We start from the raw sequence: 57,671 nt of genomic DNA on the forward strand, positions 1-57,671 counted from the left end.
AATCTGCATTGCCTGACATATCGCCTTCGCGAGCAGGCTCGCTCCCACAATGGTTCTGTGAGCGCAGGCCAGAATGTGGGAGCGAGCCTGCTCGCGATGGGGCCATGGAAAGCCCCACAGATCCTGAATCTGAACCCTTCCTGAACACCCCCACATTCCCCGAAAACACCTCTTCCCGCCGTTTCGCTGCGGGCGTAAGCTGCGCGCGTTTTCATCAATTGCGGAGACCCACAGTGGGTACTTGTTCGAGTGACAGTTGTCGGCCGGTCTCGATCACCGGCAGATTCTCGGCAAGATAACGCGCAGCCTTTCCCTGCCGTTGTCTCGCCGTAACAGCGAGCAGCGGCATCCCGTGCACGGCCGGTTTTGGGTCGTGTCTCGACGTCCTTCTCATCGACGCTGAACCAGGTGTGATGGCGACCTCAGTCGTCATCGCAGCCTATCGACAGGCCTGTCATACCCGACCGGCGTGCCACGCCTTGCCGTGCCGGTTTTCCCGGTGCCAGGGCGCGGCGGTACCTGCCCGACGGTTTCCCGGCTGACCACAGGGGACACAGCCATGAAACTCACGCTCAAGGAATTTTTCGCAGGCTTTCTGCGCAGCCGCCACATCGCCCGGCACTTCCGTCGTCTGGCGCTGCTGGATTCGATCAATGACACCACGGTCAGCCGTGAAGTGCCGCCGACGCTGGCCAACACGCTAGTCGCTGCCGCCCATGAAGACAGCGCTGCGTTGCTGTCGTCGTTGGGCACGCACGGCGAAGGGCTTACCGAGGTCGAGGCCGATACTCTGCGCGCGCAACATGGCCTCAACGAAGTCGAACACGAGCAACCGCTGCCGTGGTGGACCCATCTGGGGCACTGCTACAAAAATCCGTTCAACCTGCTGCTGACCTTGCTCGCGGTGATCTCCTGGCTGACCGAAGACCTCAAGGCGGCCGTGGTGATTTTTTCCATGGTGGTGCTGTCGACGCTGCTGCGCTTCTGGCAGGAGAGCAAATCCAATCAGGCCGCTGATGCGCTGAAAGCCATGGTCAGCAACACCGCCACTGTGCTGCGCCGGGATGCGTCACGGCAGGAACTGCCGATCAAGCAACTGGTGCCCGGCGATCTGATCGTGCTCTCGGCCGGCGACATGATTCCCGCCGATTGCCGCGTGCTCAGCGCCAAGGATCTGTTCGTCAGCCAGGCCGCGATGACCGGTGAATCGATGCCGGTGGAGAAGTTCACCCGGCAGACCGATCGCGACACGCGTAACCCGCTGGAGCTGGACAACATTCTGTTCATGGGCACCAACGTCGTCTCCGGCAGCGCCATTGCACTGATTCTCACCACCGGCAACAGCACCTACTTCGGTGCGCTGGCGCAACGGGTCGGCGCGACGGACCGGGCGGTGACCTCGTTCCAGCAGGGGGTCAATAAGGTCAGTTGGCTGCTGATCCGCTTCATGTTCGTCATGGCGCCACTGGTGCTGTTCATCAACGGTTTCACCAAGGGCGACTGGAGCGAAGCGCTACTCTTCGCGCTGTCGATTGCCGTCGGCCTGACCCCGGAAATGCTGCCGATGATCGTCACTTCGACCCTGGCCAAAGGCGCCGTGTTTCTGTCGCGCAAAAAGGTCATCGTCAAACGCCTCGACGCGATCCAGAACTTCGGCGCCATGGACGTGCTGTGCACCGACAAGACCGGCACCCTGACTCAGGACAAGATCTTTCTGGCGCGTAATGTCGACGTCTGGGGTGAGGATTCTGACGCTGTGCTGGAACTGGCCTACCTCAACAGCTACTACCAGACCGGCCTGAAAAACCTGCTGGATGTCGCCGTGCTCGAACACGTGGAAGTCCATCGCGAACTCAAGGTCGGCAGCGTGTTTCGCAAAGTCGATGAGATCCCGTTCGACTTCAATCGCCGGCGCATGTCGGTGGTGGTGGAGAGCCGCGGTCAGCCCCATCAACTGATCTGCAAAGGCGCGGTGGAAGAAGTGCTGGCGGTGTGCAGCCGGGTGCGTCACGGCGAGGTCGATGAAGTCTTGAGCGATGAATTGCTGGCGCGGATTCGCCACGTCACCGGTGCTTTCAACGCCGAAGGTCTGCGCGTGGTGGCGGTCGCGGCTCGCTCAATGCCAGCAGGTCGTGAAATTTACAGTCTGGCCGATGAACAGGAGCTGACGCTGATCGGTTACGTGGCATTCCTCGATCCACCGAAGGAAAGCACCGCGCCAGCGCTCAAGGCCTTGGCCGAGCATGGTGTGGCGGTCAAGGTGCTGACCGGTGACAACGAACTGGTGACGGCGAAAATCTGCCGCGAGGTCGGCCTCGCCCAACAGGGTTTGCTGCTGGGCAATGACATTGAGCGCATGAGCGATGCTGAGCTGGCTATGGCGGTCGAGACGACCAACGTCTTCGCCAGACTCACGCCATCGCACAAAGAGCGCATCGTCGGCATTCTCAAGGGCAACGGCCATGTGGTCGGATTCATGGGCGACGGTATCAACGACGCGCCGGCGCTGCGCAGCGCCGGCATCGGTATTTCCGTGGACAGCGCGGTGGACATCGCCAAGGAAGCGGCGGACATCATTCTTTTGGAAAAAGCCTGATGGTGCTGGAGGAGGGCGTGCTCGAAGGGCGGCGCACCTTCGCCAACATGCTCAAGTACATCAAGATGACTGCCAGCTCCAACTTCGGCAATGTGTTCTCGGTGCTGGTCGCCAGCGCGTTCATCCCGTTCCTGCCGATGCTGCCGATGCACCTGCTGGTGCAGAACCTGCTCTACGATATTTCGCAGATCGCCATTCCGTTCGATAACGTCGACGACGAGATGCTGAAACAGCCGCAGCGCTGGCAGCCGGCTGACGTCGGGCGCTTCATGCTGTTCTTCGGCCCGATCAGTTCGATCTTCGACGTCACGACGTTCGCCTTGATGTGGTACGTGTTCGACGCCAACACCCCGGATCACCAAACGCTGTTCCAGTCCGGCTGGTTCGTGGTCGGGTTGCTGACCCAGACGCTGATCGTGCACATGATCCGCACGCCGAAGATCCCGTTCCTGCAAAGCCGCGCCGCCATGCCGCTGCTGGTGATGACGGCGATTATCATGGCAGTGGGCATCTTCCTGCCGATGGGGCCGCTGGCGCATTACTTCAAATTGCAGGCGCTGCCGTCGCTGTATTTCGTGTTTCTACCGGTGATTCTGCTGGCGTACATGGCGCTGACCCAAGCCGTTAAAGGCTTCTACATCCGCCGGTTCGGCTGGCAATAACCGCCATGGAATGCTTTCCCTGTGGAAGCGAGCCTGCTCGCGAAGGCGCCGTGTCAGTCAATACGTCTCTGACTGGTATAGCCCCTTCGCGAGCAGGCTCGCTCCCGCGGGGATATTGGTGCGTCAGGGCCGCCGGATAAATGACCGGATTTTTAGGAAAAGTCCTACAGAGCTATCCCCGACGCTTGCGTAGTCTTGCCCTCCCCAAACCTCACCGGGAGAATGACCATGAGCAACAAAGCGTTGCGCATCCTGATCGCCGACCCGCAGCATTTTCATCGCATGAAAATCGAGCGCCTGTTCAACGCGCTCGGCTACTACCGCGTCGCCCCGGTGCAGACTCTCGGCGAATTGTTGACCCTGGTCGACTACGGCTGCGAGCCGTTCGATGTGCTCGTGATCAATGCCGAACTGGCGGCAGGCTCTCTCGATCTGCTGGGCTTTCTGCTCGATAACCCACAGGTTCGCCACGCTCTGATCTACAACGAGCAATCAGCACCGTTGCAGGCACTTGCAGGTTTTGCTCAGGAAAGCGCGCAGATCAGCCCGACGCCATTGCCCAATTTACAGCTCATCGGGCAGGTGATGGCGAGAGTCGAAGCTCGCGACGAACGCCAGGCGCCGCCTGACTCTCACGCGTCATTGCGCCATGCCAATGCATAAAAAACACTCTGCACAACTGTCAGACCTGACAGGTGATTCTCTTGCTCATCCATGTAACAGTGCCGGCGCAGCTACCGACTCCGGGACAGACTGTTGCGGTGTCTTCGATTTTGCAGGAGTCCCAATGAAGTCAGCGCTGATCGTCGATGATCACCCAGTCGTGCGCGCGGCCATTCGAATCGTCCTGCAGGCTCAAGGCTTCACGCAGATTCATGAAGCGTCCAATGGCAATGAAGTCGTGCCGTTGATTTGCGCGCATGATCCGCACCTGGTCGTGCTCGATCTCGGCTTGGGATCCATGGACGGGCTGGAAGTGCTGACGCGAATCCAGATCAAGGCGCCGACGGCGCGTTGCCGAATCCTGGTGTTCAGCATGCATGAGCCCACGCATTATCAAGAGCGCTGCCTGCGTGCCGGCGCGCGGGGCTACGTGACCAAGAGCAATCAACTGACTCTGCTGCACGAAGCCATCAAGGCATTGATGTCCGGCCACACCTATTTCTCCGCGTTGCCCAATACCAGCGGTCTGTACAACGCGGTGCAACGCACTGAACAGGAGATGATCGCTCAGCTGTCCGATCGAGAGTTATGCATTTTCGTGAATCTGGCGCTGGGCAAACCGAACAAGGCCATCGCCCAGGAAATGCACCTGAGCCACAAGACCGTCAGCACCTACAAGACTCGCATGATGGCGAAACTTGGTCTGGGTTCGCTGGTGCTCCTGCGTGAGTTCGCCAAGCGCAATCACTTGATCTGAGTACCCCGACATGAGGCAGGGACTGCGGGTTTTATTGCTGTGGCTGGGGCTTGTTGTCTCGGTCGGGGCGAATGACCAGCCGCAGACGCTGGAGGTGCTGGCGCGCCTCGAACCGGGAAGTATCCAGGTCCGCCTCGATGATCGGGAGCGCCAGTGGCTGCGTGAGCATCCAGTCTTGCGCATGGGCATCTCCGGCCCGGATTACCCGCCCTTCGAAATCACCCGCAATCAGCATGAGCTGGAAGGGCTGACGGCGGATTACGCCGACCTGCTGGCGCAACTGCTCGGTATCAGGATCGAAGTGCGGCGTTTCGTCGATCGTCCTGCACTGATGGCCGCACTCAAGCGCGCTGACGTCGAACTCCTGGGCACCTCGAACAGTTTCGAAGCGGCGGATCCGGCCTTTGTTCTGTCGCGGCCGTACGCTGAAGATCAGCCGATGCTGGTGACGCGTCATGACGAGAAACTGCCTGCTGACCTTGCAGGCAAACGCATCGCCATGGTCGAAGATTACCTGCCACTGGCCCATGTTCAGGCGTTCTACCCCGGCGCCCACGTGCAGCTTTACGCTTCGGCCATGGATGCACTCGGCGCGGTCGCCTTCGGTGCCGACGATGTGTACCTGGGCGACTTCATCAGCGCCAATTATCTGATCAACACCAACTATCGCAACGACCTGCAATTGGCCGGGCCGTCGGGGCTTGACGCCAATCCGTTCGCCTTTGCGTTGTTGCGCAGCGATGTGGTGCTCAAACGCATCGTCGACAAGGCCTTGCTGGCCGTGCCCATGGAGCGTCGCCATCTGATCGAACAGCGCTGGAGTGTCGGCCTCGCCGAGATGGCCGAGCAGTCCCGGGTACAGCTCAGCGCCGCCGAGCAGCAGTGGCTCGATCAGCACCCGGTAGTTCGGGTGGGCGCGGTCGAAGACTTCGCGCCGTTGGCGTTTTTCGATGCCGACGGACGCTTCAACGGCCTGGCAGCGCAGTTGCTGAGCCTGATTGCACAGCGCAGCGGGCTGAATTTCGAGGTCGTCCGTGGCACCTCGCTGAACGACCAGTTCGCCCAACTTCAGGCCGGCGCACTCGATGTTCTGCCGGTGGTGACGCCGAGCACCGAGCGGGAAGCGCAGCTGCAATTCACCCGCGCCTATCTGAACAATCCGTTCGTGCTGGTCAGCGCAGCGAACGGCCAACATCCATTGCCACTCGACGACCTGGCCGGCAAACGCCTGGCCATCTATCGCGGCCACCCGTTGCGCGAATACCTGCTGCAACGCGTGCCCGGACTACGTCTGGTCGAAGTCAAAAGCCCAGCCGAAGGCATGGCGCTAATTGACCGAGGACAGGTCGACGTGACGGTAAGCTCGTTGCTGGTGGCGCGTTTTCTGATCGCCCGCCAATACCGCGACCGCCTGCGTATTACCGGCACCGTAGGCGATCAGCCGGCGCGCATCGCTTTGGCCACGGCGCCGCAGTCGGCGCTGCTGCACTCGATCCTGAACAAGGCGTTGCTGAGCATCGCGCCGCAGCAGATGGATGAACTGGTCGAGCGCTGGAGCCACGATGTGGTGGTGGAGGACAGCTATTGGTCGCGCCATCGCCGCGAGATTCTGCTTGGTTTTGCCGGCGCCGCAGGCTTGCTGGTGCTGGCCTTGATCTGGATCGGCTGGCAGCGTCGGCAGATCCATCAGCGCCAGCAATGGTTGTTGCAACTGCAACAGGCCAAGGACGCAGCGGATGAGGCCAATCGGGCCAAAAGCACTTTCCTGGCGACCATGAGCCACGAGATCCGCACACCGATGAACGCCTTGATCGGCATGCTCGAACTGGCCCTCAAGCGCGCAGAGGAGGGCGTGACTGATCGACTGGCAATTCAGGTGGCGTCGAATGCCGGCCAGCAATTATTGGCGTTGATCGGCGACATTCTCGACATCGCTCGTATCGAGTCGGGGCATTTGTCCCTCTCGCCCGAGCGGGCCAATTTACGCGAGACAGTGTTATCGGTGTGTCGGGTTTTCGAAGGGCTGGCGCGGCAGAAACGGCTCTTGTGGCGCATCGAACTTGATCCGCGCGCCGACGTCGATGTGCTGATCGATCCGACGCGCTTCAAACAGGTGCTGTCGAACCTGTTGAGCAATGCGATCAAATTTACCCAGTCAGGTGACGTCAGCCTGCGACTGCAGATCGTTGCGATATCGCACGAGCAAGTGAATGTGCAAGTGCTGATCGAAGACAACGGCATCGGCATCAGCGGCGAAGATCAAAAGCGCCTGTTCAGCCCGTTCGTTCAAGCGAGCAATAGCCTTCAAGCGGCGCGCAGCGGTTCCGGCCTGGGGCTGGTGATCAGTCGTAACCTCTGCGAAATGATGGGCGGCACGCTGGGTCTTGATAGTGATCTCGGGCAAGGCACGCGAGTGGAAATGAATCTGTCCTTGCCGCTGTTGACAGCTGTGACGACCACACTGGCAACGCCCGAGGCGGCAGCCGCTACCTGTGTATTGAGCGTGTTGGTGGTGGACGATCACCCGGTCAACCGCTTGCTGATGTGCTGGCAATTGAGCGAACTGGGGCATCGCACGGTAGACGTGGGCGACGGAGAACAGGGGCTGGACCGCTGGCGAAACCAGGCCTTCGATGTCGTCATCACCGACTGCAACATGCCGCGACGCAATGGCTATGAGCTGGCGCGCACCATTCGCGATGAAGAGGCCTCCAGCGGCCGCAGGCCCTGTCTGATCCTCGGTTTTACGGCCAATGCGCAGGTCGAAGAGCGCCTGCGCTGTCTGGATGCCGGCATGGACGGTTGCCTGTTCAAACCGATTCGCTTGCATGATCTGGCTGAAGCCCTGAAAGGCGCTCATCGTTGCGAGCGCCACGAAGAAGATGAACCGCCAGGTGCCGAGCCCGTCGAGATTGATTTGAGTGCTCTGGAACAGATGGCCGGTCCCGATCAGTCATTGATAGAGCGCTTGCGCGAGGAAGTTGGCAACAGCCTGCGCGATGATCTCCAGGCTCTGGATCAGATCCACGTCGGCGACCGCAACGGCCTGCGTGAGCTGGCCCATCGCATCAGGGGCGGTGCGCAAATGGTTGGGGCTGCGCGGGTTGTTGCGGCGTGCGCAGATCTGGACACGGCGTGCCGAGACGGTGAAAACGCGTTTATCGAGCGTGCCATCGGCAAGTTGCGCGAAGCCATGCACGGCCTCGCACGGTGCCTCTGAACCAATGCAGACTCCTGTGGGAGCGAGCCTGCTCGAGAAATGCGCGCCGCTGCTCAATTGTTCTGCATATGGAACACTCAAGCCGATTTCCACCCTCTAGTCGAATATTCGATATGCCTTTAGGCTTAATCCCAATGCATTTACCCATTGGAGACCCCATGAAAAACATCATCGGCATTTACACCAGCCCGCGCGGCCATTGGGTCGGCGATGGTTTCCCGGTGCGCACGCTGTTTTCCTATGACAACCTGGGCAAGCACATCAGCCCGTTTCTGCTGCTCGATCACGCCGGTCCCGCCGAATTCACCCCGACCACTGAACAGCGTGGCGTCGGCCAGCACCCGCACCGTGGTTTCGAGACCGTGACCATCGTTTACGACGGCGAAGTGCAACACCGCGATTCCACCGGCAGTGGCGGCACCATCGGCCCGGGTGATGTGCAGTGGATGACCGCAGCGTCCGGGATCCTCCACGAGGAATTTCACTCGGAAAACTTCGCCAGAACGGGCGGCAAGCTGGAAATGGTCCAGTTATGGGTCAACCTGCCGGCCAAGGATAAAATGGCTGCGCCGGGTTACCAGACCATTCTCGACCGGGATATTCCGAACATCGCGCTCAAGAACGAAGCCGGCAGCCTGCGGCTGATCGCCGGTGAATTCGACGGGCACACCGGACCGTCGCGGACGTTCACGCCGATCGACGTCTGGGATCTGCGCCTCAATGCCGGCAAGCTGCTGACGCTCGATCTGCACGAAGGACGCAACACCGCACTGGTGGTATTGAAAGGCTCGGTGCAGGTCAACGGCGCGGAATCGGTTGGGGTAGGGCAGTTGGCGCTGTTCGAGCGCGACGGTGATCAACTCACTCTCAAGGCCAGCGAGGACGCGGTGGTGTTGCTGCTCAGCGGCGAGCCGATCGACGAGCCGATCGTCGGCCATGGCCCATTCGTGATGAACACCGAGCAGGAAATCCATCAGGCGTTTGCCGACTTCCAGTCCGGACGCTTTGGCCGGATGCACGCCTAGCGCACAATTGTCCTGTAGGAGCTGCCGAAGGCTGCGATCTTTGATCTGATCGTTCCCACGCTCTGCGTGGGAATGCAGCCGGGACGCTCCGCGTCCCATAGCCTCAAGATCGCAGCCTTCGGCAGCTCCTACAGCATTTTTCAGGGTTTTCGCGGCGCTGTTCATCCGCTCAAATCAATTGCTCCTACACTGTGCCAATCTGTGCGATCTTCTCGCGATTGGCCTTTGTCGGAGTTGTTTAATGCTGTCTCTGCTGACCGAACATCCGTTGTTTTGCGCGTTGATCCTGATTCTGCTCGATCTGGGCCTGTGGCGGCTGATCAGCTCTCGCGGCAGCGAATGGAAACTGCTGGTGCGGGTGCTGATTTTTGCCCTGTTCAGCATTGTTCTGTTCAACGAAGGCCTCAACCCGATGGAACCGGCACCGTGGGCCGACAACGTCCCGCTGCATCTGGCGGCGACCGGGTTGCAGATCGGTTGGTGGCTGTTCGGCGCGCGCACCCTGACGGTGTTGATCGGCGCGGTGATGATGCAGCGCGTCGGCCACACCGGCCGACTGTTGCAGGACTTGCTGGGGGCAGTGATCTTCCTCATCGCCATCATTGCAGCGCTGGCGTACGTGCTCGATCTGCCGGTCAAAGGCGTACTGGCAACCTCCGGCGCGTTGGCGATCATTGTCGGTCTGGCCTTGCAGAGCACCTTGAGCGATGTGTTCTCCGGCATCGTCCTCAACACCACCAAACCCTATCAACTCGATGACTGGATCTCCATCGACGGCACCGAGGGCCGCGTCACCGACATCGACTGGCGCGCCACGCGTCTGCAAACCAGTCAGGGCAGCATGGCCGTCATTCCCAACTCGCTGGCGGCGAAAGCCAAAATCATCAACTTCAGCCGACCGAGCAATATGTTCGGCGTTTCCGTCAGCGTGCCCGTCAGCCCCCATGCCCGACCCAGTTCGGTGATCGAGGCGCTGGAGCGGGCGATGCAGGGCTGCCGGCAATTGCTCGACACACCGGCGCCGAGCGTGTCGTTGAAGAGTTCTGCCAGCGGCGGCGCGGAATATGAAATCAGCGGATTTGTTGCCTCGATGGGTGAAAAGCGCGTGGTGCGTAATCAGTTGTTCGACCTCGCTTACCGGCATTTGCAGGCCTCCGGGGTCAATCTGCTGTCAAGCAACGAGACCAGCGCCGTACCGCAGTTGTCGCGGCCACGGGCGCTGCTGGAAAGCTCACCGATCTTCTCGACCCTGCGCGAGGAAGAGAAAGACACCTTCAGCCAGAACATGACCCTGCAAACCTTTCGCGCCGGCGAGACGATCCTGGCGGGCGGGGAGGTCAGCGATCATTTGTTCATCATTGAATCCGGCGTGGTTTCGGTGACGCTAAAGCGCCACGGTGCGCCGCTGGAATCGGGACGCATGGGGCCGGGCGAGGTGATCGGCGAGGCCGGCATTCTCTCGGACACCGCGTTGCCGGCGGATTTTTCCGCGAAGACTTTCTGCGCGCTGTATCGCATCGAGAAGTCCTACTTGAAACCGTGCCTGGACGCGCGCCATGACATTCACGATGCGATGCAGGCATTGCTCGATTTCCGCCTGCACAAGGCGCAGTCGCTGACCGAGGAAACGCCCGTGATCGCGCCGAAAAGAGGCTTCCTGCAGTGGCTGCGTAATCGCGTCTGAGCTATTGCGTTGTCATTCGATGCAACCTGCGCAGCGCTCTCAGGGTCACAATTTTCATTCCCACCGGGCAGGAGTTGCGGACAATGAAAAACCTGCGGATCGCCACCTTCAACGTCAATGGCATGCGTGCACGGCTGCCAAATCTGCTGGAATGGCTCAAGCGCGAGCAACCGGACATCGTCTGCCTGCAAGAGCTCAAATCAGTCGACAGTGCATTTCCCGCCGCCGAACTGGAAGCCGCCGGTTACGGCGCGATCTGGCAGGGCCAGGCGTCATGGAATGGCGTGGCGATTCTGGCGCGCGATGCGCAGCCGCTGGAGAGCCGACGCGGTTTGCCCGGCGATCCCGATGACACCCACAGCCGTTATATCGAAGCGGCGGTGCACGGTGTGCTGGTCGGTTGCCTGTATCTGCCCAACGGCAACCCGCAGCCGGGGCCGAAATTCGATTACAAACTGGCCTGGTTCGAACGCCTGATCAATTACGCAAAAGACTTGCAGAGCAGCGATCACCCGGTGGTACTCGCCGGTGATTTCAATGTCGTGCCCACCGACATGGATATCTACAACACGCGCTCATGGCTCAAGGACGCCTTGCTGCAACCCGAAAGCCGCGAGTGCTACCAGCGACTGCTGGATCAGGGCTGGACCGATTCCCTGCGCCACGTGTATCCCGAAGAGCGCCTCTACACCTTCTGGGATTACTTCCGTAACCATTGGCAAACCAATTCCGGCCTGCGCATCGACCACCTGTTGCTCAACCCGGCATTGAGCCCGTATCTGCACGACGCCGGTGTTGACGCCTGGGTGCGCAACGAACCGCACGCCAGCGACCATGCGCCGACATGGATTCGCATCGCTTCGCGGAAAAAGCGCTGAGCGGGCGATTGGCGAAATCAATTGTCGAAAGCTGTGCCTGATCCCGTATACAGGGCAACATCAACGCAGTGTTCTGCGGCCCATGCATAAGGATCGAGCAATGAGTGTGGCACGGCTGACCAATACCAATCTGTACTTGCAACGTCTGGGTTTCGACACAGCGCCCTCGCCGACGCTGGCTACGTTGCGTCAATTGCAATTGCGCCACACCGGCGTCTTTCCTTTGAGAATCTGGCGACCATCACCGGGGCACTGGTATTGATCGATCTGCCATCCATTGAAGAGAAAATCCTGCGTGGCGGTCGCGGCGGCTATTGCTACGAACTCAACCACCTGTTCTTCGCACTGTTGCTGGAATTGGGCTTCGACGCGCGGGCAATCAGCGGGCGCGTGGTGATGAATCAACCGGAAGGCAGCTGGACAGCGCGAACTCATCGTTTGAGCCTGGTCACCATCGACGGCGTGCGCTACATCGCCGACGTCGGCTTCGGCGGCATGGTGCCGACCGCACCGCTGTTGCTCGACAGTGAAGATGAGCAACCCACCCCGCACGAACCCTATTGCATCGAAAAGCTGATCGACGGCTACCTGCTGCGCGCCAAAGTCGCGGGCGAGTGGCGGCCGATGTATCTGTTCGATTTGCAGCGCCAGGAACACATCGACTACACCGTTGGTAACTGGTACGTCTCGACGCATCCCGACTCACCCTTTGCCCAGCGCCTGATGGTCGCGCGCACTGGCGACGGCTGGCGCAAAACTCTGAACAACGGCAGTTTTGCCATTCATCACATGGGCGCGGACAGTGAGCGGCGCGAGGTGGCGGACATCGACGAGCTGATGAAATTGCTGCGGCGTGAATTTGACCTTCAGGTGCCTGATTCTCCGCGTGTGCGGCAAGCGCTGGCTCGGGTAATCGCACCAGCCTCCATCTAAGGCTTTACGTCAGGCTCCAATACGCGACGAATCTCGCCGATGGCCGCCGACAGCTTTCGCTCGAGACTCTTGAGATCGGTGGCGGTGATGCCTTTCTTGAATTGCCCCGACAGGCCCGAATCGTCAGAGCGGTCCAGCTGGCGTGCGCCATCAAGCAAAGCATGGCGAAGGGTGTTGTTGATCACAGTCTGGTAGCCAAAGCCCTCGGCTTCTGCGGCCGTACGCGCCGCTTCGATCACCGCGTCGTCAAGCATGATGGTGATGCGGGTCTTGCCCTTGTTCGGCGCTACTGCGCCGCGTTTACCTGCGGAAAAGTCATATTCGTCTTTCATCGGTCAAGCCTCCTGAAAATACGCGCGCCGTTCGCTGGGTGTGGCGAGACGTGCGGAAATGATTCGAACAACATTGGCTTCGCGGTAGCTGTAAGCAACGGCAAGCACACGACCTTTGGCATCGAGGCCGAGGGTAATCCAGCGTTGCTCGTCATGGTCGTTGTCCTCAAGTGTCAGTGCGCGTTCGTCATGGAAAACCGGTTCGGCTTCGGTGAGGCTGATGCCTTTGTGCTTGAGTTTGTTGGCTGCGTTTTTGCTTTTGTCGTACTGAATCTTGAATGACTTCATTATGCATACTTTATATGTATAAAAAAGAGCGCGACTGTACCGTCGGTCGCCGTGAACAATTCAGCCTAGTGGGCACTGGTGCGGACGCAGCGGGGATGTGTTGCCGGATTTGTTGGGGCAAGAAGTGCAGGCTAGAAGGTTGGATGGCTACCTAACCATTATGTGACTGATAAGTTGTATACAACTCTATGGACATTTGTCCTGAGTATTGAATACAGTGTGCGCATAACAAAAACCAGGGAACCCCCACCATGAAAACGCCCCATGTTTCACACCAACGGCCCGAGGACGAAAACCTCGGGGTCGGCGCGAATATGGCTTACGGCCTGCAACATGTTCTGACCATGTACGGCGGTATCGTTGCGGTGCCACTGATCATTGGCCAGGCGGCCGGTCTGTCGCCGGCGGACATTGGTCTGTTGATTGCTGCTTCATTGTTTGCGGGGGCTGGCGACACTGCTGCAAACCCTGGGTCTGCCGTTTTTGGCTGTCAGCTGCCGCTGGTTCAGGGCGTATCGTTCTCCGGCGTAGCGACCATGGTCGCGATCGTCAGCAGCGGCGGGGAGGGCGGTTTCCAATCGGTGCTGGGTGCGGTGATTGCCGCCTCGTTGATCGGCTTGCTGATCACGCCGGTGTTTTCACGCATCACCAAGTTCTTTCCGCCGCTGGTCACCGGCATTGTGATCACCACCATCGGCCTGACGCTGATGCCGGTGGCCGCACGCTGGGCGATGGGCGGCAACAGCCATGCGCCGGACTTCGGCAGCATGCAGAACATCGGTCTGGCGGCGGTCACGCTGGTGCTGGTGTTGCTGCTGAGCAAGGTTGGCAGCGCGACCATTTCTCGGCTGTCGATTCTGCTGGCCATGGTCATCGGCACGGTGCTGGCGGTGTTCCTCGGCATGGCGGATTTCTCCAGCGTCACCACCGGCCCCATGTTCGGCTTCCCGACACCGTTCCACTTCGGCATGCCGACCTTCCATTTCGCCGCGATTCTGTCGATGTGCATTGTGGTCATGGTGACCCTGGTGGAGACCTCGGCGGACATCCTCGCCGTCGGTGAGATCATCGGCACCAAGGTCGACTCCAAGCGCTTGGGCAACGGCCTGCGCGCCGACATGCTGTCGAGCATGTTTGCGCCGATCTTCGGTTCGTTTACGCAAAGTGCTTTCGCGCAGAACGTCGGTCTGGTGGCGGTGACCGGGATCAAGAGCCGTTTCGTGGTCGCCACCGGCGGCGTGTTCCTGGTGATCCTCGGCCTGTTGCCGTTCATGGGCCGGGTGATTGCAGCGGTGCCGACGTCGGTACTTGGCGGCGCCGGGATTGTGCTGTTCGGCACCGTGGCGGCCAGCGGCATTCGCACCTTGTCGAAGGTGGACTATCGCAACAACGTCAATCTGATCATCGTTGCCACCTCGATCGGTTTCGGCATGATCCCGATCGCCGCGCCGAACTTCTACGATCATTTCCCGAGCTGGTTCGCGACGATTTTCCATTCGGGCATCAGTTCATCAGCGATCATGGCGATCCTGCTCAACCTGGCCTTCAACCACTTCACGACCGGCAACTCGGATCAGCAGTCGGTGTTCGCCGCTGCGGAAGAGCGCACCCTGCGCTACCGCGATCTGGCCGCGCTGCGTGAAGGCGACTACTTCAGCGACGGCAAGCTGCATGATTGCGATGGCAAGGAAGTGCCGGTGATCGAGCCGGATGACCACGACCATGGGCACGGCGCGCCGAAGGTGCAAGTGAAAAGCAGCGAACATGTCTGACCGCCACTGCTGAAACAGAAAAGGCCGCTCTGCCCACGCAGATCGGCCTCTTAATATTTTTCGAGCACCCACAAAAAAGCCCCTGAACCTTGCGATTCAGGGGCTTTGCTATTTGGCTCCACAACCTGGACTCGAACCAGGGACCCAGTGATTAACAGTCACTTGCTCTACCAACTGAGCTATTGCGGAATTGGTGCGTATGTTACTGATTCAAAAAGAGAAGTCAAGCGCGGGTTGGTAACTTTTACGATTCATCAGGACGGACGGCATTTTGTCGGCGATTGGCGGTTACCAGAAAGGCCTCAGAGGTCTACCATGGCAGCCCGGAAGTGGTCACACGCGCTGCCGGCCATTCGCCGCAAAGGTACGCGCCATGACTCAAATCACCCGTAACACCGAGGTGCTCGCATGAGCACTGCACAGATCAGCCTGCCCAAAGGCATCGGCCCGCATGCCGAAAAACTCTTCGATGCAATCACTGGGGCAAGCACCGCCGAAGAATTGAACCGCGCTGGCGGCAAGGCCGAAGGTTTCGTCCTTGGTCTTGAAAGCAGCAAGGCCATCAAGAGCCAGGTCGCCGAATCGCTGTATGTGATTTACGACGATGCTGCCACTCAACGCTCGGCCGAGCTGACTTAACTGCCGAAGGTGATCGTGCCGAGCATGAGCTTGGCATAGGCTGCCGTCGCAGCCAGTTGCACCAGCCACAGGGCCAGGCCACCGAGGAATACCCCGGTGGCGACTTGCAGCACCAGGCTCTTTTCACGCTTGGCCGGAGCGCGCGGGATGAAATCATCCAGGTCATCACGGTCGGCGCGCAGGTTGTCGTTTTTCATATGGGTTCTCTTCAAAAATCTCGGGTGTACACAAAACCGGTAGGAGCTGCGGAACGCTGCGATCTTTTGATCTTGATCTTAAAACAAGATCAAAAGATCGCAGCCTCGTTTCACTCGTCAGCTCCTACCAGCTCCTACCGTTCAGAATTGTGTGCAGTCTAGAGTTGCAAGGCGTTTTCTGAGACAAATAAAAACGGGAAGCCGTTCAAGGCTTCCCGTTTTTCATCACGCGGCGAAATCAGATGACCTGAACGATCGCGTCCGTCACAGCCTTGATGTTGCTCTGGTTCAGCGCCGCCACGCAAATGCGACCCGTGTCCAGAGCGTAGATGCCGAATTCGTTACGCAGGCGATGCACTTGTTCAGTGGTCAGGCCGGAGTAGGAGAACATCCCGCGCTGACGACCGACGAAGCTGAAGTCGCGGCCTGGGGCTTTTTCCGCCAGCAGGGCCACCATCTGCTCGCGCATGCCGCGAATGCGCAGGCGCATTTCGGCCAGCTCGGCTTCCCACTGCGCGCGCAGTTCCGGGCTGTTCAGCACCGCAGCAACAATGCTGGCGCCGTGGGTCGGTGGGTTGGAGTAGTTGGTGCGGATCACGCGTTTGACCTGCGACAGCACGCGCGCGCTTTCTTCTTTCGATTCGCTGATGATCGACAGCGCGCCAACGCGTTCGCCGTACAGCGAGAACGACTTGGAGAACGAGCTCGAGACGAAAAAGGTCAGGCCGGATTCAGCGAACAGGCGCACAGCGGCGGCGTCTTCATCGATGCCATCGCCGAAACCCTGATAAGCCATGTCGAGGAACGGCACGTGACCTTTGGCCTTGACCATTTCCAGCACCTTGTTCCAGTCCGCCGGGGTCAGGTCGACGCCGGTCGGGTTGTGGCAGCAAGCGTGCAGGATAACGATCGAGCCGTCCGGCAGGGCGTTGAGGTCGTCGAGCATGCCGGCACGGTTCACGTCGTGGGTGGCAGCGTCGTAGTAACGGTAGTTCTGCACCGGGAACCCGGCGGTTTCGAACAGTGCACGGTGGTTTTCCCAGCTCGGATCGCTGATCGCCACGACGGCGTTCGGCAGCAGTTGCTTGAGGAAGTCGGCACCGATTTTCAGTGCGCCAGTGCCGCCGACGGCCTGAGTGGTGATGACGCGACCGGCGCTGATCAGCGGCGAGTCGTTGCCGAACAGCAGCTTCTGCACAGCCTGGTCGTAGGCAGCGATGCCATCGATTGGCAGGTAACCGCGCGAAGCGTGTTGCGCGACGCGAATCGTCTCGGCTTCGATCACTGCGCGCAGCAGTGGAATTCGCCCCTCTTCGTTGCAGTAGACGCCCACACCCAGGTTGACCTTGGTGGTCCGGGTATCGGCGTTGAATGCTTCGTTGAGACCCAGGATTGGATCGCGGGGTGCCATTTCGACAGCGGAGAACAGGCTCATTATTACGGCGGCTCTGAATGGAGAGTGGAGGGACGTGTAGCGCTCCAGCCGAATGCACTAGAGCGGTGCACAAACGGGGAGCTAGTATAGAGGCCATCACCGCGCAATGGCGACAGGCGAATCGGCTTTTGCGGTAAGTTTTTCCGATTATTTCTTGACCGTTAGTCGATTGACTTTGTCAGAGTCTTTACCGGATGTAGGACGTTTGCCTTGAAAGCCCGGGCAATCGCCACCACATTAAGCACAATCCAGATTTTTCTTGCGCGACATCGGTCGTTTGCGGTCGTCCTCGCGGTGCTCCGTCTGACTCGGAAATGCCGCGATTCCAGAGGTGTGTATGTCGGAATTCCAGCTAGTCACCCGCTTCGAGCCCGCCGGCGATCAGCCGGAAGCCATTCGCCAGTTGGTAGAAGGCATTGAAGCCGGGCTGGCGCACCAGACACTGCTCGGTGTGACCGGCTCGGGCAAGACTTTCAGCATCGCCAACGTCATCTCCCAGGTACAGCGTCCGACGCTGGTGCTGGCGCCGAACAAGACCCTGGCCGCGCAGTTGTACGGGGAGTTCAAGGCGTTCTTCCCGAACAACGCCGTGGAATATTTCGTTTCCTACTACGACTACTACCAGCCCGAAGCGTATGTGCCGTCGTCCGACACCTTCATCGAGAAGGACGCGTCGATCAACGACCACATCGAGCAGATGCGCCTGTCCGCAACCAAAGCGTTGCTCGAGCGCAAGGACGCGATCATCGTCACCACGGTGTCGTGCATCTACGGTCTGGGCAGTCCTGAAACCTATCTGAAAATGGTCTTGCACGTGGATCGCGGCGACAAGCTCGATCAGCGCGCGCTGCTGCGGCGCTTGGCGGACTTGCAGTACACCCGCAACGATATGGATTTCGCCCGGGCAACGTTCCGCGTGCGCGGCGACGTGATCGATATCTTCCCGGCGGAATCGGATCTGGAAGCGATTCGTATCGAGCTGTTCGATGACGAGGTCGAGAGCATTTCCGCCTTCGATCCGCTGACCGGCGAAGTCATCCGCAAGATGCCGCGCTTCACCTTCTATCCGAAGAGCCACTACGTGACGCCTCGGGAAACCCTGCTCGACGCCATCGAAGGCATCAAGGTCGAATTACAGGAGCGCCTCGAATACCTGCGCAGCAACAACAAACTGGTGGAAGCCCAGCGTCTGGAACAGCGCACCCGTTTCGATCTGGAGATGATCCTCGAACTGGGTTACTGCAACGGCATCGAAAACTACTCACGTTACCTGTCCGGGCGTCCATCCGGCGCGGCGCCACCCACGCTTTACGACTACTTGCCCGCCGACGCGCTGTTGGTCATCGACGAATCCCACGTCAGCGTGCCGCAGGTCGGTGCGATGTATAAGGGCGACCGTTCGCGCAAGGAAACCCTGGTCGAGTACGGCTTCCGCCTGCCTTCGGCGCTGGATAACCGGCCCATGCGTTTCGACGAGTGGGAAGGGGTCAGCCCGCAGACCATTTTCGTCTCGGCGACGCCCGGCAACTATGAAACCGAGCACGCCGGGCGCGTGGTCGAACAAGTAGTGCGGCCGACCGGTCTGGTCGACCCGCAGGTTGAAGTGCGGCCGGCGCTGACCCAGGTCGATGACTTGCTCTCGGAAATCACCAAACGCGTGGCGATAGAAGAGCGGGTGCTGGTCACCACGCTGACCAAGCGCATGGCCGAAGACCTGACCGATTACCTCGCCGACCACGGCGTGCGCGTGCGTTACCTGCACTCGGACATTGACACCGTCGAGCGCGTCGAGATCATCCGCGACTTGCGCCTCGGCGTGTTCGATGTGCTGGTCGGGATCAACCTGCTGCGTGAAGGCCTCGATATGCCGGAAGTGTCACTTGTGGCGATTCTCGACGCCGACAAGGAAGGCTTCCTGCGCTCCGAGCGCTCGCTGATCCAGACCATCGGTCGCGCCGCGCGTAACCTCAATGGCCGGGCGATTCTCTACGCCGATCGCATGACCGGTTCGATGGAGCGGGCGATTGGCGAGACCGAGCGCCGTCGCGAGAAACAGATCGCTTTCAACCTTGAGAACGGCATCACCCCGAAAGGCGTGATCAAGGATGTTGCCGACATCATGGAAGGCGCCACCGTGCCGGGTTCGCGCAGCAAGAAGCGCAAAGGCATGGCCAAGGCCGCCGAAGAGAACGCCAAGTACGAAGCCGAGTTGCGCTCGCCCAGCGAAATCACCAAACGCATCCGCGCGCTGGAAGAGAAGATGTACCAACTGGCGCGGGATCTGGAATTCGAAGCAGCGGCGCAGATGCGCGATGAGATTGCCAAACTGCGCGAGCGATTGCTTACGGTATAAGGGATCGTTCCTTGTGGGAGCGAGCCTGCTCGGGAATGGCCTTCACACAATCGGAAGGCCTTAGGGTATCTGGCTTAAATACCTGCCCGCTGGAGCGGGGCGGGTGTCGCCTGTTACCATTCGCCGCTTGATTGTTCTGCTCTTCATTTTTTCGAGACAAGCCATGACCACCGTCCGCACTCGCATCGCGCCATCGCCTACCGGGGACCCCCACGTAGGTACCGCTTACATCGCATTGTTCAACTACTGCTTTGCCAAGCAGCACGGCGGTGAGTTCATCCTGCGCATCGAAGACACCGATCAGTTGCGTTCGACCCGCGAGTCCGAACAGCAGATCTTCGACGCCCTGCGCTGGCTCGGTATCGACTGGAGCGAAGGCCCGGACGTCGGCGGCCCGCACGGCCCATACCGGCAGAGCGAGCGCGGCGATATCTATCAGAAGTACTGCCAGCAACTGGTCGACATGGGCCATGCGTTCCCGTGCTTCTGCACCGCTGAAGAACTCGATCAGATGCGCGCCGAGCAAATGGCTCGCGGCGAAACCCCGCGCTACGACGGCCGCGCACTGTTGCTGTCGAAGGAAGAAGTCGCGGCGCGCCTGGCTGCTGGCGAACCGCACGTGATTCGCATGAAGGTGCCGAGCGAAGGCGTCTGCGTGGTGCCGGACATGCTGCGTGGCGACGTCGAGATCCCGTGGGATCGCATGGACATGCAAGTGCTGATGAAGACCGACGGCCTGCCGACGTACTTCCTCGCCAACGTGGTCGACGATCACCTGATGGGCATCACCCACGTGCTGCGTGGCGAAGAGTGGCTGCCATCGGCCCCGAAACTGATCTTGCTCTACGAATACTTCGGCTGGGAACAACCAGAGCTGTGCTACATGCCGCTGCTGCGCAACCCGGACAAGAGCAAGCTGTCCAAGCGCAAGAACCCGACCTCGGTGACGTTCTACGAGCGCATGGGCTTCATGCCGGAAGCGATGCTCAACTACCTCGGGCGCATGGGCTGGTCGATGCCGGACGAGCGCGAGAAGTTCTCGCTGCAGGAAATGGTCGACAATTTTGACCTCAAGCGGGTGTCCCTCGGCGGGCCGATCTTCGACATCGAGAAGCTGTCGTGGCTCAACGGCCAGTGGCTGCGCGACCTGCCTGTGGAAGAATTCGCTGCGCGGGTGCAGAAGTGGGCGTTCAATCCCGAGTACATGATGAAGATCGCGCCGCACGTGCAGGGCCGGGTTGAAACCTTCAGCCAGGTCGCACCGCTGGCGGGGTTCTTCTTTGCCGGCGGCGTGAGTCCGGATGCCAAGCTGTTCGAGTCGAAAAAACTCTCCGGCGATCAGGTTCGTCAGTTGATGCAGTTGATCCTGTGGAAGCTGGAAAGCCTGCGTCAGTGGGAGAAGGACAGCATCACCGCGACGATCCAGGCGGTAGTCGAATCGCTCGAATTGAAACTGCGCGATGCGATGCCGCTGATGTTTGCTGCGATCACCGGGCAGGCGAGTTCGGTGTCGGTGCTCGATGCGATGGAAATCCTCGGCCCGGACCTGACCCGTTTCCGCTTGCGACAGGCGATTGACCTGCTGGGTGGCGTGTCGAAGAAAGAAAACAAAGAGTGGGAAAAGCTCTTGGGCGCCATCGCCTGATTGCTTTTGCTTCTTTGCAGGACTGCCGAAGGCTGCGATCTTTTGATCCTGCCTTCGGCGTTTCTCCCGAATTTACGGGGAGGGCGGTAAGTGATTGTTATCCCGGCAAAAAATTTTGAAATTTTTCAAAAATAAGTTTGACAGGCTTTCGATACGCCCTTAAGATTCGCCCCGTCCTCAGCGATGAGGGGCTATAGCTCAGCTGGGAGAGCGCTTGCATGGCATGCAAGAGGTCGACGGTTCGATCCCGTCTAGCTCCACCAATTTACACTTCGAGGTCTGGCCACACCGGCCTTGAAGCGATCAACACTCAGCGTTGATCAGTTGTATAGAAGGGTTTGCGTCCCCTTCGTCTAGTGGCCTAGGACACCGCCCTTTCACGGCGGTAACAGGGGTTCGAGTCCCCTAGGGGACGCCAGTTTTACAGAAGTGATGTTGCAAGAGATCACTCCGCCGCGAGGCGAAAAATCCGGGGCTATAGCTCAGCTGGGAGAGCGCCTGCATGGCATGCAGGAGGTCAGCGGTTCGATCCCGCTTAGCTCCACCAATTTTACAGTTCAAGGTCTGGCCACACCGGCCTTGAATCGATCAGCTCTCAGCACTGATCAGTTGTATAGAAGGGTTTGTGTCCCCTTCGTCTAGTGGCCTAGGACACCGCCCTTTCACGGCGGTAACAGGGGTTCGAGTCCCCTAGGGGACGCCACGATTACCCGCTCTGCGGGATTTTATAAGGGTCATTCAATTATTGAATGGCCCTTTTGTTTGTCTGGCGTTTGGCCAATTCTCCATTTTCCTTACACTGTGCTTCAGACCAGCGGTCATATTCATGACTTGCGTAATATTATTATGCGAATAATATTCTAGTCGTAATATTCGGAGGCAACGATGAACGATAAAAAAGCTCAAACCCGCGAACGCATCCTCAAGGCTGCCAGCGCTGCACTGATTCAGCGCGGCCCGGCAGATCCGAGCGTGGGCGAAGTGATGGGCGCAGCCGGCCTGACCGTCGGCGGCTTCTACGCACACTTCGAAAGCAAGGACGCGATGATGCTCGAAGCGTTCAAGCAACTGCTGGGCCGCCGTCGCGACTTGATTGCCGACATGGATGCCGATCTGACCGGCGAAGAGCGTCGCGCCTTGGTGGCTGCGTTTTACCTGTCGCGCAAGCACCGGGATTCCAGCGACGCGGCGTGCCCGATTCCGGCTTCGATTGGTGAATTGGGGCGTTTGCCGGAGTCGTTTCGCATCGCGCTGAACGAGCATCTGGAGCTGATGGTCGCGCAACTGGCGGCCAGCCCGGAAGACACCGACAAGGCTCTGGCCGACGTCGCGCTGATGGTGGGCGGTCTGGCGCTGGCAAGAGCGCTGGGCCCGGGAGAGTTATCCGATCGACTGCTGCGCGCTGCCAAGTCGGCGGTGCGTTGACCTGAAGGCAGCAAGCCTGAGGAGAGAGCGATGAACGCGTTGAAGTGGGTTCGTGGCGTTAACGGTACCTTGGGCTGGTTTGCACCGAAGCTGGTGGCAAGCAAAATGCGTCTGGCGTTCATGACGCCCCGCGCGCTACCGCTGCGGGATTGGGAGCTGCCGCTGTTGGCCAGCTCCGAACGCATCACGTTGCGCTTCGGCCTGTCGGCGCTGCGCTGGGGCCAAGGCCCTACGGTGCTGCTGATGCATGGTTGGGAAGGGCGGCCAACGCAATTCGCTTCGCTGATCCATGCGCTGGTCGATGCCGGTTATACAGTCGTCGCACTCGACGGCCCGGCCCATGGTCGCTCCCCTGGGCGCGAAGCCAATGTGGTGCTGTTCGCTCGCGCCATGCTTGAAGCCGCTGCCGAATTGCCGCCGCTGCAAGCCGTTATCGGACACTCCATGGGCGGCGCCAGCGCGATGCTCGCCGTGCAATTGGGGCTACGCACTGAAACCCTGGTCAGCATCGCCGCTCCGTCGAGGATTCTCGGCGTACTGCGCGGATTCGCGCGCATGGTCGGCATGCCGCCGCGCGCGCGCTCGGCGTTCATTCGTCAAGTCGAGCAGGACGTCGGCATGCGCGCCGCGACGCTTGACGTTGCCCACTATCAACTGGATATGCCCGGCCTGATCGTGCATGCCGAGGACGACAATTTCGTCTCGGTAAAGGAATCGCAATTGATTCACGAAGCCTGGTTCGACAGTCGCCTGCTGCGCCTGGAAAGCGGCGGCCATCAACGCGTGCTGGCCGACCCTCGAGTGATTGATGGTGTGTTATCACTGCTTGCCGGTCGCAGCCTTCAGGCGCGCCAATCGGCCTGAGCTCCGTTACACTGCCCCGGTTGAAAACTTTGACCGGGAGTGGGGCATGGGCTGGGATCGGGCAACGCCGTTTACCATTGATCTGCAAGTAGGCACCGAAGACATCGACGGGCTCGGGCACGCCAACAACGCGGTGTACGTGACCTGGCTCGAGCGCTGCGCCTGGCGCCACTCGCAGCGCCTCGGCCTGGACCTGGTCGAGTATCGGCGGCTGGATCGGGCGATGGCTGTCGTCCGCCACGAAATCGATTACCTGGCCGCCGCCTATGAAGGTGATGAATTGCAACTGGCGACCTGGATCGTCGACTGGGACCAGCGCCTGAAAATGACTCGACATTTCCAACTCAAACGCCCCAGCGACAACGCCACCCTGTTGCGCGCGCAGACCACGTTTGTCTGCATCGAGCTGTCGACCGGCAAGCCCAAGCGCATGCCCGCTGAATTTATCGAAGGCTATGGCCCGGCGATCCATATTGCAGAGGCGATGTAAATCTCACCCTGTGGGAGCGAGCCTGCTCGCGAAAGCGTTAGGTCAGTCACGCATGCATGAGCTGACAGACCGTCTTCGCGAGCAGGCTCGCTCCCACAGAGATATGTGTTGTCCTGCGGTTTTACGCGATATCCAGTAAACTGCCGCACGTTTTTCTCCAAGTAGTGTTTCCCCATGCAAATTGCTCTGGCGCCCATGGAAGGGTTGGTCGACGACATCCTGCGCGACGTGCTGACCCGCGTTGGCGGCATTGATTGGTGCGTGACCGAATTCATTCGGGTCAACGACCAGTTGCTCACACCGGCTTACTTCCACAAGTTTGGCCCCGAGCTGCTCAACGGTGCTCGCACCGCGTCCGGTGTGCCGCTGCGCGTGCAATTGCTCGGTTCCGATCCGGTGTGCCTGGCGGAAAACGCCGCGCTGGCCTGCGAGCTTGGCTCGGAAGTGATCGATCTGAACTTCGGCTGCCCGGCCAAGACCGTCAACAAATCCCGCGGCGGTGCCGTGCTGCTCAAGGAACCGGAACTGCTCAACCAGATCGTCGAGCACGTCCGTCGCGCCGTACCGGCGCACATCCCGGTCACGGCAAAAATGCGTCTGGGTTTCGACAGCCCTGACGGCTCGCTGGTCTGCGCCACGGCGCTGGCCGAAGGCGGGGCAGAGCACATCGTCGTGCATGCGCGGACGAAAATGGACGGCTACAAACCGCCTGCTCATTGGGAGTGGATCCCACGTGTGCAGGACGTGGTCAAGGTGCCGGTGTTTGCCAACGGGGACATCTGGAGCGTCGAAGACTGGCGTCGGTGCCGCGAAATCAGCGGTGTCGAAGACATCATGCTCGGTCGGGGTCTGGTCTCCCGCCCGGATCTCGCTCGGCAGATCGCTGCGGCGCGCGCTGGGGAAGAGGTCGTCGAGATGACCTGGGCCGAGCTGATGCCGCTGATTCAGGACTTTTGGCTGCAGGCCAAGGCGCAAATGACCGCGCGCCAATCGCCCGGTCGCCTCAAGCAATGGCTGGCCATGCTGACGCGCAACTACCCGCAAGCCGTCGAGCTTTTCACTGTTCTACGCCGCGAAACCGAGCCGGATCAGGTCTCGCGTTTGCTCGGATTGCCGCTCGTCGAAGCTGTATGAAAAAACTCAAAATAATCTCTTGAAATCAAAACAGCGGTCCCTATCTAAGGGTTACGCGATGCCGAATTCGGGTCGCGGAGACACAAAACCTTGCTGATTGTTTTCAGGAGATTTGAATCATGAGTACTGCATTTTCTCTCGCGCCACTGTTCCGTTCCTCGGTAGGTTTCGACCGTTTCAACGACCTGTTCGAAACCGCCCTGCGCAACGAGCCAGGCAGCAGCTACCCACCTTACAACGTCGAAAAACACGGTGATGACCAATACCGTATCGTCGTTGCGGCCGCCGGTTTCCAGGAAGAAGACCTGGACCTGCAAGTCGAGAAGGGTGTGCTGACCATCAGTGGCGGCAAGCGTGACACTGACGAGAGCGTCACGTTCTTGCATCAAGGCATCGCCCAGCGAGCCTTCAAGCTGTCGTTCCGTCTGGCCGATCACATCGAGATCAAGGACGCTGCCCTGCGCAACGGCCTGCTGAGCATTGACCTGCTCCGTGTGATCCCGGAAGAAGCGAAAGCCAAGCGCATCCCGATCAATGGAGCGCAGCAGCCCGTTCTGCAATAACCCCAGGGCAACAAAAAGGGCGCCAGCGATGGCGCCCTTTTTGCGTCCGCTATTCGAGCAGTTTCTTCAGATCCTCCAGCGCCACCGGCCGGCTGTGCAAATAGCCCTGATACAAATGGCAGTCCAACCCCTGCAAAAATGCCAACTGCTCCGGCGTCTCCACGCCTTCGGCAATCACTTCCAGCTCGAGGCTGCGGGCCATCGCGACAATTGCGCGAATGATCTCCGCGACATTGGAGTCGGTGGTCGCATCGCGGATAAACGACTGGTCGATTTTCAGCGTGTCGACCGGCAGCCGTTTCAGGTACGTCAGTGATGAATAACCGGTGCCGAAATCGTCCATGGCGAAACTCACGCCGAGCTTTTTCAAGCGGCGCATTTTGCTGATGGTGTCGTCCAGATTCTGAATGACGATGCCTTCGGTGATCTCCAGTTTCAGCAGCGAGCAGGGCAGGCCGTGGCTGGTCATGCTGTGTTCGATGCGTTCGACGAAATCGTTCTGACGGAACTGCCGCGGGCTGATGTTCACGCACAGGCTGAAGTTGTGCGGGTCGACGAGTTTCAGTGCGATCAATTGTTTGAAGGCGTTGCAGGCTTCATCGAGGATCCACGTGCCGACTTCGAGGATCAGACCGCTGTCTTCCAGCACTTTGATGAATTCAGTAGGCGATTGCGCGCCGAGTTCGGGATGGTTCCAGCGCACCAGGGCTTCGGCGCCAATGATGCGGTTGTCGCGGGCATCGACTTGCGGCTGAAAGTGCACGTTGAACTCGCCGCGTGATAGCGCCAGGCGCAGATCGGTCTCCATGCGCAAGCGTTCGCTGGCCGCTTTCTGCATGGTGTTGTGATACATCTGCGTGGTGTTGCGCCCGGAATCCTTGGCCCGGTACAGGGCGATGTCGGCGCGTTTGAGCAGGTCGGTCGGCGTCGAGCCATGATCGGGAATCAGCGCGACGCCAATGCTCGGCGTCACTTGCAGGCGCTGGCCATCGAGGAACATCGGCTCCGAAAGCAATTCGCGAATGGTGTCGGCCAAGGCACGTACTTGCTCGCTGACCTCACTGCGCGAACCTTCGAGGCCGCTGAGCAACACCACGAATTCATCGCCACCGAGGCGTGCCACCGTGTCTTCCATGCGCACGCTGGCTTCGAGCCGCGCGGTGATGATTTTCAGCACGGTGTCGCCGACCGGGTGGCCAAGGGAATCGTTGATGTGCTTGAAGTGATCGAGGTCGAGAAACAGCAAGGCGCCGCGCAGATTGTGGCGCTTGAGCAGGGCGATCTGCTGACTCAGGCGATCCATCAGCAGGGCGCGGTTGGGCAGGTTGGTCAGCGGGTCATGATAGGCCAGGTGACGTATCTGTGCTTCGGCGTTCTTCAACAGGCTGACGTCGCGCGCGGTCAACAGCAGGCACGCGGTTTCATTGAGGGTGATTGGCTCGACCGAGACCTCGACAGTGAGCAATTCGCCGCGCTTGTTGCGCCCGAGCATCTCCTGATGATGCACGCGGCCCTTGATCTGCAGTTCGGCGAGAAGCGTCGAGCGCTGCTTTTCTTCGGCCCAGATGCCTACTTGGTAAACGGTTTTACCCACCACTTCGTCGGCGCGGTAGCCGGTGAGGCGACAAAAGCCGTCGTTGACCTCTAGATAACGCCCGGTGTCGCGCTCGGTGATGGTGATGGCGTCGGGGCTGGAGTGAAACGCCTTGGCGAATTTTTCTTCGCTGGCCTTAAGCGCCGCTTCCGAGCGCTGTTGCTGGGTGATGTCGCGCAGGGTGGTGACGATGCACGGCTGGTCGCCGACGCTGATCTGCCGACTGGAAATCACGCAGGTCAGCGACTGGCCGTCCTTGTGCTGGACGAGAATGGCCACGTTACTCAGGCCTTGTTCGCGAATCACCCGTTCGATGCGTTGCAGGCTTTTCGCCGAGGCGTCCCACAGGCCGATTTCCTCGGCGGTGTGGCCGATCACATCGGCGGCGCTCCAGCCAAAGGTTTGGCTGAAGCTCGAATTGATCTCGATGAACTCCCCGGTTTCCTGGCGCGTCACGCAGATCGGATCGGGGCTGACCTGGAACAGCGTGGCGAATTTTTCTTCCGATGCCACCAGCCGCTGCTCCCGCTCGACCTGATCGGTGATGTCCAGCAGCGTGCCGGCCATGCGCAGCGGCGCGCCGTTGTCGTCGCGGTACAGGCGGGCGCGGCTTTCCAGATAGCGCGAGCTGCCGTCGGGCAATTGCACGCGATAGGTCAGTTGATAATTGCCGGCGGGGCCCTCGCGCAGGCTGCGGTAGGCGTCGCGCATAGTGTCGCGCTCCTCGCCCGGCACGCCTTCGAAAAACTCCTCGAATGATTCATGGAATGGAATCGGCTCCAGCCCGTGCAATTGCGCAGCGCGCGCCGAGCCGTAAAGCATGCCGCTGGGGATGTGCCAGTCCCAGGTGCCAAGTTGTGCTGAATCCAGCGCCAGGTCGAGGCGTTCCTGGCTGTCCTTCAAGGCCAGTTCGGCGGCTTTGCGTTCGGTGGTGTCGAGGAACGTGCTGAGCAGATAGGGCTGGCCTTCGAGCTCGACTTTTTGCGCGCTGAGGATGCCGTCGTGGACCTGGCCATTGCTGGCGCGGAACTGCACTTCCATGCTGATCAGTTCGCCCTTGGCCTTGGTTTTTTCACCAGTTCGGCACGTTGCTCGGGGTGCACCCACAAGCCCAGTTCCAGGGTGGTGCGGCCGATCGCGCTTTGCACCGGCCAGCCGAACAGGCTTTCGAAATACTGATTGGCCTCGCTGATCAGGCCGTCCTCCTGCCGGGTCAGCAGCACCATGTTCGGGCACAGGTGGAAAAGTGTAGCGAAACGTTTCTCCGAGCTGCTCAGGGCCTGCTCGCGCTGGCGTTGGTGGGTGATTTCGCGAATCACCCCGATCATTCGGGGCCGACCGTTCTTGTCCGGCAACAGGCTGCCGCTGATCTCCAGCCAGTGCAGGCTGCCGTCGGGCCAGCGAATGCGGTGATGCATCGCCTGCTCCAACGGGGCGCCGGCGATCACTGCGTGGAACGCGCGCACGGTTTTCGCGCGGTCTTCCGGCGGCAGCAGGTCGAGGTATTCCAGGTCGGCGGGCAACGGCTGCCGTGGATCGAAACCGAACAACGCCTGGGTGCCCCGCGACCAGCTGATCTGGCCGCGCTCGATGTCCCAATACCACGCGCCGAGCCGCGCGCCGTTGAGTGCAGCGAGCAGTTGCGGCGCGCTTTCCCAGCTCTGCTCGGAATGGCGCGGATCGACGGCCTGGATTCGCGGCATCGGCGGAGTTCGGTCAACGGATTTCGGCATTGTCAGCGGGCCTTGAGCTGAGTGGCGTTAGGCACAGGAGCGGCTCTATAGAAGTAGCACAAGTCAGGCCGGGATCCCTGGCCGATCGATTTGTGCATCCAGCAGGGCCATGAAGGCTCTAGCTGCATTCGATAGCGTCCGTTCGGTGTGCAAGATATAGCCTAGCTGGCGAGTGAGCTGTATGCCCGGCAATGCGATGCTTGCCACTTGTTCGTCGAGCATGGTGCGCGGCAGCACGCTCCAGGCCAGGCCAATGGAGACCATCATCTTGATGGTTTCCAGATAGTTGGTGCTCATGGCGATGTTCGGCGTGAGGCCTTGGGCTTCGAACAAACGCTGGACGATATGATGAGTAAAGGTGTTGCCGCCGGGGAAAACCGCCGGATGACCGGCAATGTCCGCCAGACTGACGACGCCGTTATTGATCAGCGAGTGCTCCGGGGCGACGACGAAATCCAGCGGGTCGTCCCATACCGGCGTGGCTTTGACCAGGGTGTGTGGCTCTGGCGCGAGGGTGATGACCGCCAGTTCGGCGCGGCCGTGGAGAATTTCCTCGTAGGCCACTTCCGAATCAAGGAACTGAATATCCAGCGCAACCTGTGGGTAGCGGCGGGTGAACTCTCTTAATAGAGGCGGCAAGCGGTGCAGGCCGATGTGGTGACTGGTGGCCAGCGTCAGGCGACCGCTGACCTCACCGGTCAGGTTGGTCAGGGCGCGGCGGGTGTCGTCGAGCACATTGAGAATCTGATAAGCCCGTGGCAGCAGGGCACGACCGGCCTCGGTCAGGCCTACTTCGCGACCCAGTCGGTCGAACAGCCGCACCTTCAATTGCTGCTCAAGCCCGGCGATGCGCTTGCTGATCGCCGGTTGGGTCAGATGAAGGCGTTCGCCAGCGCCGGAAAAACTGCCGGTCTCGGCGATGGCAATAAAAGCGTTGAGGTTAGCCAAGTCCATGTCGCATTCCAGTTGGTTATCCAAAGCATAAAAAATATGAATTTGAGTTATTTAATCTAACCCCATAGGATCGGCCTCACAAGCCAAAGGGTTATTGATAAGCCCAGGGCATAGAAACAAGCTGATGAGGAACCGTCTGATGGCCGGCAAAACGCTCTACGACAAGCTCTGGGATTCGCATTTGGTCAAGCAGCGCGACGATGGCTCGGCGCTGATCTACATCGATCGTCACATCATCCACGAAGTGACTTCGCCGCAAGCCTTCGAAGGCCTGCGCCTGGCCGGGCGCAAGCCTTGGCGCATCGATGCCAACATTGCGACCCCGGACCACAACGTACCGACCACTCCGGAGCGCAAGGGCGGTATCGAAGCCATTGCCGACCAGGTCTCGCGTTTGCAGGTGCAGACCCTCGATGACAATTGCGATGAATACGGCATCGTCGAATTCAAGATGAACGACGTGCGTCAGGGTATCGTTCACGTGATCAGCCCGGAGCAGGGTGCGACCTTGCCGGGCATGACCGTGGTCTGCGGTGACTCGCACACTTCGACCCACGGCGCATTCGGTGCATTGGCCCACGGCATCGGCACCTCCGAGGTCGAGCACGTGCTCGCCACCCAGTGCCTCGTCGCCAAGAAAATGAAAAACATGCTGGTGCGCGTCGAAGGCCAGTTGCCGTTCGGCGTGACCGCCAAGGACATCGTCCTTGCGGTGATCGGCAAGATCGGCACCGCTGGCGGTAATGGCCATGCCATCGAGTTTGCCGGCAGCGCGATCCGCGATCTGTCCGTTGAAGGCCGCATGACCATCTGCAACATGTCCATCGAAGCCGGCGCCCGCGTCGGCCTGGTGGCGGCGGACCAGAAGACCATCGACTACGTCAAAGGTCGTCCATTCGCGCCGAAAGGCGAGCAGTGGGACATGGCCGTCGAAGCCTGGAAAGACCTGGTTTCCGACGCCGATGCCAAGTTCGACACGGTGGTCGAGCTCGACGCCGCGCAGATCAAGCCGCAAGTCAGCTGGGGCACTTCCCTGAGATGGTGTTGGCTGTCGATCAGAACGTGCCAGACCCGGCCAAGGAAATGGATCTGGTCAAGCGCGACTCGATCGTCCGCGCCTTGAAATACATGGGGCTGACCGCCAATCAGGCGATCACCGACATTCAGCTTGATCGCGTGTTCATTGGTTCCTGCACCAACTCGCGCATCGAAGACTTGCGCGCCGCTGCGGTGATCGCCAAGGGCCGCAAGGTGGCCTCGACCATCAAGCAGGCGATCGTCGTGCCGGGCTCAGGTCTGGTCAAGGCGCAGGCCGAAGCCGAAGGGCTCGACAAGATTTTCCTCGAGGCCGGTTTCGAATGGCGCGAGCCGGGCTGCTCGATGTGCCTGGCGATGAACCCGGACCGTTTGGAGTCCGGCGAGCATTGCGCCTCGACTTCCAACCGTAACTTCGAAGGCCGTCAGGGCGCCGGTGGCCGTACCCACCTGGTCAGCCCGGCCATGGCGGCGGCAGCAGCGGTGAACGGCCGTTTCATCGATGTTCGTGAATTGATCCAAGGAGCACAGTAAAGATGAAGGCATTTACTCAGCACACGGGTCTTGTCGCGCCTCTGGATCGTGCCAACGTCGACACCGATCAGATCATTCCCAAGCAGTTCTTGAAGTCGATCAAGCGCACCGGTTTCGGTCCGAACCTGTTCGACGAGTGGCGTTATCTGGATGTCGGCCAGCCATATCAGGACAACTCCAAGCGTCCGTTGAACAAGGATTTCGTCCTCAACGCCGAGCGTTATCAGGGTGCCAGCGTATTGCTCGCCCGCGAGAACTTCGGCTGCGGCTCGAGCCGTGAACACGCGCCGTGGGCGCTGGAAGAGTACGGTTTCCGTAGCATCATTGCGCCGAGTTACGCCGACATCTTCTTCAACAACAGTTTCAAGAACGGCCTGCTGCCGATCATTCTCAGCGATGCAGAAGTTGATGAACTGTTTAAGCAGGTTGAAGCCGAGCCGGGTTATCAATTGCAGATCGACTTGCAGGCGCAGACCGTGACCCGCCCTGATGGCAAGGTGTATGGCTTCGAAATCGACGCGTTCCGCAAGCACTGCCTGCTCAATGGTCTGGACGATATCGGCCTGACCTTGCAGGACGGCGACGCGATTGCGACGTTCGAGGCAAAACATCGGGTTAGCCAGCCGTGGTTGTTCCGCGACGCCTGATTCGAGATTGATGTAGTCAAGGCGGGCCCCTTCGCGAGCAGGCTCGCTCCCACCTTGGAATGCATTCCCCTGTGGGAGCGAGCCTGCTCGCGAAGACGGCAGCCCAAACAACATAGATACCAGGATGTGACCATGACCAGCACCGCCCAACACACTCAGGTCGTCCAGAAGCAATTCGGCGATCAGGCCGCCGCTTACCTGAGCAGCGCCGTTCACGCCCAAGGCAGTGAATTCGCACTGCTGCAGGCTGAGCTGGCCGGGCAGGGCGGTGCGCGGGTGCTGGATCTGGGTTGTGGTGCCGGTCACGTCAGCTTTCATGTTGCACCGCTGGTCAGGGAAGTGGTGGCTTACGACCTGTCGCAACAAATGCTCGACGTGGTTGCCGGCGCTGCCGTCGATCGCGGCTTGAGCAACATCACTACCGTCAACGGTGCTGCCGAGCGCTTGCCGTTCGCCGATGGCGAGTTCGATTTCGTGTTCAGCCGCTATTCGGCGCATCACTGGAGCGACCTTGGCCTGGCGTTGCGCGAAGTACGTCGGGTGCTGAAGCCAGGTGGCGTGGCAGCGTTCGTTGATGTGTTGTCACCGGGCAGTCCATTGTTCGACACTTACCTGCAAAGCGTTGAAGTGCTGCGCGACACCAGCCACGTGCGCGACTACTCCGCCGCCGAGTGGCTGCGCCAGGTCAGCGAGGCCGGTCTGCATGTGCGCAGCACCACGCGTCAGCGCCTGCGTCTGGAGTACGGCAGCTGGGTCGAGCGCATGCGCACGCCAGAAGTGATGCGCGCGGCGATCCGCCAGTTGCAGCAGTCGATGGGCAACGAAGTGCGTGAGTATTTTGAGATAGATGCCGACGGCTCGTTCAGTACCGATGTGATCGTACTGATGGCCGAGCGATAAGAATTTTTCCCGGCGCGCCGTTCAGTGGCGTACCGCTTGAAGACACGAGGAACGCATGAGCAAGCAGATTCTGATTCTCCCGGGTGACGGCATTGGTCCGGAAATCATGGCCGAAGCGGTCAAGGTGCTGGAATTGGCCAATGACAAGTACAGCCTGGGCTTCGAGCTGAGCCACGACGTGATCGGTGGCGCGGCCATCGACAAGCACGGCGTGCCGCTGGCCGACGAAACCCTCGATCATGCACGGGCTGCCGACGCCGTACTGCTGGGCGCTGTCGGTGGGCCGAAATGGGACACCATCGAGCGTGATATCCGCCCTGAACGCGGTCTGCTGAAAATCCGTGCGCAACTGGGCCTGTTCGGCAACCTGCGCCCGGCGATCCTCTATCCGCAACTGGCCGACGCGTCGAGCCTGAAACCGGAAATCGTTGCCGGTCTGGACATCCTCATCGTCCGTGAGCTGACCGGCGGCATTTACTTCGGCGCGCCGCGTGGCACCCGTACGCTGGACAACGGCGAGCGTCAGTCCTACGACACCCTGCCGTACAGCGAAAGCGAAATCCGCCGCATCGCCCGTGTCGGTTTCGACATGGCCATGGTTCGTAGCAAGAAGCTCTGCTCGGTGGACAAAGCCAATGTGCTGGCATCCAGCCAGTTGTGGCGCGAAGTGGTCGAGCAGGTGGCCAAGGATTACCCGGAAGTCGAACTGAGCCACATGTACGTCGACAACGCCGCCATGCAACTGGTGCGTGCACCCAAGCAGTTCGACGTGATCGTCACCGACAACATGTTCGGCGACATCCTCTCCGACGAAGCGTCGATGCTCACCGGTTCGATCGGCATGCTGCCGTCGGCCTCGCTGGATTCCAACAACAAGGGCATGTACGAGCCGTGCCACGGTTCGGCGCCGGACATCGCTGGCAAAGGTATCGCCAACCCGCTGGCGACGATCCTGTCGGTATCGATGATGCTGCGTTACAGCTTCAATCTGCACGACGCTGCCGATGCCATCGAAAAAGCGGTCAGTGTGGTGCTCGATCAGGGCTTGCGCACCGGCGACATCTACTCGGCCGGTTGTACCAAAGTCGGTACGCAGGAAATGGGCGACGCAGTAGTCGCCGCGCTGCGGAATCTGTAATCTCTCGGGCCCGCTGCGAAATTCAATACAAAGCAGCGGCCCACTTTTCAAGAAGGTGTAGTTGCGATGAAACGTGTAGGTCTGATCGGTTGGCGCGGGATGGTCGGTTCCGTGCTCATGCAGCGGATGCTGGAAGAGCAGGATTTCGATCTTATCGAGCCGGTGTTTTTCACCACGTCCAATGTCGGTGGCCAAGGCCCGTCCGTGGGCAAGGACATTGCTCCGCTCAAGGACGCTTACAGCATTGACGAGCTGAAGACCCTCGACGTGATCCTGACCTGCCAGGGCGGCGACTACACCAGCGAAGTATTCCCCAAGCTGCGCGAAGCCGGCTGGCAGGGTTACTGGATCGACGCGGCGTCGAGCCTGCGCATGAACGATGACGCGGTGATCATTCTCGACCCGGTCAACCGCAAGGTCATCGACCAGCAGCTGGACGCGGGCACCAAGAACTACATCGGCGGCAACTGCACCGTCAGCCTGATGCTGATGGGTCTGGGCGGTCTGTTCGAGGCCGGTCTGGTCGAATGGATGAGCGCCATGACCTATCAGGCGGCCTCCGGTGCCGGCGCGCAGAACATGCGTGAACTGATCAAGCAGATGGGCGCGACCCACGCCGCTGTCGCCGATCAACTGGCCGACCCGGCCAGCGCGATCCTCGACATCGACCGTCGCGTGGCCGAAGCCATGCGCAGCGACGCGTACCCGACCGAAAACTTCGGTGTACCGCTGGCCGGCAGCCTGATCCCGTGGATCGACAAGGAACTGCCGAACGGCCAGAGCCGCGAAGAGTGGAAGGCCCAGGCCGAGACCAACAAGATCCTCGGTCGCTTCAAGAGCCCGATCCCGGTTGACGGTATCTGCGTGCGCATCGGCGCCATGCGCTGCCACAGCCAGGCGCTGACCATCAAGCTGAACAAAGACGTACCGATCGCCGATATCGAAGGGCTGATCAGCCAGCACAACCCGTGGGTCAAGCTGGTACCGAACAACCGCGAGATCAGCATGCAGGAGCTGAGCCCGACCAAGGTCACCGGCACCCTGAATGTACCGGTCGGTCGTCTGCGCAAGCTGAACATGGGTTCGCAATTCGTCGGCGCCTTCACCGTCGGCGACCAACTGCTGTGGGGCGCGGCCGAACCGCTGCGCCGCATGCTGCGGATCCTGCTGGAGCGTTGATCGCTTGAAGCAATGAAAGAGCCCGTGCCTTGTGAGAGGTGCGGGTTTTTTTATGCGCAATGATCGTTCCCATGCTCCGCGTGGGAATGCATCCCGGGACGCTCTGCGTCCTTCCGAAGCAGAACGCGGAGCGTCCGTTGAGGCATTCCCACGCAGAGCGTGGGAACGATCGGTACGGGCAGAAATTGCCTGTGCGCCACCCACCCGGTAAAGTGCCGCTCCCCCGTTTTGCCAGAGGTAGCTCCATGACCCAGACTTTCGATATCGCCGTTATCGGCGCCACCGGTACTGTCGGCGAAACCCTCGTACAGATTCTCGAAGAGCGCGACTTCCCGGTCGGCAATCTGCACCTGCTGGCCAGCAGCGAATCGGCCGGCAGCTCGGTACTGTTCCGCAACAAAAACGTCCGCGTGCGCGAGGTCGACGAGTTCGATTTCAGCAAGGTCAGACTGGTGTTCTTCGCCGCTGGCGCTGCGGTGTCGCTGAGCTACGCCGCTCGCGCCCATGCTGCCGGTTGCTCGTTGATCGACCTGTCTGGCGCCTTGCCTGCCGATCAGGCGCCACAAGTGGTGCCCGAGGCCAATGCCGATATTCTCGCCAGTCTGAAAAGCCCGTTCCAGGTCAGCAGCCCAAGCCCGTCGGCCACTACGCTTGCCGTGGTGCTGGCGCCGTTGCTCGATCTGCTCGATCTGCAATACGTCAACGTCACCGCCAACCTGGCCGTTTCTGCGCAAGGTCGCGAAGCGGTCACCGAGCTCGCGCGGCAGACTGCCGAGCTGCTGAACATGCGCCCGCTGGAGCCGACCTTCTTTGATCGGCAGATGGCCTTCAACCTGCTGGCGCAAGTCGGTACGCCTGATGCGCAAGGCCACACGCTGCTGGAAAAACGATTGGTTCGAGAGCTGCGCCAGGTCCTGGCAAAACCTTTATTGAAGATTTCTGCCACTTGCGTTCAAGCCCCGGTGTTTTTTGGCGATAGCTTTAGCGTGACCTTGCAGTCAGGCAGCGCTGTTGACCTGGAAAAGGTCAACGCCGCGCTCGAGGCTGCACCGGGCATCGAGCTGGTCGAGGCCGGCGATTATCCGACCGCGGTCGGCGATGCGGTGGGGCAGGACGTGGTCTATGTCGGCCGCGTGCGCAGTGGTGTCGACGACCCGGCGGAACTAAATCTTTGGCTGACGTCAGATAACGTACGCAAAGGCGCGGCGCTCAATGCCGTGCAACTGGCTGAGTTGTTGATAAAAGACCTGCTGTAAAAGATACTTGGCAACAATTTGTCGACTGATTCTAGGTGAGCGCTATGCTTGCCCGAAGCGCGTCGATGACGAGTCACCCTCCGGGACTTTCCGGGCAGCACCGAAATGATCGCGCGCGGCGACCCCGTCGTCGCGCGCAATGCCTTACGGCAGCGGTATTCAAAAGCTTCTCGCTGGCCGAGGAACGTTCAAACAAAGGATGAGGCTATGGTTCAAGTTCGCAAACTGGTGTTAGCAATAGCGGCCGCCTCGGCGCTGTCCTCCGGTATGGCGCATGCCCTCGGGCTCGGGGAGCTGACCCTGAAGTCGACCCTGAACCAGCCGTTGGTGGCTGAAATCGAGCTGCTCGACGTCAAGGATCTCACCGCCGCCGAGGTGGTGCCGAGCCTGGCTTCCCCTGAAGACTTCGCCAAGGCTGGCGTCGATCGGCAGGCCTTTCTCAATGATCTGACGTTCACCCCGGTACTCAACGCCAGCGGCAAAAGCGTGTTGCGCGTAACCTCGAGCCAACCGCTGTCGGAACCGATGGTGAAGTTCCTCGTGCAGGTGATGTGGCCCAATGGCCGCCTGCTGCGTGATTACAGCGTGCTGCTCGATCCGTCGAAATTCTCGCCGCAGACCGCAGACGCCGCCGCGCAACCGGCGCCGTCGCAGACCATCACTGCGCCAACCACTGGCGCCACCCATCGCAATCAATACACCACCACGCCGCGCGACACCCTGTGGGAAATCGCCGCGAAGGCGCGCAACGGTGGCTCGGTGCAGCAGACCATGCTGGCGATTCAGGCGCTCAATCCGAATGCCTTTATCGACGGCAACATCAACCGTCTGAAAACCGGCCAGGTGCTGCGTCTGCCCGATCCGGTACAAAGCACGGCGCTGCCGCAATCGGCGGCCATCGCTGAAGTGGCGGCGCAGAACGAAGCCTGGCGTCAGGGCCGTCGTTACACGGCCAAGCCTGGCACCGGTCAGCAGCAGCTGGATGCGACCAATCGTGGTCGTGGCAATGCTGGTGCAGCGGCCAACACACAGGACAATCTGAGCCTGGTCTCGGCGGAAAGCGCCAAGCCCGGTGCGAAAGGCCCGGCGGGCGACGCCAAGGCGCTGAGCAACAAACTGGCGATCACCCAGGAAAACCTCGACACGACCCGTCGTGACAACGAGGAACTGAAAAGCCGCATGGCTGATCTGCAGAGCCAACTGGACAAGCTGCAAAAGCTGATCGAGCTGAAGAACAATCAACTGGCGAAGATGCAGGCCGACGGCGCCGGCGCTGCGCCTGGCGCCACTGCTGCTGTGCCGCCGGTGCCGGCGATCACTGCCGAACTGGCCGCAACACCGCCAGCCACCCCGGCCGACGCCGCAGCGGCTTCCCGACTCCAGAGTCGGCCATCGCGCCGCCAGCGGAAACCCCGGTTGAGCCAGTCGTCGAGCCGGTGGTCGAAACCACGCCTGCTGCCGCCGATGACGATAAAGCCTTCAATGAACTGCTGACCAATCCGATCCTGCTCGGCCTGATCGGCGGCGGTGCGGTGGTTCTGCTGCTTCTGCTGTTGCTGCTGGCGCGCCGTCGCAAAGCCCAGCAGGAAGCCGAAAAGCACCTGCGCATGGCCCGCGCTCTGGCTGAAGAGCAAGAGTTCTCCGCTGAGCAGGATCTGCCGGAAAGCAGCTTCTCTGGCCTGGAAACCCCGGCAGCCAGCGTCAAACTCAACACGCCAGCTCCGGCACCTGCGCCAGCCCCTGCACCGGTCGTCACTCCGGTGGTGATGGCTGCGCCGATTGCCGCACCTCTGGTGGCTCCGGCCGGCGAGCGCTCTGATGATGTGCTCGACAAAGCGCAATCGCACATCAACGCCGGCCGCCTTAATCAGGCCGCCGCGCTGCTGGAAGAGGGCGTCAGCCTTGAGCCGGAACGCAGCGATCTGCGCCTGAAACTGATGGAAGTCTACGGCCAGCAGGGCGACCGCGATGCGTTCGTCGCGCAGGAGCGTCAACTTGTGGCTAATGGCGATAACTTCGCCAAGGTCGAAGCACTGAAAAGCCGCTTCCCGGCCATGGCCGTGGTTGCTGCCGGTGGGCTGGCGGCTGCCGCCGTCGCTGCCGAGCTGGACGCACAGTACGTCAAGGAACTGCTGCAAGACGAGCCGCAAGCGCCCGAGACCGCCGCTGACGACCTCGACACCGCGTTCGATTTGAGCCTGGACGACCTCGACAACATCACCCCGGTCGATCCTGCACCAGTGGTCGAGCCAGAAGCGCCGGTCGAGCTCGACGCATTTCCGGCTGAAGACGATCTGAGTTTCGCCTCGGTGCTGCAAGAGCAGACCGAGATGAAAGACAATCTCGACGATCTGTCGGACTTCGATCTGGACATGGATCTCGGCGCCGAACCATCGCCGGCCACGTTGGCTGAAGATGACTTCCTGCTGGATCTGGACGACGGCGTGAAGGACTTGCCACCGGTCGAGACGCCGGTAGTTGCTGACGTCCCGCAGGACGATCTGGAACTCCCAGCCGATTTCGACCTGTCGCTGGCGGACGAAATGGACAGCAACCCCGCTGCTGAGCCGGATGCCTTCGCGGCCGAGCTGGACGACGTCAATGCCGAGCTGGATCGCCTGTCGCAAAGCATGGCCGAGCCGAGCTTCACCGAAGCGGACGCGGCGATGGGTGACGATCTGGGCGAAGACGATTTCGACTTCCTCGCCGGCACCGACGAAGCAGCGACCAAACTCGATCTGGCCCAGGCCTACATCGACATGGGCGACGCCGACGGTGCCCGTGACATCCTCAACGAAGTGTTGACCGAGGGTGACGAGAAGCAGCGGGGCGAGGCCAAGGAAATGCTTTCCAACCTGGCGTAAGTTCAGCGGTAAACAACAAGCGGCAGCCCTGTGGGGCTGCCGTTTTTGTTAGTGCCGAATTCTGTGGTGTCTGATCGATTGCTTTCGCGAGCAGGCTCGCTCCCACAGGGGGCATTGCAAATGTGGCAGCGAGCTTGCTCGCCAAGGGGCGGTACTGCCGATAGAGAACTCTGGCATCCCCAGCCCACCGCCTTATAATGCCCGCCTTTGCAAATCAGCAGGCTGTCCCACCTTGGCAAACATAGATAACCCGGTCGCCGAAATGGCGCCCGACGGCTTTTACCGCGTCGCGCTGGGCGTTGAGTACAAAGGCTCGCGTTACAGCGGCTGGCAACGGCAGCTGACCGGAGTGGCGACTGTGCAGGAAGAGCTTGAAAAAGCCCTGTCGAAAGTCGCCAATTCGCCGGTTTCCTGCAATGCGCCGGGCGTACCGACGCCGGCGTGCATGCCTGCGGCCAAGTGGTGCACTTTGACACCCAGGTTGATCGCTCGCTGAAAGCCTGGGTCATGGGCGCCAACATCAATCTGCCCCACGACATCAGCGTCAGTTGGGCCAGGGTCATGCCGGCGCATTTTCATGCGCGCTTCAAGGCCATCGCCCGGCGTTATCGCTATGTGATCTACAACGATCAGATTCGCCCGGCGCACCTCAACGAAGAAATCACCTGGAATCACCGCCCGCTCGACGCCGAGCGTATGGCCGAGGCCGCGCAGTACCTGATCGGTACCCACGACTTCAGCGCGTTCCGGGCTGGTCAGTGCCAGGCCAAGTCGCCGATCAAAAGATGCATCACCTGCGCGTGACCCGACACGGCAAGATGATCGTGCTCGACGTTCGTGCCAACGCGTTCCTGCATCACATGGTGCGCAATATTGCCGGTGTGCTGATGACCATCGGTGCCGGTGAGCGCCCGGTGGAGTGGATGAAAGAAGTGCTGGAGAGTCGCGAGCGTCGCTCCGGCGGGGTGACGGCGCATCCGTACGGGCTGTATCTGGTGCAGGTCGAGTACCACGACGAATTCCCGTTACCCGAGCGCTTTATCGGGCCACATTTCCTTACGGGTTTCTCCGAACTTGACGGCTGACGCCCTCGGACGCTTTTGTTACCATCCGGGACGTTTTCGGATTTTGCCTTGAGGTTTTCCTGACATGTCAGCTGTTCGCAGCAAGATCTGCGGCATTACCCGCATCGAAGATGCGCTGGCGGCCGTCGAAGCCGGCGCCGATGCGATCGGTCTGGTGTTTTACGCCAAGAGCCCACGTGCAGTGAATGTGCAGCAGGCAAGGGCGATCATCAAGGCGTTGCCGCCGTTCGTCACCACCGTGGGGCTGTTCGTCAACGCCAGTCGTTGTGAGCTGGGAGAAATCCTCGATGCGGTGCCGCTTGATCTGCTGCAATTCCATGGCGACGAAAGCGCGGAGGAGTGCGAAGGCTGGCATCGTCCGTACATCAAAGCGCTGCGGGTCAAGGCCGGCGATGACATCGCCGCTGCCTGCGATGCCTTCCCCGGCGCCAGTGGCGTACTGCTCGACACGTATGTCGAAGGGGTGCCTGGCGGAACCGGCGAGGCGTTTGACTGGTCACTGATTCCGCAACACCTGAGCAAGCCGCTGATTCTGGCCGGTGGCCTGACGCCGGAGAACGTTGCTGATGCGGTAGCGCGGGTCAAGCCCTACGCGGTGGATGTCAGCGGCGGGGTAGAAGCAAGCAAAGGCATCAAGGATCACCACAAGATTCGCGCATTCATCAACGCGGTGCGCGGCAATACATCGTCGATGTGACGGCTGGCAGTCTGCCGCCGTCCATCAATGCACTTGCACAAAGCAGGCGCGGCTGAGGGTTGCTGAATCGTACGCAGGTCATGTTCCGCGCTGACCGCGACTGTTCATCAACCATCGCCACACACATGAATTTAGCTCAAGGGCATACGCGGGGCTGCGAACCAGAGCGTTCGGGCCGCCGGTACTGGAGAAAGAAAGCATGAGCAACTGGTTAGTAGACAAACTGATCCCTTCGATCATGCGCTCGGAGGTCAAGAAGAGCTCGGTGCCTGAAGGTCTGTGGCACAAATGCCCATCCTGCGAGGCGGTGTTGTACCGTCCGGAGCTGGAAAAGACCCTGGACGTTTGCCCCAAGTGCAACCACCACATGCGCATCGGCGCACGTGCGCGCATCGACATCTTCCTCGACCCGGAAGGCCGCAATGAACTGGGTGCTGACCTGGAGCCGGTTGACCGTCTGAAATTCCGCGACGGCAAGAAGTACAAGGACCGCCTGGTCGCTGCGCAGAAGCAGACCGGCGAGAAAGATGCGCTGATCTCGGTCAGCGGTACCCTGCTGGGCATGCCGGTAGTGGTTTCGGCATTCGAATTCAACTTCATGGGCGGTTCCATGGGCGCCATCGTCGGTGAGCGCTTCGTTCGCGCTGCCAACTACGCACTGGAAAACCGCTGCCCGATGATCTGCTTCGCCGCCTCCGGTGGTGCACGCATGCAGGAAGCGCTGATCTCGCTGATGCAGATGGCCAAGACCTCGGCCGTGCTGGCGCGCCTGCGTGAAGAAGGCATTCCGTTCATCTCCGTACTGACCGACCCGGTTTACGGCGGCGTTTCCGCCAGTCTGGCGATGCTCGGTGACGTCATCGTTGGCGAACCGAAAGCCCTGATCGGCTTCGCCGGTCCGCGGGTAATCGAGCAGACCGTGCGCGAAAAACTGCCGGAAGGCTTCCAGCGCAGCGAATTCCTGCTGGAGCACGGTGCAATCGACATGATCATTCACCGTCAGGAACTGCGCCCACGTCTGGGTAACCTGCTGGCGCAGATGACTGGCAAGCCGACGCCGAAGTTCGTCGCCGCGCCGATCGAGCCAATCGTGGTGCCGCCGGTGCCTGCCAACGTATGACCCAGCGCACCCTTGGTGAATGGCTCGCCTACCTCGAGCAGTTGCATCCGTCGGCCATCGACATGGGCCTGGAGCGTTCGCAACAGGTAGCGTCCCGCATGGGGCTGGGCCAGCCGGCGCCTCGGGTGATCACGGTCACCGGCACCAACGGCAAGGGTTCGACCTGCGCGTTCGTGGCTTCTTTGCTGCGTGCGCAGGGCCTGAGCGTTGGCGTCTACAATTCTCCGCACCTGTTGCGTTATAACGAGCGGGTGCAACTCAATGGCGTCGAAGCCACTGACGCCCAGCTGTGCGAAGCCTTTGCTGCGGTCGAGGCGGGCCGCGGCGACACTTCCTGACTTACTTCGAAATGGGCACCCTGGCGGCGTTCTGGCTGTTCCAACAGTCCGCGCTTGATGCTGTGGTGCTTGAAGTGGGTCTGGGCGGGCGTCTGGATACCGTCAATGTGGTGGATGCCGACATCGCGCTGGTCACCAGTATTGGTGTCGATCACGCCGATTATTTGGGCAATACCCGCGAATCCGTAGCCTACGAGAAGGCCGGAATCTTCCGCCAGGGCAAGCCTGCTCTGTGTGGCGACCTGAATCCTCCGCAACCGCTGCTCGACAAGGCGCGTGAACTGGCTTGCCCGTTCTTCCTGCGTGGACGCGATTTCGATCTCGGCATCACTGACCAACACTGGCAATGGCGCGGTACCGACGCGCAGGGCCAAGCGGTCGAATTGCGTGATTTGCCACTGCTTGATCTGCCGATGGAAAACGCCGCGCTGGCGCTGCAAGCCTATCTGCTGACAGGTTTGCCGTGGAATGCCGAACAGATTGTCGCGGCGTTGCAGGCGACGCGCGTGGTCGGGCGCCTTGATCGTCGTTCGTTCGAATGGAACGGCAAGCGCCTGAACCTGTTGCTGGATGTTGGTCACAATCCGCATGCCGCTGAATATCTCGCGCGACGTCTGGCTGCGCGGCCGCCGGTTGGCAAGCGTCTGGCGGTGTTCGGGTTGCTGGCGGACAAGGATCTCGATGGTGTTGTTGGCGAATTGAATGCTAGTGTCGCGCATTGGGCTGTCGCGCCGCTGGATTCGCCGCGTGCGCGTCCCGTAGCTGAGCTTGAGGCAGCGCTGCAGAACCTTGGTGCTTCGGTTACGTCCTATGCCAGCGTTGCGGCCGCTCTGGAAGGGCAGTGCGCTGAGGCAACCAGCGACGACGAGATTCTGTTGTTCGGATCATTTTATTGTGTCGCCGAGGCCCTTGAATGGCTGGCCCGGCGCTCCACGGAGGAAGCGGCAAATGGCTTTGCTGGATAAAGCGTACAAGCAGCGCATGGTTGGCGCGCTGGTGCTGGTGGCGCTGGCGGTGATCTTCCTGCCGATGCTGTTTTCCCGTCAGGACGAGCAGCGTCAGGTGGCCGTCGAGGCCCCGGCTGCGCCTCAGCCTTCAGCCATGCCGCAGGTGCAAATGGAACCGGTCGCCGTGCCTGAGCCCCAGGCTTTGCCACAAGAGCCGGTGCCAACGGACGAAGAGGTCGCTGAAGAAGCGGTGCCTGCGGCCCCGGCTGCTTCGGCTGCTCCGGCTGCGCCAGCACCGACCATCCCGGCGCAGATTGCCCGCCCGGCAACGCCGCCACCGGTGGCCAAGCCGATTCCGGCGCCGGCTCAGCCAATCACCTCCGCAACCAGCAAGCCTGACACCACGCAGAGCCGCGTCGATGCCAACGGTCTGTCGGTGAGCTGGTCGGTGCAACTGGCCAGTCTGTCGAGCCGCGCCAGCGCCGAAAGCCTGCAGAAGAACCTGCGCAGCCAGGGTTATAACGCCTACATTCGTTCGGCCGATGGCAAGAATCGGGTGTTCGTCGGTCCGCTGATCGAGCGTGCCGAGGCCGATCGTCTGCGTGATCTGCTGAGCCGTCAACAGAACCTCAAGGGCTTCGTTGTCCGTTTTCAGCCTGAACGTGGCTGAAATCTATCACCTCCATTGAAAAGCACTGACAATCGCAGCTTACCGACAGCCATGCGCTCTGCTAAAATGCGCCGCCTTATCCGTCTGTAGGCTGCACTGTGCCATTTACCTGGGTTGACTGGGCGATCGTTGCAATCATCGCCATCTCCGCATTGATCAGTCTGAGCCGCGGCTTCGTAAAGGAAGCGTTATCGCTGCTGACCTGGATCATCGCAGGAGCCGTTGCCTGGATGTTTGGTGGCTCACTGTCCGAGTACCTCGCCGGATACATCGAAACCCCATCGGCTCGCGTGATCGCGGGCTGTGCCATCATGTTTGTCGCCACACTGATCGTGGGCGCAATGATCAATTATCTTATCGGCGAGCTGGTTCGCGTCACCGGGTTGTCCGGGACCGACCGATTCCTCGGCATGGCCTTCGGCGCAGCGCGTGGCGTGTTGCTGGTGGTCGTGGCGGTCGGGCTGTTGAGCCTGGGGCCGGTACAGCAGGACGGGTGGTGGAAAGAATCACAGCTCGTGCCCAAGTTTCTATTGGTCGCCGACTGGTCCAAAAACCTGATACTCGGGTGGAGCAGTCAGTGGCTTGCCAGCGGAATCAGCGTACCCGCTGAGATTCCGTTCAAGGAGCAGCTCTTGCCGACGGCGAAAACGCCTCAGTGAGTGCTGTTCAGTTCAGATCCATTAAGTAGGGGTTGCGTCGCATGTGTGGCATCGTCGGTATCGTCGGTAAGTCGAACGTCAATCAGGCGCTGTATGACGCGCTAACCGTGCTCCAGCACCGCGGCCAGGACGCTGCCGGTATCGTGACCAGCCATGATGGCCGGTTGTTCCTGCGCAAGGATAATGGCCTGGTGCGTGACGTGTTCCAGCAGCGTCACATGCAGCGTCTGGTCGGCCACATGGGTATCGGACACGTCCGTTACCCGACTGCCGGCAGCTCGACGTCGGCCGAAGCCCAGCCGTTCTACGTCAACTCGCCTTACGGCATCACCTTGGCGCACAACGGTAACCTGACCAACGTTGAACAGTTGGCCAAAGAGATCTACGAATCCGATCTGCGTCACGTCAACACCAGTTCCGACTCGGAAGTGCTGCTCAACGTGTTCGCCCACGAGCTGGCCCAGCGCGGCAAGCTGCAGCCGACCGAAGAAGACGTGTTCGCCGCCGTGACCGATGTGCACAACCGTTGCGTGGGTGGCTACGCCGTCGTTGCGATGATCACCGGTTACGGCATCGTCGGTTTCCGCGATCCGCACGGCATCCGTCCGATCGTGTTCGGCCAGCGTCATACCGACGAAGGCGTCGAGTACATGATTGCCTCGGAAAGCGTTTCGCTGGACGTGCTCGGTTTCACCCTGATCCGCGACCTCGCGCCGGGCGAAGCGGTGTACATCACTGAAGATGGCAAGCTGCACACCCGTCAGTGCGCAACCAGCCCGTCGTTGACTCCGTGCATTTTCGAGCACGTCTACCTGGCGCGTCCGGATTCGATCATCGACGGCGTTTCGGTTTACAAGGCGCGCCTGCGCATGGGTGAGAAGCTTGCCGAGAAGATCCTGCGCGAGCGCCCTGAGCACGACATCGATGTGGTCATCCCGATTCCGGATACCAGCCGTACTGCGGCGCTGGAGCTGGCCAATCACCTGGGTGTGAAATTCCGCGAAGGCTTCGTCAAGAACCGTTACATCGGCCGCACCTTCATCATGCCGGGCCAGGCCGCGCGCAAGAAGTCGGTACGCCAGAAGCTCAACGCCATCGAGCTTGAGTTCCGCGGCAAGAACGTGATGCTGGTCGATGACTCGATCGTGCGCGGCACCACCTGCAAGCAGATCATCCAGATGGCCCGCGAAGCCGGTGCGAAAAACGTCTACTTCTGCTCGGCGGCACCTGCGGTGCGCTTCCCGAACGTCTACGGTATCGACATGCCGAGCGCCCACGAACTGATCGCACACAACCGTTCGACCCAGGACGTGGCTGATCTGATTGGTGCTGACTGGCTGATCTATCAGGACCTGCCTGACTTGATCGAAGCGGTCGGCGGCGGCAAGATCAAAATCGAAAACTTTGATTGCGCCGTATTCGATGGCAAGTACGTGACCGGTGACGTCGACGAGGCTTATCTGGACAAGATCGAGCAGGCGCGCAACGATGCCTCGAAGGTCAAGACCCAGGCAGTCAGTGCGATCATCGATCTGTACAACAACTGAGTTTCCACCGGCCCTGAGGGGCCGGTTTTGTATCTGACATTTTTCAAGAACACAGCAAGGAGTGACAGCATGAGTCAGGAATGGGATGCCGGTCGGCTGGACAGCGACCTCGAAGGCGTAGCGTTCGATACTCTGGCCGTGCGTGCCGGTCAGCACCGCACGCCGGAAGGCGAGCACGGTGATCCGATGTTCTTCACCTCCAGCTACGTGTTCCGCACCGCTGCCGATGCGGCGGCGCGGTTTGCCGGCGAAGTGCCGGGCAACGTTTATTCGCGTTACACCAACCCGACCGTACGCGCATTCGAAGAGCGCATCGCCGCGCTGGAAGGCGCGGAGCAGGCCGTCGCCACGGCAACCGGCATGGCTGCGATCATGGCGGTGGTGATGAGCCTGTGCAGCGCGGGCGATCACGTGCTGGTGTCGCGCAGCGTGTTCGGCTCGACCATCAGCCTGTTCGAGAAGTACTTCAAGCGCTTTGGCGTCGAAGTCGATTACGTACCGCTGGCCGATCTGTCGGGGTGGGATGCGGCAATCAAATCCAATACCAAACTGCTCTTTGTCGAATCGCCGTCCAATCCGTTGGCCGAACTGGTGGATATCGCCGCACTGGCAGAAATCGCGCATGCCAAGGGCGCGCAGCTGGTGGTCGACAACTGCTTCTGCACCCCGGCGTTGCAGCAGCCGCTGAAGCTCGGCGCGGATATTGTCGTGCACTCGGCGACCAAGTTCATCGACGGTCAGGGCCGCTGCATGGGCGGCGTTGTCGCCGGTCGCGGTGAACAGATGAAAGAAGTGGTGGGTTTCCTGCGGACCGCCGGGCCGACCCTCAGCCCGTTCAACGCGTGGATCTTCCTCAAAGGCCTTGAGACCCTTAACCTGCGCATGAAAGCTCACTGCGCCAACGCCCAGGCGCTGGCCGAATGGCTGGAGCAGCAGGACGGCATCGAGAAAGTCCATTACGCCGGCCTCAAGAGCCATCCGCAGCACGAGTTGGCCCAGCGCCAGCAGAAGGGCTTCGGTGCGGTGGTCAGCTTCGAGGTCAAGGGCGGCAAAGAAGGCGCCTGGCGCTTTATCGATGCCACACGGTTGATTTCGATCACTGCCAACCTCGGTGACAGCAAGACCACGATCACGCACCCGAGCACCACCTCTCATGGGCGTCTGGCGCCGCAAGAGCGTGAAGCGGCGGGCATTCGTGACAGCCTGATCCGCGTTGCGGTGGGTCTGGAGGACGTCGCTGACCTGCAAGCCGACCTGGCGCGCGGTCTGGCCGCGTTGTGATCGAGTTGTCCACACCGGCGGCCAATACCAATGGTCGCGTGGCGCTGGTCACCGGCGCTGCACGCGGGATCGGCCTCGGAATTGCCGCTTGGCTGATAAGCGAAGGCTGGCAGGTGGTGCTGACCGATCTCGATCGGACGCGAGGTTCGAAAGTGGCGAAGGTGCTGGGCGAGAACGCCTGGTTCATCGCCATGGACGTCGCAGACGAAAATCAGGTCGCGCTGGGCGTGGCCGAGGTGCTGGGGCAGTTTGGTCGCCTTGATGCGCTGGTCTGCAATGCAGCGGTGGCCGATCCGCACAACATCACCCTGGAAAGCCTCGATCTGGCCTATTGGAACCGGGTGCTGGCGGTAAATCTCAGCGGGCCGATGTTGCTGGCCAAGCACTGTGCGCCGTATCTGCGTGCGCACAACGGTTCGATCGTCAACCTGGCCTCGACGCGTGCGCGACAGTCGGAGGCGGACTCTGAGGCGTATGCGGCGAGCAAGGGCGGGCTGTTGGCGCTGACCCATGCGCTGGCAATCAGCCTTGGACCGGAAATCCGCGTGAACGCGGTCAGTCCGGGCTGGATCGACGCGCGTGATCCCTCGGTGCGTCGCGCCGAACCTTTGGCCGATGCCGATCATGCCCAGCATCCGGCCGGCAGGGTAGGGACGGTCGAGGACGTGGCGGCGATGGTGGCGTGGTTGCTGTCGAGGAATGCCGGGTTTGTCACCGGCCAAGAGTTCGTCGTCGACGGCGGCATGACCAAGAAAATGATTTACGAGCAGTAGCAGCTTCAAGCTTCAAGCGGCAAGCGGCAAGCGGCAAGCAGAAGCATGATGGTAGTGTGCCTGCTTTCGCTGATATTGCTTTTTCTTGAAGCTTGCAGCTTGCAGCTAAAATCTGTTTTTGAAAAAACTCTAATCCTGCTATTGACTTAGCTTCGCCACCTGCGTAAATTTCGCGGCCTCGGAGATGCAAACGGGTGATTAGCTCAGCTGGGAGAGCGTCTGCCTTACAAGCAGAATGTCGGCGGTTCGATCCCGTCATCACCCACCACTCCCGAGAAGCTTGCGCAAGCAAGAGAGTAGGCTGAAAGTGCCTGCACCGACGCGCAGCGGTAGTTCAGTCGGTTAGAATACCGGCCTGTCACGCCGGGGGTCGCGGGTTCGAGTCCCGTCCGCTGCGCCATATTTTACGAATCAGATTTATCTGATTCGCGATTGCCAGGCACCGAAGCCGGCAATCAAAACGAGTTACTTGAGCGCAAGCTCAAAGCGATACGCAGCGGTAGTTCAGTCGGTTAGAATACCGGCCTGTCACGCCGGGGGTCGCGGGTTCGAGTCCCGTCCGCTGCGCCATATCTGTTTCAAGGACCACTGAACGCCTTGAAGCGCCGAAACCAGTCATCGGCTGAATCGGATCGATAGCAAAGACCCTGGTCGAAAGACCGGGGTTTTTTGTGTCTGAAATTTGGTTATTCCTATTCCTCGCTCCTGAAGCCAATGCAAATTCCTGTGGGAGCGAGCCTGCTCGCGAAAGCGTCTGCACATTCAAAATCTGTATTGCCTGAAAATCGCTTTCGCGAGGAGGCTCAATCCACCATAGGCACGCTCTGTCGTCTCGGCGGATCGGATGCGGTGCCACGTCGCATTGATTTTTTTGATTATTTAGTCAGGTTTTTGTAACTGGTTGTTTGCTGCGGGCGCAGAAACCTTTAAAGTTAACCTTTCGGTCAGCTTTGCACTGTCAACACAGCTCTTTGCTTCGCCAGAAAGAGCTTCTGCACGACTCGAGATCCCCAGTAGATAACCACAAGGGCGGACCTATAACCGCCCAGAGGATGATCCATGTCCAACCGTGAAATATCCCGGCGCTCGTTCCTCCAGGGCGGGCTGGTGGCGGGTGTGAGCGTTACGCTTACGCCGCTCAGCAGTCAGGCGCTGGCTGCCTTGATGGAAAACAGCGTCACCGTGCCGTCCGAGAAATGGCTCGGCAATAACGGCAAGGCGCGTCAACGCAACGATGCGCTTTCCAAGGTCTGTGGCAGCAAGGTCTTCGCCCGCGACATCCGCGCCAAGGACATGCCCGGCTGGCCTGAGCAACAGGGCCACGCGATGCTGCTGAAAACCATCAAGGCTGACCGCATCTACGCCGGCTACGATCTGTCGTGGCTCGGCGCTGATCTGCAGCCGGACCGCATCGTTACCGCTGCCGATCTGGACAAAGACGGTATTGTCTTCCCCGAAGAGCACGCGCCTGATCCGTTGCTGCCGGAAGGCAAAGTGCCGATGTTCATCGGTCACCCGGTAGCGATCCTGATCTGGAACGACTTTGAGCGTTTCCGTCAGGCCAAGAATCAACTCAAATTCAATGACAAAGCGATTCGTTACGGCGCCAAAGTGCCGTTCTACGAAGGCGATCCCTACGGCAGCTTCCGCTACGTGCGCGTCGGCGGCGCCACTTCGGCGGACGAAGACGAGTTCGCCAGCCTCAAGGATTCGATTCTGTTCCCGATGCTGAAGAACCGCCGGCCGGTGTGGAATGCATCGCCGAACCTGCATGGCAACCTCACCGAGCGCGGCCTGTTCTACGCCGATCGCATGAAGCAGGAAATCGACACGCCGCCGGATAACTGGCTGGTGTTCGATGAGCGCTACAAGACGCCGTCGATCGAACCGGCCGCCCTCGAGCCGGACAACGGCAACGGCTGGTACGACCCGAAAACCAAAACCCTGCATTTCGTCGTTGCGACGCAGTGCCCGCTGGAGGTTGCGACCGAGACCGCGAAGATGATCGGGCCGTCGCGTTTTGGCCTGGCCAATCTGAACATGCACCCGGGCTATACCGTCGGGTACGGCTCCAAAGACCACAACATTTTTGTCTACTACGCAGCCTTGGCCGCGCTGTACGGCGCCGGCGTGCCGGTGCGTCTGGCCAACGACCGCTACGAGCAGTTCCAGAGCGGCATCAAGCGTCACCCGTTCGACATTCGCTACCAGTTGGCCGTGGACAAGAACGACTACACCTTCAAGATCTTCCGCGCGGAAATGAGCGTCGACGGCGGCGGCCGGGTCAACTACAGCCCATCCGTAGCGGCGGTTGGCGCCACGGCTGCGCAGTCGATCTACTACATGCCGCAGAACGACCTGCAGGTCACCGCCTATCACTCGCGCGCAGTCGAAGCGGGTTCGATGCGCGGTTACGGCACCCTGCAAAGCATGGCGGCGACCGAAATGATGGTCGACGAGATCGCCAATCGTCTGGGTGTCGACGCGATCGATTTGCGCCGTCGCAACGCCCTGCGTTCGGGGATGAAAAACACCCAGGGTGCAATCCCGGCCGGTGCACTGCGCCTGCACGAAATTCTCGACAAGGCCTCAGTGCACGAGGTCTGGAAAAACCGCGACGCGATCAAGCAACAGCGTGAAGCGGCAGATCCGGATAACTGGTACGGCGTCGGTTTCGCCATCTGCCAGAAAGACTTCGGCACTGGCTCCGAAGCGCCGATGGCCAGCATCGAATTCACCGCAGACGGGCGCATCACTCTGCGCCACATCGGCATCGAAATCGGTACCGGCATGTCCACCTCGCAAGCCCTGGTCGTCGCGGATTTCCTCGGCAGCCCGGCGCACGAGGTGAAAACCGGCGAAACCGAATGGCAGGAAATGCAGCTGATCACCAGCGGCAACCCGTACATCATGAGTCAGGCCGAGCAGGACAATCTGCTGCGCAACCCGCGCTGGGTCGGCAAGCTGGCGTCGGCGTCTTCGGCGACTAACTCGGCCTATTACTTCAGCCATGCGACCCGTGAAGCGGCGCGCGTGCTGTTCAACCACGGCTTGTGGCCGGCGGCACTGGAGATCTGGCGTCAGGGGCCGTACGGCGGCCAGGCCAACCCTTACGTGGTGCGCCGCGAAGATGCGCATTGGGTCGACGGCAAGCTGACCGCCAACGGCATGCAGCCGCTGAGTTTCGAAGAACTGGCCAAGCGCGCCCACGAGCGCGGTCTGGTGACGGGCGCTACGGTGCATGGTTTCAACCGCTGGAGCTGGGCCGAGGCTGAGTACAGCATCGCCGGCGTGCGCGAGCGCCTGCCGCTCGACGGTCTGGCGGTGAAATACGGCGATGGCGCGCCGCAAGCGAAGAAAGCGCAGATGAACAGCGCCGGCTTCCATCTGCTCGATCGGCAGAACGTCAACTACCCGGTAGTGCAGTTGAACAACGCTGCCGTGACCTATTACAGCCCGGTCGCGACGCTGGTCGAGTTGAAGGTCAACAAAGGCTCGGCGGAAGTTCAGGTGCTCAACCACCATTCGTGGATCGAGTGCGGTCGTGTGCTGGTTGAAGAGTTAGTCAAGGGCCAGCTCGAAGGCGGTATCGCCATGGGTATTGGCCATGCGCTGATGGAAGAGATGCCGTTGTACGAAGGCGGGCCGGGGAGGGTGACTGGAACTTCAACCGTTACCGTCTGCCGATGGCGCGTCACGTTGCGGTGTGGAAGCAGACTGCGGAGATCCTGCCGCCGCTGTCGCCGAGCGATCCGTCCAAGGGCATCGCCGAAGTGGTGATGATCCCGATTGTCGGTGCCATCGGTAACGCCGTGGCGCACGCCATCGGTAAACGTGTTCGTGACTTGCCTATTACCGCTGCGCGCATCAAGGAGGCCCTCAATGGCTAACCGTCCGCTTCAACTGACCCTCAATGGTCAATCCGTCGGCCCGGTGGACATCCCTGATGACCTGCCGATGATCGACTACCTGCACGAATACAAAAATCTCACCGGCTCGCGTCTGGGCTGCGGTCAGGGGATCTGCCACGCCTGTGTGGTGATCGTCGACAACCCCGACGGCACCAGCGAAGAAGTGCGCACCTGTATTACCGGTGCGCATTACTTCGAGGGCAAGAAAGTCCGCACGATTGAAGGCCATGCCACTCGCGACGAGCAGGGCCAGGTCACCGAGCTCAATCCGATCCAGCAGCGCTTTGTCGACGAGTTCGCTTTCCAGTGCAGCTACTGCGCGCCAGGCTTCGTCAACGCCGCGACGGTGTTGGTCGAGAAGCTGCAGCGCCAGCCGATCGTCAAAAGTCAGCTGGAACAGGTGATCGAGGACAGCCTCGGCCATCACGTCTGCCGCTGCACTGGCTACGTGCGTTATTACAACGCCACGCGCAACGTGCTGACCGATCTCGGCCTGGTTAAGGAGGGTTGAGCATGAAGCGTTTACTGACCCGCCTGACTTTCGCGGTCGGACTGGCTGCGCCGCTTTGGCGGCCCACGCCGACGATCAGATCAAGCGCGGCGAATACCTCGCTCGCGCCGCCGACTGCATGGCTTGCCACACCGCACCGGGTGGCGCGCCATTTGCCGGCGGCCTGCCGATCGTCTCGCCATTCGGCACGATCTACGGCACCAACATCACCCCGAGCAAAGAGCACGGCATCGGTCTGTACAACGATGACGAGTTCTTCGCTGCGCTGACCGAAGGCAAGCGTCGCGACGGTGCGAATCTGTATCCAGCGATGCCGTACACCTCGTATCACCTGATGCCGCGCGCCGATTCCGATGCGATTCACGCGTATCTGAAAACCATCGAGCCGATCGAACGCGCCGCACCGGTGACCAGCCTGAGCTTTCCGTTCAATGTGCGTCTGGGCCTGACCGGCTGGAACATGATCTATGGCAAAGACGTCAAGCTGGAACCGGCGGAAGGCAAGAGTGAGACGTGGAAGCGCGGCCAGTACATGGTCGACGTTCTCGGTCACTGCGGCGAATGCCATACGCCACGCGGCCTGCCCGGTGCGATGCAAATGGACAAGCGCATGACCGGCGGCATCCTCAATGGTTATCTGGCGCCGAGCCTGCTGGCCACCGACCTGGCCGCGCGCGGCTGGAATCAGCAGGATTTGAGCACGTTTCTCAAGCACGGCATGAGCGCGCAAGGGACGATGTTTAACGAGATGTTCCCGGTGTTTCACAACAGCACTCAGGGGCTGAGCGATACGGATCTGGCGGCAATGGCGACATTCCTGCTCGGCGAGCAACCGCCGCCAGCCAAAGAGCTCGTCGAGGTGCCGCTCGACAAGCTCAGCCCGAGTGCTCAGCGCGGCCGTCAGGAATACCTGAACGTCTGCGCCGGTTGTCACGCGGCTGGCGGTGAAGGCAAGCCGCACATCGCAGTGGCCATGCGCGGCAACACCACGTTGCGTCTGGAAGATCCGCGCAACCTGTTGCGAGTGATCGAGGATGGCATCGGCGAACAGAAGTTTTCCGGGTTCGAGCACATGCAGCCGATGCCGGGTTTTGCTGAAAAGCTCAGTCCTGAGCAATTGACCGATCTGCTCAACTACCTGCGTCAGGGTTGGGGCGGGCAGGGCGCTGAACTGGCGGTGAGCGAAGTGCAGAAGCTGCAAGCCGACGCGCCGAGCGTCGAGCACAAGGCCCACTGATATGCAGCATCTCGATCTGCAAGTGGTGCGTAGGGCGCTGGAATGGTCGGTGGCCGGGCAGCGAATCTGGCTGTGCACGGTGCTGACCACTTACGGCTCGGCACCGCGCGCGCCGGGTTCGCTGCTGGCGGTGAACGAAAGCGGGCAGTGGATCGGCTCGCTATCGGGCGGTTGCGTCGAGGAGGATTTTCTTCAGCGCGTCGCCGAAGGTGCGTTTCTCGAAGCGGTCAGCGTCGTGCGTTATGGCGAAGGCGATGATCCGCGTTCGCGGGTCAGCCTGCCTTGTGGCGGCATTCTCGATGTGTTGGTGGAGAAACTTGACGCCGACTGCGCGGTGCAGGCGCATCTGCGTGAACTGGAGTCGGCGCTGCTGGGGCAGCGTCGTCTGCTTCGCGAAGTCGATCTGGCCAGCGGTGCGCGCGCTCTGTTCGCTGATCGCGAGCAGGGCGCGCGGATCGAGCGTGAGATCGATCGGGTGCGCATCCGTATCGGCGCGGCGCAGCGCTTGTTGCTCGCTGGCTACTCCAGTGTGGCGCAGGCCTGTGCCGAGTTCGCGGTGGGGCTTGGCTTTGAAGTGATTCTCTGCGATCCGCGCGATGAAGTGCTTGAAGGTGTGGTGCTCAATGGCGTGGAAATCCGTCGGCAGTTGCCTTCGGTGTTCATTGCCGACGGTGGCTGCCATCGCGACACAGCAGTGGTGGCGCTGACCCACGATCCGCGTATCGACGATCTGGCGATGATGGAAGCGGTGCGCACCGAGGTGTTTTACATAGGTGTGATGGGATCGCAGCAGACGTCGCAGAAACGCTTCGAGCGCTTACGCCGCATTGGTGGCTTGAGTGAGGCAGAGCTGGCGCGGGTTCATGCGCCGATCGGCCTCAACCTCGGCAGCAAGACACCGGCGGAAATTGCGCTGGCGGTGCTGGCGGATATCCTGCGGATTCGTAGTGGGATCGCCCGGGATCAGCTCTGAGCTTTATGCAGAAATGAAGAGGGCCGCGATTTGCGGCCCTTTTTACATCCCGAATTTATCGCGCAGTCCGTAATACCAGGCGCCCAGCGCGGCAAACGGTGTGCGCAGCAATTGCCCGCCGGGGAAGGGATAGTGCGGCAGGTCGGCAAAGGCATCGAAGCGCTCGGCCTGACCGCGCAACGCTTCGGCGAGGACCTTGCCCGCCAGGTGCGTGTAGGTGACGCCGTGACCGCTGCAGCCCTGCGAGTAATAGATGTTGTCGCCCAAGCGCCCGACCTGCGGCAAGCGCGACAGGGTCAGCAGGAAGTTGCCGGTCCAGGCGTAGTCGATCTTCACGTCCTTGAGTTGCGGGAACGCCTTGAGCATCTTCGGGCGGATGATCGCTTCGATGTTCGCCGGATCGCGAGCGCCATAAACCACGCCGCCGCCGAAGATCAAGCGCTTGTCGGCGGTGAGGCGGTAGTAGTCGAGGAGATAGTTGCAGTCCTCCACGCAGTAATCCTGCGGCAATAGCGCCTTCGCCAGCTCATCGCCCAGTGGCTCGGTAGTGATCACTTGAGTGCCGCACGGCATTGATTTGGCCGCCAGTTCCGGCACCAGATTACCGAGGTAGGCGTTGCCGGCGACGATGATGAACCTGGCCCTGACCTTGCCCTGCGGTGTATGCACAACCGGATTGGCACCGCGCTCGATGCGCACGGCAGGTGATTGCTCATAGATAGTGCCGCCGAGAGATTCGACTGCCGCTGCTTCGCCGAGCGCCAGGTTCAGCGGATGGATGTGTCCGCCGCTCATATCGAGCATGCCACCGACGTATTGATCGCAACCCACCACTTCACGGATGCGGCTTTGATCCATCAGTTCAAGTTGGGTGTGGCCGAAGCGCTCCCAAAGGCGCTTTTGCGATTCCAGATGCCCCATCTGTTTGGCGGAGAGGGCGGCGAATACACCGCCGTCTTTCAGGTCGCACTGGATGTTGTATCTGGCCACGCGCTCGCGAATGATCCGGCCACCTTCAAAGGCCATTTCACCGAGCAGTTGCGCCTGCTTGGGGCCCACGGTGCGTTCGATTACATCAATGTCGCGGCTATAACTGTTGACGATCTGTCCACCGTTACGCCCCGACGCGCCGAAACCGACTTTGGCCGCTTCCAGCACCGTCACGCGAAAGCCGTTTTCCAGCAGGAACAAGGCAGAGGAAAGCCCGGTATACCCGGCGCCGATCACACAGACGTCCGTCTCCACATCATCCTGCAGCACGGGACGGGGCGGTACGGCATTGGCCGACGCAGCGTAATAAGACTCTGGGTATTGGGTGTTCGCCATCCTGCCGCCTCTGTTTAATATATTTTACGAGTGCGTCGATCCTACCCGAGTTGAAAAACCTCCGCCAGCCACCGGAAAATCTTCGTCGCTGAGGCGAAATTAAATATTTTGCATATTCATAGGGTTAGGTGAAAAAAGGTGTTGACACCCTCCGGAATTCCGTAGAATGCCGCCTCACAGCAGGCACGTAGCTCAGTTGGTTAGAGCACCACCTTGACATGGTGGGGGTCGTTGGTTCGAGTCCAATCGCGCCTACCAAACAAAATCCGCTCTGCTGGGCGGTCTGGAAGGGCTCACCGAAAGGTGGGCCCTTTTTTGTTGTCTGCGATTTGCAAAACTTTTGCAAAACCCATTTCAGAAAGCCAGTTGGGCGCTTGCTTCAACGCAGTCGCTCGTCCTGTCGCCCTGTCGTCCTGTCCCTGTGTCACCTTGGGCTGCAGTTAGAAGCAAAGTGGGTATTACGCCTATCGGTGATATCATTGCGCCTCATTTATGGAGGCAAGATGAAAGTTGAACACTGGCGAGGCTGGGAGCCTGAGTGGCTCAAGCTGACCGAACACTATGCAAGCGCTCCGCCGGGACCGGGTGCGTACATCATTTGCGCAGACAGGGAGATTCAGCGCGCAATCGGTGCGGACGAGCATGGCATTTTGACCATTGGCGAATCCGAAAATTTACGCCGCCGTTTGGCCGCATTCGTGCGGTGCGCGAAAAATCCGGGCGCTGCTGGTCATATGGCGGGATGGCGATTCAATTACGCATCCTTCGAGCAGGTTTTCCCTTTGGAGTCGTTGTGGGTGAGCTGGTATCCAACGCCGGACAAGGCGACGGCTTACGCTAAAGAAGGACAGATGCTGGCGCTTTACCTGGCGGAGCATTTCGAGCTTCCACCACTCAACTACAAGTTCAATTGGCCGAAGCTGGAAGCTTGATGATGCGGCGCTTTGGCTTCTGACGCCACAAGGTCAACAACCTTATAAACTGCTGTGTTTTCTGAAACCTGTCAAAGGAATGAATCAGTGACTAACAATCACACTGTTATTTGCCCTCACTGCCTGAATGAGGTGCCATGGGGGCGCAAGTCTGCCGGGGTTGCCAAGCCGAGGTGAGCTATGGCACGCCACAAGGCGTCGCAATCTTCTTTCTGATCATTTGCGTTGTTGCTGGATGGTGGGGGCCAAGTTGGTTCATACCTTCATCACCACGA

General features: G+C 60.5%; 37 protein-coding genes, 9 tRNA genes and 9 pseudogenes (1 of these 55 only partly in view). 47 read left to right on the forward strand and 8 right to left on the reverse strand.

Features of this window, described 5'->3' with window-relative positions:
• From LJU32_13875 to LJU32_13915, 9 genes and pseudogenes are all read left to right on the forward strand, one after another.
• Position 1: a 1-nt sliver of a SidA/IucD/PvdA family monooxygenase gene (locus LJU32_13875; GenBank protein WKV86962.1), read on the forward strand. Its footprint begins 1,337 nt before the window's first position; only 1 of the gene's 1,338 nt is visible here; its start codon lies beyond the left edge, outside the window; its stop codon straddles the left edge of the window (only 1 of its three bases is visible, at position 1).
• Between the two features lie 558 nt (positions 2 to 559).
• Positions 560 to 3,258, forward strand: a pseudogene (gene mgtA, locus LJU32_13880) (magnesium-translocating P-type ATPase).
• 228 nt (positions 3,259 to 3,486) lie between these two features.
• Positions 3,487 to 3,921, forward strand: a complete 435-nt coding sequence (locus LJU32_13885; protein WKV86963.1) for a chemotaxis protein CheY — start codon at positions 3,487 to 3,489, stop codon at positions 3,919 to 3,921.
• A gap of 124 nt (positions 3,922 to 4,045) precedes the next feature.
• Positions 4,046 to 4,678: a response regulator transcription factor gene (locus LJU32_13890; GenBank protein WKV86964.1), complete on the forward strand. Its 633-nt coding sequence runs from the start codon at positions 4,046 to 4,048 to the stop codon at positions 4,676 to 4,678.
• Between the two features lie 10 nt (positions 4,679 to 4,688).
• Complete coding sequence (locus LJU32_13895) at positions 4,689 to 7,898, forward strand: transporter substrate-binding domain-containing protein (protein ID WKV86965.1); 3,210 nt, start codon at positions 4,689 to 4,691, stop codon at positions 7,896 to 7,898.
• A gap of 158 nt (positions 7,899 to 8,056) precedes the next feature.
• A complete protein-coding gene (locus LJU32_13900) occupies positions 8,057 to 8,923 on the forward strand; it encodes a pirin family protein (GenBank protein ID WKV86966.1) in 867 nt (288 codons plus the stop codon).
• A gap of 241 nt (positions 8,924 to 9,164) precedes the next feature.
• Positions 9,165 to 10,607, forward strand: coding sequence for a mechanosensitive ion channel family protein (locus LJU32_13905; protein ID WKV86967.1), 1,443 nt, complete (start codon positions 9,165 to 9,167; stop codon positions 10,605 to 10,607).
• A gap of 83 nt (positions 10,608 to 10,690) precedes the next feature.
• On the forward strand, positions 10,691 to 11,485 hold the full coding sequence (gene xth, locus LJU32_13910) for an exodeoxyribonuclease III (protein WKV86968.1): 795 nt from the start codon (positions 10,691 to 10,693) through the stop codon (positions 11,483 to 11,485).
• 100 nt (positions 11,486 to 11,585) lie between these two features.
• Positions 11,586 to 12,418 (forward strand): annotated as a pseudogene (locus tag LJU32_13915) (arylamine N-acetyltransferase).
• On the opposite strand, the gene LJU32_13920 reads toward LJU32_13915, so the two are convergent.
• A complete protein-coding gene (locus LJU32_13920; protein WKV86969.1) occupies positions 12,415 to 12,750 on the reverse strand; it encodes a BrnA antitoxin family protein in 336 nt (111 codons plus the stop codon). The pseudogene LJU32_13915 and the gene LJU32_13920 sit on opposite strands and share 4 nt — an antisense overlap.
• A gap of 3 nt (positions 12,751 to 12,753) precedes the next feature.
• Positions 12,754 to 13,038 (reverse strand): BrnT family toxin, encoded by a 285-nt coding sequence (locus tag LJU32_13925; GenBank protein ID WKV86970.1) that lies wholly within the window; start codon positions 13,036 to 13,038, stop codon positions 12,754 to 12,756.
• A gap of 251 nt (positions 13,039 to 13,289) precedes the next feature.
• On the opposite strand from LJU32_13925, the gene LJU32_13930 reads away from it, so the two are divergent.
• Positions 13,290 to 14,810, forward strand: a complete 1,521-nt coding sequence (locus LJU32_13930; GenBank protein WKV86971.1) for a purine permease — start codon at positions 13,290 to 13,292, stop codon at positions 14,808 to 14,810.
• Between the two features lie 113 nt (positions 14,811 to 14,923).
• On the opposite strand, the gene LJU32_13935 is transcribed toward LJU32_13930, so the two are convergent.
• Positions 14,924 to 14,999, reverse strand: a tRNA-Asn gene (locus tag LJU32_13935).
• 219 nt (positions 15,000 to 15,218) lie between these two features.
• On the opposite strand from LJU32_13935, the gene LJU32_13940 reads away from it, so the two are divergent.
• Complete coding sequence (locus LJU32_13940) at positions 15,219 to 15,449, forward strand: hypothetical protein (protein WKV86972.1); 231 nt, start codon at positions 15,219 to 15,221, stop codon at positions 15,447 to 15,449.
• Here LJU32_13940 and LJU32_13945 read toward each other — a convergent pair.
• Together LJU32_13945 and LJU32_13950 are read right to left on the reverse strand one after the other, a co-directional pair.
• Positions 15,446 to 15,646 carry a hypothetical protein gene (locus LJU32_13945; protein WKV86973.1) on the reverse strand — a complete coding sequence of 67 codons (201 nt, stop codon included), beginning with the start codon at positions 15,644 to 15,646 and terminating at the stop codon, positions 15,446 to 15,448. The two genes, LJU32_13940 and LJU32_13945, sit on opposite strands and share 4 nt — an antisense overlap.
• Before the next feature lie 238 nt (positions 15,647 to 15,884).
• Positions 15,885 to 17,081: an aspartate/tyrosine/aromatic aminotransferase gene (locus tag LJU32_13950; protein WKV86974.1), complete on the reverse strand. Its 1,197-nt coding sequence runs from the start codon at positions 17,079 to 17,081 to the stop codon at positions 15,885 to 15,887.
• Between the two features lie 337 nt (positions 17,082 to 17,418).
• Here LJU32_13950 and uvrB point away from each other — a divergent pair, with 337 nt between their 5' ends.
• The 11 genes from uvrB (at position 17,419) to LJU32_14005 (ending at position 25,555) form a co-directional block, all read left to right on the forward strand.
• On the forward strand, positions 17,419 to 19,434 hold the full coding sequence (uvrB, locus tag LJU32_13955) for an excinuclease ABC subunit UvrB (protein WKV86975.1): 2,016 nt from the start codon (positions 17,419 to 17,421) through the stop codon (positions 19,432 to 19,434).
• 163 nt (positions 19,435 to 19,597) lie between these two features.
• Complete coding sequence (gltX, locus tag LJU32_13960) at positions 19,598 to 21,079, forward strand: glutamate--tRNA ligase (protein ID WKV86976.1); 1,482 nt, start codon at positions 19,598 to 19,600, stop codon at positions 21,077 to 21,079.
• A gap of 187 nt (positions 21,080 to 21,266) precedes the next feature.
• Positions 21,267 to 21,342, forward strand: a tRNA-Ala gene (locus LJU32_13965).
• 79 nt (positions 21,343 to 21,421) lie between these two features.
• Positions 21,422 to 21,497, forward strand: a tRNA-Glu gene (locus tag LJU32_13970).
• Positions 21,498 to 21,550: 53 nt separating this feature from the next.
• Positions 21,551 to 21,626, forward strand: a tRNA-Ala gene (locus LJU32_13975).
• Between the two features lie 80 nt (positions 21,627 to 21,706).
• Positions 21,707 to 21,782 (forward strand) — tRNA-Glu (locus tag LJU32_13980).
• Positions 21,783 to 21,964: 182 nt separating this feature from the next.
• Positions 21,965 to 22,504, forward strand: a complete 540-nt coding sequence (locus tag LJU32_13985) for a TetR/AcrR family transcriptional regulator (GenBank protein ID WKV86977.1) — start codon at positions 21,965 to 21,967, stop codon at positions 22,502 to 22,504.
• A gap of 30 nt (positions 22,505 to 22,534) precedes the next feature.
• On the forward strand, positions 22,535 to 23,368 hold the full coding sequence (locus LJU32_13990; GenBank protein ID WKV86978.1) for an alpha/beta hydrolase: 834 nt from the start codon (positions 22,535 to 22,537) through the stop codon (positions 23,366 to 23,368).
• A 46-nt stretch (positions 23,369 to 23,414) separates the two neighbouring features.
• Entirely contained in the window at positions 23,415 to 23,858 is a 444-nt protein-coding gene (locus LJU32_13995; GenBank protein WKV86979.1) for an acyl-CoA thioesterase, read from the forward strand.
• A 174-nt stretch (positions 23,859 to 24,032) separates the two neighbouring features.
• Positions 24,033 to 24,992: a tRNA-dihydrouridine synthase gene (locus LJU32_14000; protein WKV86980.1), complete on the forward strand. Its 960-nt coding sequence runs from the start codon at positions 24,033 to 24,035 to the stop codon at positions 24,990 to 24,992.
• Between the two features lie 119 nt (positions 24,993 to 25,111).
• The gene (locus tag LJU32_14005) at positions 25,112 to 25,555 is read left to right on the forward strand and encodes an Hsp20 family protein (protein WKV86981.1); all 444 of its coding nucleotides are present in this window, start codon (positions 25,112 to 25,114) and stop codon (positions 25,553 to 25,555) included.
• A 49-nt stretch (positions 25,556 to 25,604) separates the two neighbouring features.
• Here the strand turns inward: LJU32_14005 and LJU32_14010 are convergent.
• Together LJU32_14010 and LJU32_14015 are read right to left on the reverse strand one after the other, a co-directional pair.
• Positions 25,605 to 28,882, reverse strand: a pseudogene (locus tag LJU32_14010) (PAS domain S-box protein).
• Positions 28,883 to 28,945: 63 nt separating this feature from the next.
• The gene (locus tag LJU32_14015; protein WKV86982.1) at positions 28,946 to 29,836 is read right to left on the reverse strand and encodes a LysR family transcriptional regulator; all 891 of its coding nucleotides are present in this window, start codon (positions 29,834 to 29,836) and stop codon (positions 28,946 to 28,948) included.
• A gap of 139 nt (positions 29,837 to 29,975) precedes the next feature.
• Between LJU32_14015 and leuC the strand changes: the two are divergent.
• From leuC to LJU32_14130, 23 genes and pseudogenes are all read left to right on the forward strand, one after another.
• A pseudogene (gene leuC / locus LJU32_14020) lies at positions 29,976 to 31,405 on the forward strand (3-isopropylmalate dehydratase large subunit).
• Between the two features lie 2 nt (positions 31,406 to 31,407).
• Positions 31,408 to 32,052 (forward strand): 3-isopropylmalate dehydratase small subunit, encoded by a 645-nt coding sequence (gene leuD / locus LJU32_14025; GenBank protein WKV86983.1) that lies wholly within the window; start codon positions 31,408 to 31,410, stop codon positions 32,050 to 32,052.
• A 132-nt stretch (positions 32,053 to 32,184) separates the two neighbouring features.
• Positions 32,185 to 32,952 (forward strand): methyltransferase domain-containing protein, encoded by a 768-nt coding sequence (locus LJU32_14030; GenBank protein WKV86984.1) that lies wholly within the window; start codon positions 32,185 to 32,187, stop codon positions 32,950 to 32,952.
• Positions 32,953 to 33,007: 55 nt separating this feature from the next.
• Positions 33,008 to 34,090: a 3-isopropylmalate dehydrogenase gene (gene leuB, locus LJU32_14035; GenBank protein WKV86985.1), complete on the forward strand. Its 1,083-nt coding sequence runs from the start codon at positions 33,008 to 33,010 to the stop codon at positions 34,088 to 34,090.
• 66 nt (positions 34,091 to 34,156) lie between these two features.
• Positions 34,157 to 35,269: an aspartate-semialdehyde dehydrogenase gene (gene asd, locus LJU32_14040; GenBank protein WKV86986.1), complete on the forward strand. Its 1,113-nt coding sequence runs from the start codon at positions 34,157 to 34,159 to the stop codon at positions 35,267 to 35,269.
• 245 nt (positions 35,270 to 35,514) lie between these two features.
• Entirely contained in the window at positions 35,515 to 36,525 is a 1,011-nt protein-coding gene (locus LJU32_14045) for an aspartate-semialdehyde dehydrogenase (protein ID WKV86987.1), read from the forward strand.
• 207 nt (positions 36,526 to 36,732) lie between these two features.
• Positions 36,733 to 39,389 (forward strand): annotated as a pseudogene (locus LJU32_14050) (peptidoglycan-binding protein).
• Between the two features lie 262 nt (positions 39,390 to 39,651).
• Positions 39,652 to 40,474, forward strand: a pseudogene (truA, locus tag LJU32_14055) (tRNA pseudouridine(38-40) synthase TruA).
• A 64-nt stretch (positions 40,475 to 40,538) separates the two neighbouring features.
• Complete coding sequence (locus tag LJU32_14060; protein WKV86988.1) at positions 40,539 to 41,171, forward strand: phosphoribosylanthranilate isomerase; 633 nt, start codon at positions 40,539 to 40,541, stop codon at positions 41,169 to 41,171.
• A 199-nt stretch (positions 41,172 to 41,370) separates the two neighbouring features.
• Positions 41,371 to 42,291 carry an acetyl-CoA carboxylase, carboxyltransferase subunit beta gene (accD, locus tag LJU32_14065; protein WKV86989.1) on the forward strand — a complete coding sequence of 307 codons (921 nt, stop codon included), beginning with the start codon at positions 41,371 to 41,373 and terminating at the stop codon, positions 42,289 to 42,291.
• A pseudogene (folC, locus tag LJU32_14070) lies at positions 42,288 to 43,594 on the forward strand (bifunctional tetrahydrofolate synthase/dihydrofolate synthase). The gene accD and the pseudogene folC overlap by 4 nt, the downstream one beginning before the upstream one ends.
• A complete protein-coding gene (locus LJU32_14075) occupies positions 43,578 to 44,246 on the forward strand; it encodes an SPOR domain-containing protein (GenBank protein WKV86990.1) in 669 nt (222 codons plus the stop codon). Before folC ends, LJU32_14075 begins: the two are co-directional and overlap by 17 nt.
• A gap of 98 nt (positions 44,247 to 44,344) precedes the next feature.
• The gene (locus tag LJU32_14080; protein WKV86991.1) at positions 44,345 to 44,905 is read left to right on the forward strand and encodes a CvpA family protein; all 561 of its coding nucleotides are present in this window, start codon (positions 44,345 to 44,347) and stop codon (positions 44,903 to 44,905) included.
• Positions 44,906 to 44,946: 41 nt separating this feature from the next.
• Entirely contained in the window at positions 44,947 to 46,452 is a 1,506-nt protein-coding gene (gene purF / locus LJU32_14085) for an amidophosphoribosyltransferase (protein WKV86992.1), read from the forward strand.
• Between the two features lie 69 nt (positions 46,453 to 46,521).
• Positions 46,522 to 47,733, forward strand: a complete 1,212-nt coding sequence (locus LJU32_14090) for an O-succinylhomoserine sulfhydrylase (GenBank protein WKV86993.1) — start codon at positions 46,522 to 46,524, stop codon at positions 47,731 to 47,733.
• Entirely contained in the window at positions 47,730 to 48,506 is a 777-nt protein-coding gene (locus LJU32_14095; GenBank protein WKV86994.1) for an SDR family oxidoreductase, read from the forward strand. The genes LJU32_14090 and LJU32_14095 overlap by 4 nt, the downstream gene beginning before the upstream one ends.
• A 192-nt stretch (positions 48,507 to 48,698) precedes the next feature.
• A tRNA-Val gene (locus LJU32_14100) sits at positions 48,699 to 48,774 on the forward strand.
• Positions 48,775 to 48,829: 55 nt separating this feature from the next.
• Positions 48,830 to 48,906 (forward strand) — tRNA-Asp (locus LJU32_14105).
• A gap of 93 nt (positions 48,907 to 48,999) precedes the next feature.
• Positions 49,000 to 49,076: transfer RNA gene (locus tag LJU32_14110), tRNA-Asp, on the forward strand.
• A gap of 489 nt (positions 49,077 to 49,565) precedes the next feature.
• Positions 49,566 to 52,396: pseudogene (locus tag LJU32_14115) on the forward strand (xanthine dehydrogenase family protein molybdopterin-binding subunit).
• Positions 52,389 to 52,928 carry a (2Fe-2S)-binding protein gene (locus tag LJU32_14120; GenBank protein WKV86995.1) on the forward strand — a complete coding sequence of 180 codons (540 nt, stop codon included), beginning with the start codon at positions 52,389 to 52,391 and terminating at the stop codon, positions 52,926 to 52,928. The pseudogene LJU32_14115 and the gene LJU32_14120 overlap by 8 nt, the downstream one beginning before the upstream one ends.
• A 2-nt stretch (positions 52,929 to 52,930) precedes the next feature.
• A pseudogene (locus LJU32_14125) lies at positions 52,931 to 54,165 on the forward strand (cytochrome c).
• Between the two features lies 1 nt (position 54,166).
• A complete protein-coding gene (locus LJU32_14130) occupies positions 54,167 to 55,138 on the forward strand; it encodes an XdhC family protein (GenBank protein ID WKV86996.1) in 972 nt (323 codons plus the stop codon).
• A gap of 42 nt (positions 55,139 to 55,180) precedes the next feature.
• On the opposite strand, the gene LJU32_14135 is transcribed toward LJU32_14130, so the two are convergent.
• Complete coding sequence (locus LJU32_14135; GenBank protein WKV86997.1) at positions 55,181 to 56,464, reverse strand: FAD-binding oxidoreductase; 1,284 nt, start codon at positions 56,462 to 56,464, stop codon at positions 55,181 to 55,183.
• Between the two features lie 181 nt (positions 56,465 to 56,645).
• Between LJU32_14135 and LJU32_14140 the strand changes: the two genes are divergently transcribed.
• Positions 56,646 to 56,722, forward strand: a tRNA-Val gene (locus LJU32_14140).
• A gap of 245 nt (positions 56,723 to 56,967) precedes the next feature.
• Positions 56,968 to 57,396, forward strand: a complete 429-nt coding sequence (locus LJU32_14145; protein WKV86998.1) for a hypothetical protein — start codon at positions 56,968 to 56,970, stop codon at positions 57,394 to 57,396.
• Positions 57,397 to 57,671: the final 275 nt, after the last annotated feature.

This window comes from Pseudomonas sp. B21_DOA (assembly GCA_030544685.1).
Taxonomy (GTDB): Bacteria; Pseudomonadota; Gammaproteobacteria; order Pseudomonadales; family Pseudomonadaceae; genus Aquipseudomonas; species Aquipseudomonas fluorescens_AO.

Coding starts and splice junctions, on each gene's coding strand:
- LJU32_13885 (WKV86963.1), top strand. CDS start 3,487: ATGAGCAACAAAGCGTTGCGCATCCTGATCGCCGACCCGCAGCATTTT.
- LJU32_13890 (WKV86964.1), top strand. CDS start 4,046: ATGAAGTCAGCGCTGATCGTCGATGATCACCCAGTCGTGCGCGCGGCC.
- LJU32_13895 (WKV86965.1), top strand. CDS start 4,689: ATGAGGCAGGGACTGCGGGTTTTATTGCTGTGGCTGGGGCTTGTTGTC.
- LJU32_13900 (WKV86966.1), top strand. CDS start 8,057: ATGAAAAACATCATCGGCATTTACACCAGCCCGCGCGGCCATTGGGTC.
- LJU32_13905 (WKV86967.1), top strand. CDS start 9,165: ATGCTGTCTCTGCTGACCGAACATCCGTTGTTTTGCGCGTTGATCCTG.
- xth (WKV86968.1), top strand. CDS start 10,691: ATGAAAAACCTGCGGATCGCCACCTTCAACGTCAATGGCATGCGTGCA.
- LJU32_13920 (WKV86969.1), bottom strand. CDS start 12,750: ATGAAAGACGAATATGACTTTTCCGCAGGTAAACGCGGCGCAGTAGCG.
- LJU32_13925 (WKV86970.1), bottom strand. CDS start 13,038: ATGAAGTCATTCAAGATTCAGTACGACAAAAGCAAAAACGCAGCCAAC.
- LJU32_13930 (WKV86971.1), top strand. CDS start 13,290: ATGAAAACGCCCCATGTTTCACACCAACGGCCCGAGGACGAAAACCTC.
- LJU32_13940 (WKV86972.1), top strand. CDS start 15,219: ATGAGCACTGCACAGATCAGCCTGCCCAAAGGCATCGGCCCGCATGCC.
- LJU32_13945 (WKV86973.1), bottom strand. CDS start 15,646: ATGAAAAACGACAACCTGCGCGCCGACCGTGATGACCTGGATGATTTC.
- LJU32_13950 (WKV86974.1), bottom strand. CDS start 17,081: ATGAGCCTGTTCTCCGCTGTCGAAATGGCACCCCGCGATCCAATCCTG.
- uvrB (WKV86975.1), top strand. CDS start 17,419: ATGTCGGAATTCCAGCTAGTCACCCGCTTCGAGCCCGCCGGCGATCAG.
- gltX (WKV86976.1), top strand. CDS start 19,598: ATGACCACCGTCCGCACTCGCATCGCGCCATCGCCTACCGGGGACCCC.
- LJU32_13985 (WKV86977.1), top strand. CDS start 21,965: ATGAACGATAAAAAAGCTCAAACCCGCGAACGCATCCTCAAGGCTGCC.
- LJU32_13990 (WKV86978.1), top strand. CDS start 22,535: ATGAACGCGTTGAAGTGGGTTCGTGGCGTTAACGGTACCTTGGGCTGG.
- LJU32_13995 (WKV86979.1), top strand. CDS start 23,415: ATGGGCTGGGATCGGGCAACGCCGTTTACCATTGATCTGCAAGTAGGC.
- LJU32_14000 (WKV86980.1), top strand. CDS start 24,033: ATGCAAATTGCTCTGGCGCCCATGGAAGGGTTGGTCGACGACATCCTG.
- LJU32_14005 (WKV86981.1), top strand. CDS start 25,112: ATGAGTACTGCATTTTCTCTCGCGCCACTGTTCCGTTCCTCGGTAGGT.
- LJU32_14015 (WKV86982.1), bottom strand. CDS start 29,836: ATGGACTTGGCTAACCTCAACGCTTTTATTGCCATCGCCGAGACCGGC.
- leuD (WKV86983.1), top strand. CDS start 31,408: ATGAAGGCATTTACTCAGCACACGGGTCTTGTCGCGCCTCTGGATCGT.
- LJU32_14030 (WKV86984.1), top strand. CDS start 32,185: ATGACCAGCACCGCCCAACACACTCAGGTCGTCCAGAAGCAATTCGGC.
- leuB (WKV86985.1), top strand. CDS start 33,008: ATGAGCAAGCAGATTCTGATTCTCCCGGGTGACGGCATTGGTCCGGAA.
- asd (WKV86986.1), top strand. CDS start 34,157: ATGAAACGTGTAGGTCTGATCGGTTGGCGCGGGATGGTCGGTTCCGTG.
- LJU32_14045 (WKV86987.1), top strand. CDS start 35,515: ATGACCCAGACTTTCGATATCGCCGTTATCGGCGCCACCGGTACTGTC.
- LJU32_14060 (WKV86988.1), top strand. CDS start 40,539: ATGTCAGCTGTTCGCAGCAAGATCTGCGGCATTACCCGCATCGAAGAT.
- accD (WKV86989.1), top strand. CDS start 41,371: ATGAGCAACTGGTTAGTAGACAAACTGATCCCTTCGATCATGCGCTCG.
- LJU32_14075 (WKV86990.1), top strand. CDS start 43,578: ATGGCTTTGCTGGATAAAGCGTACAAGCAGCGCATGGTTGGCGCGCTG.
- purF (WKV86992.1), top strand. CDS start 44,947: ATGTGTGGCATCGTCGGTATCGTCGGTAAGTCGAACGTCAATCAGGCG.
- LJU32_14090 (WKV86993.1), top strand. CDS start 46,522: ATGAGTCAGGAATGGGATGCCGGTCGGCTGGACAGCGACCTCGAAGGC.
- LJU32_14120 (WKV86995.1), top strand. CDS start 52,389: ATGGCTAACCGTCCGCTTCAACTGACCCTCAATGGTCAATCCGTCGGC.
- LJU32_14130 (WKV86996.1), top strand. CDS start 54,167: ATGCAGCATCTCGATCTGCAAGTGGTGCGTAGGGCGCTGGAATGGTCG.
- LJU32_14135 (WKV86997.1), bottom strand. CDS start 56,464: ATGGCGAACACCCAATACCCAGAGTCTTATTACGCTGCGTCGGCCAAT.
- LJU32_14145 (WKV86998.1), top strand. CDS start 56,968: ATGAAAGTTGAACACTGGCGAGGCTGGGAGCCTGAGTGGCTCAAGCTG.